Origin of the sequence: Paracoccus sp. R86501, assembly GCF_042466435.1 — a bacterium.
Taxonomy (GTDB): domain Bacteria; phylum Pseudomonadota; class Alphaproteobacteria; order Rhodobacterales; family Rhodobacteraceae; genus Paracoccus.
This window is the reverse complement of sequence record NZ_JAXHPZ010000001.1, coordinates 1,797,329-1,854,999: the sequence shown is the minus strand read 5'-3', so window position 1 is coordinate 1,854,999 and position 57,671 is coordinate 1,797,329. Positions and strand designations below refer to the sequence as shown.

Sequence of the window (57,671 nt, the reverse complement as noted above, 5' to 3'; positions counted from 1 at the left end):
CTGGCCAATACCTTGCAGTTCGCCCGCGGATATGGCGCCAACAACGCGCTGCTTTGGGGCGCGCGGGGCATGGGAAAATCGTCTCTGGTCAAGGCAGTTCATGCCGATTGCGTTGCGCAGGGCCTGCCGCTGTCGCTGGTCGAAATCTCGCGTGAGGATCTGTCTTCGGTGGGGCGGCTTCTGGCTATTTTGGGGCGGGCCACCGAACGCAAGTTCCTGCTGTTCGCCGACGACCTGTCGTTCAGCCATGACGACACACAGTATAAATCGCTGAAGGCGATTCTGGACGGCGGCATCAGCGGACGGCCCTCGAACGTGCTGCTTTATGCGACGTCGAACAGGCGTCACCTGATGCCGCGCGACATGATCGACAACGAACGCGCCAGCGCCATCCATCCCGGCGAGGCGGTCGAGGAAAAGGTTTCGCTGTCGGACCGTTTCGGCCTGTGGCTGGGCTTCCACCCCTGCGATCAGGACGACTATCTGGCAATGATCGCGGGCTATTGCGCGGCCTATGGTTTGCGGATCGACGCGGACCAGCTGCGTGCCGAGGCGATCGAATGGCAGGCGACGCGCGGGTCGCGGTCGGGTCGCGTGGCCTGGCAGTTCTTCGTGGATCTGGCGGGGCGGCATGATGTCGCGCTGTGATGCGCGGCCCCCGGTTTCCCTGCTGACGACCGCATGACCGAACGTGGCACCCCAAGCGTTCTGACGGGCACCCGTATCCGCGAACGCCGCATGTCGCTGTCGCGCAGGCAGGCCGATATCGCGCGGGCGGTGGGAATATCGCCCGCCTATCTGAACCTTATCGAACATAACCGCAGACCTGTCAGCGCCGATCTGGTTGCCCGTCTGGCCGAAGAATTGGACGTCCCCGCCGAGGAACTGGCCGAGGGGCGCGAAGAGGTCCGCATCGCCGCCCTGCGCGAAGCTGCCGCCCATCCCGTTGCCGCGGGACTGACGCCCGAACTGGATCAGGTGACCGAGCTGCTGGCCCGCTTTCCCGGCTGGGGGCAGGTGCTGATCGCGCATGCGCGCCGGGCAGGGGGGCTGGAACATCAGCTGGTCGATCTGTCCGACCGCATGACGCAGGACCCCTATCTGCTGACCACCCTGCACGAGGTTCTGTCTGCGGTGACGGCAGTGCGTTCGACTGCTGCGATTCTGGTCGAGGACGGAGAGATTTCGGACGAATGGCGGCGGCGGTTCCACACCAACCTGCACGAAGACAGCCAGCGCCTGTCGCTGACCGCGCAGGCGCTGGTGGCCTATCTGGACAGCTTCGAGGCCGAGGGCGCCGCCTCGACCCCGCAGGAAGAGGTCGAGGCCTGGTTGGCATCGGGCGCGCCTGCCTCGGACGCGGGCCAGTTGGCATCGGACGCGGCGCGCGGCATGGCGGCAAGGCTTCAGGCCGATCTGGCCGATGATCGCGCGATCCTGCCGGATCAGGCGCTGGCCGATGCCGTCACCAACCCCGAGGCGCGCGCCGATCCGGTGCGTCTGGCCGCCCGGCTGGACCTGCCGCTGGATCTGGTGATGCGGCGGCTGGCCGATCTGCGCCCCGCCGGATACGAGGGCGCGGGCCTGTTGGTCTGCGATGGTTCGGGCGCGCTGACGCTGCGCCGCGCGGCCTCTGGCTTTCCCCTGCCGCGTCCGGGCGACAGCTGCGCGCTGCTGCCGCTGTATCAGGCGCTGGCGGTGCCGCAGATGGCGCTGGTCCGCGATGTCGTCACCCCTGACGGGCGCGGTTTCCGCACCTTCAGCCATGCCACCCGCAGCCAGCCGCGTGGCGTCGCGGGTCCGCTGCTGACCACGGCGCGCATGCTGTTCACCCCCATCGACGGTCCTGCGCCCGCCGATGCGCTGGCCATCGGCCCCGCATGCCGCATCTGTTCACGGGCGGCCTGTCCGGCACGACGCGAACCTTCGATCCTTGTGCCGCAATCGACGCAGACGGGGCCCACGCAACGCGACCTTTGACATGGCCGCGTGATCCGGACCATCATCCGTCGTCTTGACCACGGGGGGAACGGGCCGGATGCAGGACATCCTGATGATCGAGGATGAGGTCAACATCGCCGAGGCGGTGCGCTTTATCCTGTCGCGCGAGGGATGGCAGGTCGCCCTGCACGGTGATGGCGCGGGCGCCATCGAGGCCATCCGCCACCATCGTCCCCGCCTGCTGATCCTTGACCTGATGCTGCCCAACCGGTCCGGGACCGAGGTGCTGGCCGATCTGCGCGCGGACCCTGACGCCGCGCTGGCGGGAATGCCGGTGCTGATGCTGACGGCACGCGGGCAGGTGGGCGAGGCCGCCGCGCAGGCCGATCAGATCCTGTCCAAGCCCTTTGACAATGCCGACCTGCGCGCGATGGTGCGCCGGATGCTGCCATGACGGGCGAGCGGCCGCTGTTTCTGGAACGCGCCTCGTTCCGCAGACGACGGCTTGGGGATGCGGCGCGGGTGCTGCCGGTGCTGGCGATGCTGGCGATGCTGCTGCCGGTCTGGTGGGCGCCCGCCAGCCTGTCCTATGCGGGGGGTGCGGTCTGGATCTTCGGGACATGGGCGGTGCTGATCGTTGCGGTCTGGCTGCTGCACCGCGCCCTGCTGCGATCCGAGGCGGCGACCATGCGCGCCAGTCAGGACCCTGCGCAACCTGTCAGCGGGCGCCACGACGATGCCGTTTGAAACGCTGGTTCTAGCCTGTCTGGCCTATGTCGCGCTGATGTTCACCGTCGCCTATGCCGCGGATCGTGCGGCGGCGCGGGGGCGGGTGCGTTGGCTGGACCATCCGCTGGTTTATACGCTGTCGCTGTCGGTCTATTGTTCGGCATGGACGTTTTATGGGGCGGTCGGCTATGCCTCGCGCTCGGGGCTGGAGTTCCTGACCATCTATCTGGGTCCGACCATCGTCTTCTGCGGCGCGTGGTGGGGGCTGCGCCGGTTGGTCCGGGTGGCGCGGATGCATCATGTCACCTCGGTCGCGGATCTGGTGTCGGCGCGGTTCGGCAAGTCGAACCGGCTGGCGGCGCTGGTGACCCTGATCGCGGTGATCGCGGCCACACCCTATGTCGCGCTGCAACTTCAATCGGTGCGCCTGTCGTTCGAGGTCTTCGCCACCGATCCGCGCGGCATGGGCGGGTCGGACGCGCTTGGCGGCACGGCGCTGTGGGTGGCGGCGGGGCTGGCGGTCTTCACCATTCTGTTCGGCACGCGCAACCTTGCCGCCGACGAACGCCACCACGGCGTCGTCACCGCCATCGCGCTGGAGGCCATCGTCAAGCTGGCCGCCTTCATCGCGCTTGGCGTCTTCGTCATCTGGGGGCTGGCCGATGGACCCGCCGACATGCTGAACCGCATCAACCGCGCCAGTCTGGACCCCCGCGTGGCCGAAGGCTGGCTGCTGCGCCCCGACCGCTGGACGGCGCTGATCGTGATCTCGGGCGCGGCCATCCTGACCCTGCCGCGCATGTTCCAGGTTCTGATCGTCGAGGCTGCGGACGAGGAACGCCTGCACGTCGCGGGCTGGGCCTTTCCTGCCTATCTGTTCGCCATGTCGCTCTTCGTGCTGCCCATCGCCGTGATGGGGCGCGAGCTGATGCCAGCGGATGCCAACCCCGACCTCTATGTGCTGACGCTGCCTGCGGCGGCGGGGCAGGACATGCTGGCGCTTCTGGTCTTTCTGGGCGGCTTTTCGGCGGCGACCTCGATGGTGGTCGTCTGTGCGATCGCGGTGGCGACCATGGTGTCGAACCACTGGCTGGTCCCCGTCTGGCTGGCCCTGCGCCGCATCCCGGCCAGCGAGGAGATGGACGACCTGCGCGGCTTCGTGTTGAACGCGCGGCGTTTGGCGATTCTGGCGGTGGTCGCGGCGGGCTGGGTCTATCACCAGGCCTCGGGCGGGGCGGCAGCGCTGGCGGCGATGGGGCTGGTGGCCTTCAGCGGCATGGCGCAGGTGCTGCCTGCGATGGTCGGCGGCTTGCTGTGGCGCGGGGCGAACCGCAAGGGGGCCTATGCGGGCATCGGGGCGGGGTTCGTGCTGTGGATGGGGCTGGTCTTTCTGCCCTCGGTCGGGGTGGGGGGCGATCTGCCGGTGCTGCCGGGGATGGACCCCTGGACCGCCGCCGTGGCCCTGTCGCTGGCGGTGAACACGCTGGCCTTCGTGGGCGTGTCGATTTTCGGCTTTCCCGATCCGGTCGAGCGTTTTCAGGGGCTGTCCTTCGTCAGCGCCATCGAGCCGTTGCGCCACAGCCGCGCCCGCAGCGCCGATGACCGCGCCGAGCCGCTCTTGGCCATGGCCCGGCGCATCTGGGGGGGCGACGCGGCCCTGCGGTTTTTCCAATCCGAGGCCCGCGCGCAGGGAAAATCCGGCTATCTGCCCGACCTGACGCCGGATTTCCTGACAGGGCTGGAACGGCGGCTGGCGGGGTCCATCGGGGCGGCGACGGCCCATGCGATGATCGACCGGGTGGCGGGGGGCGTGGCGCTGACCGTCTCGGACCTGCTGCAGGTCGCCGACGAGGCGCAGCGCGCCAAGGAGGAGACGCAACGGCTTGAAGCCGCCCGTTCCGAGCTGGCCCGCACCGCCCGCCAGTTGCATCAGGCCAACGACAAGCTGACCGCGCTGTCGGTGCAGAAGGACGCCTTCCTTGGCCAGATCAGCCATGAATTGCGCACGCCCATGACCTCGGTCCGCGCCTTTTCCGAGATCCTGATGGACGCCGATCTGCAGGACGCCGACCGCCAGCGTTTCGCGGGCATCATCCACCAGGAGGCCGGCCGCCTGACGCGGCTGCTGGACGATTTGCTGGACCTGTCGGTTCTGGAAAGCGGGCGGGCGCAGCTGACGATTTCGGTGGTGAACCTGCACGATGTGATCACGCGGGCGGTGACGGCGGCCTCGGCCACGCGGCCCGAACGCGGTTTTCTGATCGACCGCGACCTGCCATCGGAACATCTGGGGCTGATCACCGATGCCGACCGGCTGCTTCAGGTGCTGATCAATGTTATCAGCAATGCGCGCAAATATTGCGATGCGCCGCATCCGGTGCTGGCCATCCGCGTCAAGCGCCCACAGGGCGGTGGGGCGGTCATCGACGTGATCGACAATGGCAGCGGCATCGACAGCGGTCGCCAGTCGCTGATCTTCGAGAAATTCGCCCGGCTGAACGACCCCGCGCGGGCAGGCGGGGCGGGACTGGGGTTGGCGATCTGCCGCGAGATCATGCTGAATCTGGGGGGCGATATCGCCTATCTGCCGGGGCAGGGGGGCGCGGCCTTCCGCATCGTGCTGCCGCAGCGACCGCCCGCCCGGCCCGAGGCGGCTTAACGGTTTCTCAACCCTGATCGGGCAGGTTGAGCGTCAGGGGACAGCGTGATTCGGACATGACATGACTAGTGCAGAAGCGGACAACGGCGAACAGGGTGAACAGGCGGGCGGCGTCCTGCGCCGGATGCTGCGCAGTCGCAGCCAAGCTGAACCCGTTCGTGCGCCGATCCTGCCGCCAGCGCCCCCGCCGACGCCTGCCAAGGCGGCTGCCACCGCCATCGGTCGGACGGCAGAACGGCTCTATGGGTTGGCCATTCCGCATGTGAAGGTCGCGCAAGGCGTGATGACGCTGGCCGAGCTGCCCGAAATGCTGCCGGACCTGCCGCTGGTCGTCGTGCTGCAGGGGCCGGGCGAAAACCTGGGCGCGATCTCGCTATGCCCACAGACGGTCGCCAGCCTGATCGAGATCCAGGCCTTGGGGCGCGTCACCGCCCGCCCGTTGGAACGTCGCCGCCCGACGCGCAGCGATGCCACGCTATGCGCCGATTTCATCAACCTGCTGCTGACGGAACTGGCGGCGGAAACAGACGGGCTGGACGGGTTTCAGGGCATCGCGGGATACCGCTTTCTGACGGCACTGGACGACCCGCGCCCCCTTGCGTTGATGCTTGAGGACAAGCCCCTGCGCAGCCTGACCTTCGATCTGCGAATGGGGTCGTCGGACCTGCGCGATGGTCAGGTGCTGCTGGTCCTGCCGCAGGCGCGCAAGCAGCCGGCCCCCAAACCGCAGCCGACGCCCGCACCGGTCGCGGCCCCCAAGGTGACGGTGGCCAAACCCTCGCTTGGGGCGCCGATGCAGCAGGCCTCGGTCGAGGTGGTGGGCGTTCTGTGCCGTCGAAAGGTGTCACTGGCCGAACTGCGGACGCTGGCGCCGGGGCGCGTGCTGCAACTGCCGCGCGCCTGCCTGACGGATGCGCGGCTTGAAACCGCCGATGGCCAGATCCTTGCGGCCGGCAAATTCGGCGAGGCCGAGGGCTGTCACGCCATCCGCCTGCGCGACCGTGATGCCGCCCCTGCGACCGAGACTGCCCCTGCTGCACGCCCCGCACCCATGCCCGATGCGCCCGAAGATCTGGCCCGCCCCGACCCGTTCCGCCCGGGAACCGCCCTTGCAGCCCCCCAAGACGGGGCCGAAAACGCAACGATCCTGCGTCAAGCCCGCTGATCTGACGCTTTAGCCTTGAAATCCGCGCGTTCCGGACGCATCTAACAGCGGTCCCGAATCCTGCGGGATGCCAAGTATGGAGTGACCATGGCCAAGGAAGAAATGCTCGAATTCCCCGGCGTCGTGAAAGAACTCCTGCCTAATGCGACATTCCGGGTCGAGCTTGAAAACGGCCATGAGATCATCGCACATATGGCAGGAAAGATGCGCAAGAACCGCATCCGTGTTCTGGCCGGCGACAAGGTTCAGGTTGAAATGAACACCTATGACCTGACCAAGGGGCGGATCAATTACCGCTTCAAGTAAGCCGTCGTTCGCGACGGCTGATGCCACCAACGGAGGCCGCGATATGGCCGAACTGCGCCCACCCCGGCTTGTGCTGGGATCGGCAAGCCCGCGCCGACTTGAACTGTTGGCGCAGATCGGCATTACGCCGCACGCGCTTCGCCCCGCCGATATCGATGAAACACCGCGACCGGGGGAAGCGGCGCGTGCCTATGTCCGCCGCATGGCTGTCGAAAAGGCACAAACCATTGGCATCGACCCCGACGAAGCCTGCCTGACCGGCGACACGACCGTCGTGGTCGGGCGTCGCATCTTGGGTAAGCCTGCCGACCGTGCCGAGGCGGCCGCTTTCATGCGCTTGCTGTCGGGCCGGCGGCATGTCGTGCTGACATCGATGGCGCTGCGTCATGGCGACCGATTGGCTGTGCGTCTGGTGGAAACCCGCGTGCGTATGCGGTCGCTGGATGCCGCGACGCTTGAAGCATATCTTGATATGGGCGACTGGCAGGGCAAGGCGGGCGGCTATGCGATCCAGGGGGCGGCTGCGGCCTTCATCCCGTGGATCCAGGGGTCGTTTTCCGCCGTTGTCGGCCTGCCTCTGTCCGAAACCGCCGCCTTGCTGGCCGCCATCGGCATCCATCCCCGCCCTGAAGGAGCATCCTCATGATTGGTCGCCAAGTTGTTCTGGGCCAGCTGTTCGGTCAAGAAGCCGCCGCCCTGATGGTGGATGGCCAGCTGGTCGATCTTTTGGTGGCCACCGATGCCGTCGCACCCTTGGCACCCGGCGCGATCTGCCGCGCCGAGGCCGACCGTCTGATGAAGGGGCAGGGTGGCATCTTCGTGCGCCTGCCCGATGGTCAGACCGGCTATCTGCGCGACCGCAAGGGCGTGGCCGAAGGCAAGCCCCTGCTGGTGCAGGTCGCGGGCGTCGCCGAGGATGGCAAGGCCGTTCCCGTCTCGACCCGTCTGATCTTCCGCGGTCGCCACGCGCTGGTGACACCGGGCAAGCCCGGGGTGAACGTTTCGCGCCAGATCAGGATCGAGGATCGCCGCGACGACCTGCAGGCCCTTGGTCAGCAGGCGCTTGGCGATCGCAGCCACGGGTTGATCCTTCGCAGCGCCGCCGAGACCGCCGACGATCAGGAAATCGCGGCAGAGGTTACCGAACTGCTGGATCTGGCGGATGGCATCTGTGCCGAAACCACCGGCAAGCCGGAACTGCTGCTGGACGCGCCGACCCCTTGGGAACAGGCGTGGATGGATTGGGCCGAACCTGCACCCGATGCCATCGAAGAGGGTGACGACAGCTTCGAACGCTGCGGCGTGCTGGATGCAGTCGATGCCCTTCTTTCGGCACGTATCGATCTGCAGGGGCAGGGTGATGCCTTCATCGAACAGACCCGCGCCCTAGTCGCAGTGGATGTGAACACCGGCAACGACAGCTCGGCGGCGGCGGGGCTGAAGGTCAACATCGCGCTGGCCCGCGAATTGCCGCGCCAACTGGCCCTGCGTGGTCTTGGCGGACAGATCGTCGTCGATTTCGCCCCCATGCCCAAGCGCGACCGCGCGACGCTGGATCAGGTGCTGGGCGCTGCCTTCCGCAATGCAGGGGCCGAAACCACGCTGGTCGGCTGGACCGCGATGGGCCTTTACGAATTGAACCGCAAGCGCGATCGCGTGCCCTTGGCGCGTCTTGCCACGGCCAGCGGAGAGGCATGATGGCCTGCCCGATCTGTTCCAAGGAAAGCGTCGCGCAATACCGCCCGTTTTGTTCGAAACGCTGCGCGGATGTCGATCTGGCCAAGTGGCTTCGGGGGTCCTATGTGATCCCCGGTGCGCCCTTGGACGACCTGTCTTCGGATGAAAACGGATCTGATTGAAAAAAGATGGTTTTGGGTCTGGACAGTCCCTGCGCCCGCTCGTAAATACGCCTCACCCGACGCAGCAATCTGCGTCACAAGGGGCCCGGATAGCTCAGTTGGTAGAGCAGCGGATTGAAAATCCGCGTGTCGGCGGTTCAAATCCGTCTCCGGGCACCACTATAAACCCATGAATTGTGTCACGTTTTCTATCTTGGCCCCATTTCGACGGATGGAACCATCGGTCTTGGGGACACGTGGGGGACACAAAACGGTTTTCCACAACTATTTACCCATCAATGGGATTTTTGTGTTGGAAACCCTCCTGTGATGACCATGCGACCGAGCTTTCCGTTTGCTATGGCGAGGACTTTGGTGATGGAAGCCGGATGCGCAGTCGATAGTGAGCTACGCTGATCTTGACTGATTTGATGGGCAGCTCTGATTCACGCTGATCCACCAGAGAAACCGACACCACTGGCTCGGTCGCGGCACCGGGAAGGTTGACGACGGCAGATGAAGAAATAGCAGTGCCCCAGTGGAGACACTTTGGGACGCAGTTACTGCCGATGTGATATTTTCGATAGTGATTAAACAATAAGATGGACTGGATGGCCTGATAACGATTTGGCGGAATCGTCGCGAACACCATGCACTGCGATGGCAGCCGCCATGGAGCCCCGCATTACGGCAACAGAGATTGATGGCATCGGGCAAGCAGTAATGGATGCGCAGGCGTCCTTTCGGTGCCCAGTGTCACCTATGGCCTTCCCGTCACGACCTGCATTATCGTCATCGAGGCGATCGCCCATGGCATTCCCGTGCAGCGTCAACTGGCTAAAGGGGATCTGGTCAACATCAGCATTTCGGCGTGAATTGATGGTTACTTCGTAGATGCAGGAGCAAACTTATGCCTCGGGCTGGTTCAGCCGTAGGTCGACCAACTCTGCCACGACGGAAAGCATGCCATGCCGATTGGCATCGCGTAAGTGGGGTAACCTACTCCCCGATCGTCCCTCGTGCATAACGAGAATCTGCCGGTTTTCTGCGCTGCTTCCTGACCTTGGACCGCCGGATGCTGGAATTTTCCGGCTTGGCCATGGCGACGGGCTGGCTGCGCCGCCGGGATAATGCAGGGCGATCGGGACGTTATATCCGATCGCGCTGTGGGGTCGGTCCTCGTTTTGCTGCCTAAGCCAAGTCTCCAGTTTCTCCTGTGCGCCCGCAAGGCACATGAACCAGTGCGCGTTCAATCATTCCGACCTGAGCTTGCTGTTGAACGCCTCGATCAAGCCATCATCGGCGGGCTTGCCATGGCCGAGAAAAGTCCAAGGTGACGCCGCTTGTGTAGGACCAGAGGTCGAGGTCGCGGGAAGAAAAATTCGCTGCCATTGTCGATCCTGATCGTCTTTGCGTAGCCGACCTTCGCGCAGATCTCTTCAAGCACTCGCACGACGACTTCACCGCGGTAGGTGAAGCGGGGATCGGTCGCTGATGCAGGTTCTCGCGGCAGTATTCGCCGGTCATCCCAAAACTGCTGAGCTTGCGCGACGCCCCGAAGGTGCCCTCCACGACGTCTAATGACCAGCACTGGTTGCGCATGAGCGCTAGGGGCATCGGCATGAGTGGGCCCGGGCGCCTCTGCGACCGCGCCTGCGAGTTCGGCCTATCAATTGACGCGAGGGCTGCTTTCGGTGGAGATCAGACAGAGCAACGCCCAAGGGAGCGATTAGAGAGGTTGTGGTTTGGCAGAGTTTTCCGGGTTTTCTGGATAGTGTTCCAACTTGTCGCTTCGATTAAAATAGGACATGAAAGTAAGCAATGATCATATTTAAACCCTTTAAACCGTAAAAACCAAGATGCGCATTATTTATTTTATGTATGCTAGCCTAAAAAACAAAAAATATTGAAAAAATTCCGGTTAAACCCAATAATTGTGGGCCTTCAGTCCAGAAAAGCCAAAAATAGATCTGCCTGATTCAATACTGGTGGAAGATGCTAGGAAAAGCGCAGTGCGCCACGCGATGCCATAATTTTCTTGTCGTTGCCTTTTCCGCGAGACAAATGGCAAGTTCGGTAAAATTTATTTTATATTTAAAATACTATGGAAAGCGGATCTTCAGTCCTCAATCTAAATTTGAGGGTGGAGGAGCAATTCTTAACAACGCGCAATGCCCATCTCAACCTATAAAATCAAAAAATCTTGGTGCAGCGCATCGTTTTGGTCGTGAAGAAATTTTATAAGATCTGAGAAATAAAGAACAACTATTTTTTAAGGATGATATATGAAGTTGCCGCGCCCCATGCTCCGCGCTGAGACCAATGCCCGCTCTCCCCCAATATCTTCGATCGCGGTCTTAAGGTTCGATGAATAGATACCTCCGACGATATCCTTCGCAGTGAACTCCCCCTCTTTCCATTCCTCATGTAATTCTGAGAGCAGCGCTGACAGTGATGCGGTATCCTGATCGTCCGCATAAGAAGCGCGGATCAGATCCAATGGGTCGCCATAGCTACCAGGTGCTAGCACTTGTCCTGCCCAAACCACTGTCTGCCTCACGAGGGTATCCCAGTTTTCAAATGCAGCGAGGCGTCCCGCACCTAGAGGTGTAGGCTGGAGTGTGAAGCGAGCCAGCATCAGGGTGCATGCGGCTTCCAACAGCGCGTTCCGCTGTTCTATGCAGGTGGTCAAAGGGTCGCTGTCAAATGTCCGTGCGTAGGGCTCGGCAATCCCTGCATCAACGCGACATATGATCATGCGCCGCATCAGATCTCCTTTGACGACCAAATTGTTCCCGGTCACGGTTACAAGCAACTTGTTCGGTATTCGGAGCGCTTCTGATTTTCCGAGGACGCGATCTATGAAAGCTAGGCTTGTCATCAGGGCTGCCATCGCGGCACTATCAAATTCGCCGACTACGTTGTCCCATACCATAGCGCGTGCGCCTGATACCAAAGCAGACAACAGGCGCTTGCGTATCTCTTCTTCGTGACAAATATGTGGCCATACGTCGGGCTTTTTCCCTTCAGCCAAAGCTGCGACGCAGGATGCGAGAAGGGTTTTTCCAGTCCCGGCTGTCGGAGCGTCGTAGCCAAATGCAGGGGCTGTTTCGAGAGTTGGCCTAACAACCGCTGTCAACATCGCAGAAAGATGCGCACCTCTGGCATGGGCGTCCAAAAAGGGAAACTGGGCAAATGGCGCCATCAATGTTTGGAGCGCCGCTACAGCGTCAGTCAGACTTGGCTCGTCTGGAATGCGGCACTCCTTAGAGGAGAGGTCCAAATAGAGGCGTGTTACTTGGTCATAGCCGGGCGTTTTCAGAACTGTGCCATCGGGCCGCACTGTCGGTCCCGTCAGCACGCCGTTCAGAGGTTTCAATTTGCGTCGCTCGCGTTGGGCGATAACCAGACGCCCTACTGCCTGCGGAAACTCGCATTCGACTTTCTGCCTCTGCACCTCTTTGTGGCACACGAAATCGAGCCCCAACTGATATCTGAACAAATCCTCAGAAAGCGTGTAGAGGCCGCCGTCATCAACCAAGGCCAGATGCTGTCCGTAGTCATAGTATGCCGAGCTGGCTTGCAAGTGCTGAATGATCTCCTGAACCAATTGCGATGTCTTGCCTATTTGATACTCAACTGGGATCCGGCTGCTTCTGAGCCGATACGTCGCACCTCCACGCGCGAAGCTGTGGAGAACGGGGTTGCCATTTTTTATGAAGAGCTTTCCTACAAGTCGCCCGCCATCATATTCCGGCTCTAATGGATCTTGGCACAATCGTCCGTCATACAATGCCGGGTTCGCCAAAATCTGACTGACGGTAACTGGCAGAATGCTGCCTTCCATTTCCACCTCTAAGACATATTGTCCCTGCAGATCTCGAAACGTGATCGCATGCTCCAATACCTGTCGGAGCAAGCTGTCTTGCTGAGCGTCGATCGTATTCGTGCCTGATGAACGCAGCATCTTTTCCATACGGCGTCGCTCCCACTCGGCACGCCGTTCGCTGGCCTCTGCTTCTTTCAACACCCTTGCCGCTTTTTTTAAGTCACCTAGACGCCTCTGTTCCGCTTCAGAAAGATCAGCGAATATGAGCTTTGTATCGACGACTTCGTGCTTTGCTGTGATCAGCATAGGACAGCCCCGTTTTTGGGTCAGCGGTGCCACGCACTCTGCCCCTCCGGCAAAATCTAGACGCGATGGTTGCCATACCGTTGTATCGACCAGCGTTCGCTCGAGCATACTGCCACTTGAGGACACGCGAATTGTGCCATGATCCGACAGCCACAGGCGATCGGCAAGCACTTTGCCAGCGCGTGGTATGTCGGCGGCATCGGCAACATGGAGCCATAAGCGCTGGCCAGTCACCCCGCGGAGTTCTCGTTCGCCTTCCCAAATCGCTGAAGATGCGGACATCCACCAGAGCATCGAGTAGTCCGTAAGACCAGGGGCGGCGTCCCTGATTTCTGCGACTAGCTCTTCTCGAGATCGTGGAGCCTTGCCGGGTTCTGGATCATAATCGATCATCATGAAACCAGGACCGTTCGGCCACCTAAAGTCTGCATTCGTTCGCGCCGTTTTGCCACTGACGTCTTTACCTGTGGCAAGCAGGTTCTTAGTCACGACCTGCTTGGCTGCAGAATCTCGCGGCAGCCCGTAAATGAGGGCCTGCGCTGATGAGAGGGTGGGCAGCAGTTGCGCGAGGCCTCGCAACCCATCTAAATTCCGGATTTCGAGGTGTCCTTCAACTAGAATGCCCCCTGCACGTTTTTCGAGTTGCCCCGCCGCGTCTACCGAGTATTGCTTGGACAATACTTTAGGCCTCGTCGCCGTGACAATTGTCACAGGCAGTGTGGCTGGCTGCGGGATGAGCATGCCTGCGTCCGCCTGCGGCATTGCGCGCAATTCGTTCATTCTAGTCTCCTTCACAAACCCTTGAATGGGGTGACATCCTCTGCGGCGGCGTTAAGGGAATATCTCAAGCAGAGTAAAAACACGCCGGATATTCGCCGCGTCTGGAATTAGTTCGACGCGGTGTCTCCTTCTCATCGTCTGAACACATGGATGTTGTCCCTGGCTGTCTACGGCAAGGCGTCGATCAGGTGATTGTGCTGGAAGATGTGGATAACCTTCTTGGTGACTAGATAGCGGCTTCGTGTGTAATTATTTTTCCTATATTTCTAGATTTTTATCGGGCATCCCAACGTTGCCAAGGGGTGCCCGATAATACGGTGTATGGTATGGTGTCGCCTGTAGTGATATTATCGGGCCGACGTCTATGATTGAAGTTGCCCGATAATATGGGTTGAGCCAACTTTGCTTCTTAAATAAGCCAGTGGATGCAAGCAAAGATACTACGTTTTCTCATCTAAACATGGCAGCGGTGGTGTATAAAAGAGGTATTTTATTATTGATGCTACATAAAGGTGGGCCAAGTTGCTCTGTATCACAATCACGGCGTTTACTCTTCTGCCAGGACAAGAAAATGCTGACAGATATCTAAAAAATATTGAGTTCAATATAGTTAGAGAGCGAGATTTCTGCCCTAGAGCAATCGTCGAGGCTCACAAGCTACAGCGGACTAACTTTCGCCTATGTAGAATTTTTGGATAGGTTAAATCGAACCGGCGCACAGCCATGACCAGCACAAGACTGTTTATAAGGTCAGAGGTGACAATATCCTGTCGCGAACGCTCTGAGCGTCTCAGCTCTCATGCGCCCTGACCCGTATCGCAGATTTCAAGCCGGGCTGGCGGACCATTTTTCTGTCAATTACTTCGCTGATCGGCACCGGTCTAATACGAAACGTGCGAACGCCAGTTCGGCAAGCCAATCCATCATTCTGGTCGCCAAACTTGGTTTGGTGAGTCAGCTAAGTCCGAACCACCGACAATGGCGAATTTAGGAGGCTGTGCGCGATTGCCGACTTAGATGCACTTGTGGCCCTTGAGACGGACATGCCCATCGGAGGAGATTAGCACTGAACTACTGGGTCTATTTCTAGTAGCAAACGCCTTTGGAAAAGGTTCGGCGCCCCGCTGTAGGTGCGGATGATCGGGACGGTCGAGCAAGCAACTTTCTTCCTGCCTAATGCATTCAGCCCATCTGCTACTGATTGGTATGAACAAAGAACAACCAATTCACAGGCGCCCCATGAAGGCCTGTTCACGAAGTTTATCCCTTAGGTGATCAGTCCAGCGCGGCCGAAATGGCGTCGAATACAACCAGCGGATCGACCGGTTCGCGTCCTACGGGCTTGGGTTGCGCCATGTGGGTGGCGATCACGATGTTCCGCTCGGGGTTGATATAGATGTTCTGCCCCTGAATGCCGATTGCGGCGAAGGCACCATCGGCGATGGATGGTTCGGTCCAGCCGGGCCACCACATATAGCCATACTCGATCGTCTCGCCGCTTTTCAGCTTCTGCGGCTGACCGACGGTTTCCGTCCATCCGTCGGGCAGGATGGGGTTGCCGTCGATTTCACCGCCCTCCAGGAAAAACTGCCCGAAGCGGGCGAAATCACGTAGGGTGGCGGACAGGCCGCTGCCGCCGATCTCAATTCCATCAGGGCTGTCCAGCCACCAGTTCGCGTCTGCCTCCATCCCGTAGGGCTGCCAGATCTTTTCCGCAAGATAGTCCGCCAGTGGCATGCCGACGGCGCCGTGGACAACCTCGCCCAGAACCTGCGTCTCGCCGGTGGAGTAGGTATGATGCGTGCCGGGATCATAGGCGCGGGGCAGGGCGGCCATCACCTCCATGGCAGAGCCGGGGCGCTGTTCGATCTGCGCGCGCAGCAGATCGCGACGGTCGGACCCCGGGTCGGTATATGTCTCGTTCCATTCCACGCCCGAGGCCATCAGAAGGATATCGCGGATGCTGACCCCGTCATAGGCGCTGCCGGCCAGCGCCGGCACATAGTCGGTGACCATGTCTTCCAGCCCGTTGATATGGCCATCGACAATCGCGGCACCAACCAGGGTCGAGGTGATGGATTTGGCCACCGACATCGACATCCAGCGCGTGTCGGGCGTGTTGCCCCGCTGATAAGTCTCGTAGACGACCTCTCCGTCTTTCAGGACGATCATCCCGGCAACGTTGTCCAGCGACAGGAAGTCGTAAAGGTCATAGGTCGCGTCATCGACCTTATAGCTGACCATCCCCGGCAGATCGACCGGCGCATCAGTCAGCGCTTTGGGACTGTCGGAAGCCGGAATGGTCCGGGTCGGGAACAGGCGGTCAATGTTGCGGAAGGTGCTGACCGCCAGATCGGGGGTCAGTTGACCGTTATAGACATCCTCGACGGTGCCGATGGGTTCGTTGGCATGGGGATAGTCCTGCGCGTGCAGGGTCACCGGCAAGGCAAGACAGAGACTGCCTAGCGTCAGCAGGATGCGCGTCCGATACAGCGGGCTATGGGTCATGGCGTCCTCAATCCGTTTGAACCATCAGACGTCAGATCTGCAGAACGTGCAAGTGTCATGCTTTTTCTTGGTGTTCTTTATTATTCGTGGTCTGCAATGATCCGCGCATAAGTCGCTTTGCGAAAAGGCGGCGCAGTCGAGCAGTTTGATACCGCAGAGAGTTCGCGAGCTTTTTGCGTGCAGGCGCCGGTGACCCGTGCGAACGCGCGTTGGTCGCCCATGTCAGACTAAGCAAGTTGGTCATTGATCAGGCGTGCTTTCGGAGCATGAAAAGGCCCGAAGATCAGGACCGACCGTTCTGCGATCGATGTTTTCGAGGAGCATGCCCAGAAGCAAATCTTCAGCCTGAATCCTACGACCGGCAATACATGTTGAGCATTTGGCCGAATCAAGGTGATGACAGGTTACCTTGACAGTTGCCTGCTACTCCTCGTTCATGACCCTTCGAAAAATATTGGGGATGAGACATGAAAAGCTGGACTGAGGCGGCGTTCGTAATGGCCGCTGTGATGGCGGCGGGAGCAGCGCAGGCGGAGACGCGGCTGACCTACAAATCGGCCAAAACCGGCACCTCCTACTATCAGATGGCGGTCGAACTGGCCGAGGGTGTGAAGGCCGCCTCGAATGGCGAACTGGTCATGACGGTCGAGGAGAGCCAGGGTTCGGTCCAGAACGTCATGGAGGTTCGTGCCCGCGGCGCCGATTATATCTTCACTGCGCCACCTTCGCTGGTTCAGGCATCGCAAGAGGGCAGCGGCCCCTTCGACGGTAAAAGCAGCCCGCAGTTCAGCGAAGTCCGGTCGCTGTTTCCCATCCCGTCGCTGACCATGCATTTCGTCCTTGCTGGCGCCGAAGGGGCGACCTCCCTCGATGCGCTGGAAGGGCAAAATATCCTCTTGGGCAAAGGCAGCTTTGGCGCGACCGAAGGTGAGAAATATCTGGACCTGTTCGGTATGACGGACAAGGTCACCATCGCCGATGCTGAACTGTCGAATGCGGTCGATGCGCTGAAAAACGGACAGATCGACGGTTTTGTCACCGCAGGCAGCTTTCCTGCCCCCAACGTTATCGAAGCGGCGGCCAGTCAGCCGGTGCGCCTTTTGTCGATGACCGACGACCAGATCGCGCAAACGGGTCAGGCAAGGGTTGTCATTCCTGCGGATGTCTATCCGGGGCAGGCGGGTGATATCACGACCACAGGCTTGCCGGTGGTGGCTTTTACGACGACGGCGATGGACGATGACACGGCATATCAGCTGACCAAGGCGTTCTGGATGCAACGCGAAAAGATGGCCGGCAACGCGCCCTGGTGGAAGGGCGTGACGCCTGATCAGGTTGCGGCGCTGTCCGCACTGCATCCGGGTGCCGCGCGTTATTACGAAGAAGCGGGCGTGGCTGTCGCGGAATGAAGCAAATTGTCGTCTCCAAGGCGCGGCGGACAGTTCTACTGTCCGCCGCGATTTTGCTTGTCGCCTTCCATCTGGGGCTGATCTTTTCCGGCCTTGTGCCGAACCTCGTCGCGCGTCCCCTGCATGTTGCGCTGATCCTGCCGTGGATTTTCATCTTTACGGATGAGCGCAATACACGCCTGGAAATGATCTTCGGTGGCGTTCTGGCGGTGCTGGCGATTGCTGCCTCGGTCTGGGTGGCATGGAACGCCGAAACGCTGGCTGATCAATACGGCTTCGTCGAAAGCGGCTTCCAATATGCTGTGGGGGCGGTTCTGCTGTTGGCGGTCCTTGAGGCTGCGCGCCGTGCGATTGGCTGGCCTCTGCCCACCGTCGCGGCGATTGCCCTTCTCTATGCTGCATTCGGGCAATATATCCCCGGCGAGTTCGGACATGCGCCGCTTCCGGCAGCCAGTCTGATAGGCACGATGACCTTGGCCGAGGGCGGAATTTTCGGTCAGCTGACCGGTGTTTCGGTCGGTGTCGTGGCAATCTTCGTGATTTTCGGCGCGGTCCTGAACGCAGGGGAAGCAGGGCAGGGGTTCATGAACCTTGCGTCCGCCGCAGCGGGCCGTCTGCGCGGTGGCGCGGGCAAGGTCTCGGTCATCGCGTCGGCCTTGTTCGGATCGATTTCAGGGTCGGCATCGGCAAATGTCGCCTCGACGGGGGCGGTGACGATCCCTGCAATGATCCGGCTGGGATACCCGCGCCGCATTGCCGGGGCCGTCGAGGCCGTGGCATCATCGGGTGGGCAGATCATGCCACCGCTGATGGGGGCGGGCGCCTTTGTCATGGTCGAGCTGACGGGCACGCCCTATACCCAGATCATCGCTGCCGCGATCCTGCCGGCGCTGCTTTACTTTGTTGTCGTGTGGTTCGGGATCGATGCCTATGCGCGACGCTACGACCTGCGGGGACTGCCCGCCGATCAACAGCCGTCAGCATCGGAAGTGTTGGTCACTTCCGCCTTTTTCATGGTGCCTTTCACGGTGCTTCTGGGGGCGATGTTCTGGGCCGGTTACACGCCGCAATATGCCGCGGCGCTTGCCATCGTTTCGGGAGCATTCCTGCTGTTGACCGGCGCGGATCTGCGATTTGACCTGTTGCGCGCCGCCCGACGGGTCGAGGCTGCAGTCATCAACTCTGCCCGGCAGGTTTCGCTGATTGCGGCGATCATCCTCTGCGCCTCGATTATCACCGGTGTGCTGGCGATGACGGGGTTGGGGGTCAAGATCACGTCGCTGATCCTCTCGGCGTCGGATGGACGACTGTGGCCGTCGTTGCTGTTGACCGGTCTTGCATGCCTTGTGCTGGGCATGGAAGTTCCGACCACCGCTGCCTATGTCATCTGCGTATCCGTTGCCGGACCCGCCCTGACCGCCCTCGGGTTGGAGCCGCTGCAGGCGCATCTGTTCGTTTTCTGGTTTGCGCTGCTGTCGACCATCACGCCGCCGGTTTGCGGCGCGGTCTTCATTGCAGCTGGCATGGCGCAGGAGAATTGGTTGCGGGTGGCGTTCACCGCGATGTCCTTGGGCATCGGCCTCTATCTGATCCCCTTGGGCATGATCGCGCGTCCGGATCTGATCCGGCTGACCGATGCGCCTGTTTCGGCACTGCTTTCAGCCGGATTGGTCGGTGGCGGGTGCGTTGTCATGTCCTATGCACTGATCGGTCTGCGAAACCCGGTCTATACTGCCGCCGGATTGTTCGCAGGTTTGGCAATGATCTTTGTGCAGGGGGTCTGATCGTCGAAGTCTGCCGTAAATCTAGGCAGGAAAATAGCCTTGGTTGTGCGTTGCCAGCCTTTTTCTTGACAGAAGATGCGGCGCCGTCCGATGCTTGAGGCGAACATAGCCGGCAATCAAGCCTCGCGATCCCGATTTGCACCGACAGGTGTATTGGGATTGCGGGGCTTTTTTCGTTTTGAGGAGCGGTTTTGAAGCGTCAGATCGATCTTGGAATCCTGTTTTCCAGCACGGGAACCTATAGCCTTCTGGGCCGGGCCAGCCGCGACGGTGCGCTGAAGGCTGTCGAACAGGTCAACGCCGATCCTGTCCATGACTTCGTGTTCCGACCCGTCGAACGTGATCCCGAAGGAAACGTGGATGCCTATGCTCCACTATGTGAGGACATCCTGCGCCACAGCGATGCCCGGCATATCATCGGCTGCACGACATCATGGAGCAGGAAGGAGATCATTCCGTCGCTGGAACGGATGGACGGCGCGCTGTGGTATCCCGTTCCGCACGAAGGCTTCGAGACGTCCGACCGCATCGTCTATACCCATGCCTGCCCGAACCAGCATCTGGTGCCTCTGCTGGATTACGCTTTTTCCCAATATGGCACCCGGGCCTATCTGACCGGATCGAACTATATCTGGGGCTGGGAAATGAACCGTCTGGCCCGAGAGATCGGCGCAAGGGCAGGGGGCATGGTTCTGGGCGAACGCTACTTGCCGTTGGGGTCAACCGATGTGATGCGGATGGTCGAAGAGATCGCCGAACTGCGCCCCGATTTCGTTCTGAACCAGCTGATCGGACCTTCTCAATACGCTTTTCTGGCAGAAATGACCAAGCTGCGGGCGCGCGACCCCTTCTTTGCTGACGGTCATTGCCCGGTCCTTTCCTGCAACCTGACCGAATGCGAACTGCCCGCCATCGGACCCGCCGCAGAAGGTGTCATTGCTGCAGGCCCTTGGTTCCGTGGCATGCCCCGACTATCGCGAAACCAAAAAAGCGGCCCTGATTTCGGATCGTCACTCGAGGCTGTCGCCCATTGTTCCGTCATGATGCTGGCACGATTGCTGTCCCATCGCTCCGGCGCCGAAAGGCTGCCTCTGCCCGAACTTCTGGCCAGTCCGGTGGCGCAAGGGATGGGCATCAGCCCCCTGACACATCACACCCGCCTGCCCGTAGTGATCGCCCAGATCCGGGATGGCGTATTTCAGCCCTTGCGAAGACTGGATCCGATGAATGGAGATCCCTATCTGACCCAACCCCGCGAGGCCGCGCAGCCTATCCTGCGGGTTGTGACATGACCCGCCGCCTGCAAATTCCCGATCTTGGCGGAGCGACTGCGGTGATCCTGCATAGGCCGCATCCGACGGTCGCCGCGCTGACCCGGCAATTGAACGCAATCGGTCTGCAGGTGGAATGTTGCTGGCCGGAGCTTCCGGTTTCCGCACGGCAGGCTGATTACCTTTTTCTGGATGTCGATACCGCCCATGACGATCAGTTTCCCTGGGAAATCGGTCGAGCACCTATGCCAGCCATTGCGCTGGTCGGATCCGAGGCGCCGGGCCGGATCGAATGGCTGATGAACTTCGGTGCCGACGCTCAGATATTAAAACCTGTCGGAACAGGCGGTGTCTATTCGGCACTGTTGATCGCGCGCGCGACATTTGATGCACGAGCCGAAATGGCCGATAGCATCGAAAGCCTGCGCCGCCGTCTGGGGCAGCGCCAGACCGTCGTGCGTGCGGTGACAATGCTGGCTGCACGCGGGAAATCCGAAGATGCCGCCTATAACCAGCTGCGTGCCATGGCGATGGCCTGGCGCGTCAGCTTCGAAGAGGCTGCCGAACGTATCGTGGCCGATGCCGCCCCCCACACGCAGGAGCCGGAAAATGGCCGATAGCACCCATATCCCCCAGGCCCCGCCGGCGGTCGCTGGCCTTGTGCGGCGTTTGCTGCGGCGCAAGATGGCCGTCTTCGGGTTGGTCATCATCGTCGTGGTGGTCGGCAGCGCCATGCTGGCGCCGTGGATTGTCAGATACAGCCCCGATGAACAGCTGTTCGAGGGGCTGACCCTGCAAGGTGCCCCCATGCCACCGAATGCACAGTTCCTGATGGGCACCGATCTGTTGGGGCGCGATCTGTTCAGCCGGATGCTCTACGGTGCCCGGACATCCTTGATCATCGGAGTGGTGGCCAATGGTGCTGCGCTGATGATCGGCACATTGGTAGGGCTGACGGCAGGTTTTCTGCGCGGTTGGGTCGGGGCGATCCTGATGCGCTTCACCGATCTGATGATGGCCTTCCCCGCGTTGTTGCTGGCGATCTGCCTGGCGGCGATATTTCAGCCATCGCTTTGGATCGTGGCAATGGTTATCGCCTTGGTGAACTGGGTCCAAACGGCGCGCGTCGTCTATACCGAAACCACCAGCTTGGCCGAACGTGAATTCATCGCCGCCGAACGCACTCTGGGGGCATCGCAATCACGTATCCTGTTCAGGCATATCCTGCCGCATCTGGTGCCGACACTGATTGTCTGGGGCACGCTGGGGATCAGCGTCACCGTGCTGCTTGAGGCCACACTCAGTTTTCTGGGTGTGGGTATGCAACCGCCGACCCCAAGTTGGGGCAACATCATCTTCGAGAACCAGACCTATTTCCAAGCCGCGCCTTGGCTGGTGTTTATACCTGGCGCCGCGATCCTGCTGCTGGCCCTTGCATTCAACCTCGTGGGTGACGCGCTGCGCGAAGTTCTGGATCCAACCCAGAGAGGGCGCGACTGATGGCCGGCTATCTGCTTCGCCGGGTGATACAGGCGGCTTTGATCCTGCTTGGTGTCAGCTTCATCACCTTCATGCTGCTTTACGTGCTGCCTGCCGATCCGGTGCGCCAGATCGCCGGACGGTCAGCTACGTCTCAGACTGTCGAAAACATCCGTCAGCAACTTGGGCTGGATCAACCCTTGCTGGTGCAATACGGGCGCTATCTAGGCGGATTGATCCAAGGGGACATGGGCCGCAGTTACCTGCAAAAGACCGAGGTCGCCTCGCTTATCGCATCGCGGTTGCCGGCATCGCTGTTGCTGATGGCGGGCGGCATTCTTTGCGAATTGCTGATTGGGCTGACCTTGGGCGTGATCGCCGCATTGTGGCGCGGTCGTCCGCTGGATCAGGGTCTGATGGTCACTAGCTTTGTTGCCGTATCCGCCCCGCAGTTCGTCGTCGGTCTGTTGCTGCTTTATGTCTTTGCAGTCCAATTGGGGTGGTTCCCGATCGGCGGCTATGGCACCGCCGCGCATTTGGTGCTGCCGGCGATAACCTTGGGGATCATGGGGTCGGGCTGGTATTCGCGCATGATGCGGTCATCCATGATCGAGGTGCTGCGCCAGGATTACATCCGCACCGCCCGCGCCAAGGGCCTGACCCGCAGGCGTATTCTGTTCCGCCATGCCCTGCCCAATGCCATTCTTCCGATCATCGCCATGATCGGCATAGACATCGGCATTTTCATGGGCGGCATGGTCGTCGTCGAAAGTGTTTTTGGATGGCCGGGCATCGGGCAGCTAGCATGGCAGGCCATCCAGCGCGTTGATATTCCGATTATCATGGGGGTTACGATGGTATCGGCCACGGCCATCGTGCTGGGCAACCTGCTGGCGGATATCGCCACCCCCTTCATAGATCCGCGCATCAAGATGCGGTGAGACCGACTGAAACCAGCAGGAAAACATGACATGAAAAAACTGCTTTGCTCTTCCGCGTTGCTTGCCGCATTGGCGCTGCCAGCCGTGGCGCAGGAATACACCGCCGATCCCGCCGCAGTGTCCGGTGGTATGATCACTATCACCTACAAGGACGACGTCGCGACGCTGGACCCTGCCATCGGCTACGATTGGCAGAACTGGTCGATGATCAAATCGCTGTTCGACGGTCTGATGGATTATGTTCCGGGGACGACAGAATTGCGCCCTGGTTTGGCCGAAAGCTATGACGTCTCGGACGACGGGACAGTCTTCACCTTTACCCTTCGCAAGGGCGTCACTTTCCACAACGGCCGCGAGATGACCGCCGAAGACGTCAAATATTCGCTGGATCGGGTCACCAACCCTGCCACGCAATCACCGGGGGCTGGTTTCTTTGCATCGATCAAGGGGTTCGATGCCATTTCGACGGGCGAGGCCGAAGACCTGACAGGCGTCGAGGTGGTCGATCTGCAAACCATCCGGATCACCCTGTCGCGCCCCGATGCGACCTTCCTGCATGTTATGGCGCTGAACTTTGCCTCGGTGGTGCCAAAAGAAGCTGTTGACGAATTCGGCGCCGACTTCGGGAAGCATCCAGTCGGAACGGGGGCATTCAAGCTGGGCGACTGGACTATCGGTCAGCGGCTGGTGTTCGAAAAGAACGCCGAATACTGGCGCGACGGGGTGCCCTATCTGGATGGCATCACCTTCGAAGTGGGGCAGGAGCCCATCGTCGCGCTTTTGCGTCTGCAACAGGGCGAGGTTGACGTGCCCGGCGACGGTATCCCGCCCGCCAAGTTCCAAGAGGTGATGGCAGACCCCGATCAGGCCGCGCGTGTCGTCGAAGGCGGTCAGCTGCACACCGGATACATCACTCTGAATGTTGGTCAGGAACCCTTTGACAAGCTGCCGGTCCGCGAAGCCGTCAATATGGCGATCAACAAGGACCGCATCATCCAGATCATCAACGGTCGCGCAGTTGCCGCAAACCAACCGCTGCCGCCATCCATGCCCGGATATAGCCAAGGGTTCGACGGCTTTGCCTATGACGTCGAGGCAGCCAAGGCCAAGCTGGCCGAGGCAGGGTTGGAAGACGGATTTACCACCCAGCTTTACGTCATGAACACCGATCCCAACCCGCGCATCGCACAGGCCATCCAGCAGGACCTGAAGACGATTGGTGTCGATGTCGAAATCCGCAGTCTGGCCCAGGCCAACGTGATCGAGGCTGGCGGCGGAGGCGAGGCTCCGATGATCTGGTCCGGTGGCATGGCATGGATCGCCGATTTCCCCGATCCCTCGAACTTCTACGGTCCGATCTTGGGCTGTGCGGGCGCGGGTGGTGGCGGCTGGAACTGGTCCAAATTCTGTGACGAAGGCATTGATGCCATGGCCACCGATGCCGACAGCTTTACTGACCCCGCCGATCCGGCGCGTCTGGAGTTGTGGTCGCAGGTCTATCAGCAGGTGATGGCCGAGGCACCTTGGGTCCCCGTCTTCAACGAACAGCGATACACCATGAAATCGGAACGCATGGGGGGCGCAGATGCGCTTTACGTCGATCCGGTCTCAATCCCCGTCAACTATGATTATGTCTTCGTGACCGAGTAATTCCCATGTGCAAACACTGCGACTATACGATCCACGGCGCGCAGCACCATTTCGGTTGGGACAACTCGATTGCCCCTGCCGCAACGGTCGCACCGGGATCGACGATCCTGTTCAACTGTATGGATTCATCGGCGGGCCAGCTTGGCCCGTCAAGCACCGTGGCAGATGTCACGGCGCTGGATTTCGGCAAGATCAACCCTGTGTCCGGCCCGATCTATGTCGATGGCGCGGAGCCCGGCGATGCGCTGAAGGTGACATTGGGCGATTTCGCTCCGCGCCGTCAGGAAGGAACCGCATGGGGCTGGACCGCGAACATTCCGGGATTTGGCCTGTTGGCGGATCAATTCACCGATCCGGCCCTGACCATCTGGAAATACGATGCCGACACCATGGCACCTGCTCTTTGGGGCGAACACGGCAAGGTGGCACTGAAGCCGTTTACCGGCACCATCGGGGTGGCACAGGCCGAACCGGGGGCGCATTCTATCGTGCCTCCGCGCCGCACGGGGGGCAATCTGGACATCCGTGATCTGGCCAAGGGCACCGTGCTCTATCTGCCGGTCGAGGTCGCGGGCGCGCTGTTTTCGGTTGGCGATACCCACGCCGCCCAAGGCGACGGAGAGGTTTGCGGAACCGCCATCGAAAGCCCGATGGATGTGACCTTGACGCTGGATCTGGTCAAAGGCGCAAACCTGAAAATGCCGCGCTTCACCACGCCCGGTCCCGTCACGCACCATCTGGATGCCAAAGGATACGAGGTGACGACCGGCATCGGCCCCGATCTGATGACCGGCGCAAGGCAGGCCGTGGAACAGATGGTCGATCTGCTTTGTGCGCAACACGGTATGGCGGCGGTCGATGCCTATATGTTGGTTTCGACCTGCGGTGATCTGCGGATATCAGAGATCGTCGATATGCCCAATTGGGTGGTGTCGTTCTATTTCCCGCGTTCGGTTTTCGAATGACATCGGCGGATAAGACTGAGGCTGCCCCGCTGTTGTCGGTGCAGGGGTTGACGGTGTCCGTCCGTGACCGAGGTGTGATGCGCCCTTTGGTCACGAATATCGGCTTCGATCTCCGGGCAGGGGAAACGCTTGCAATTGCCGGTGAAAGCGGTTCGGGGAAATCCATCACCTCATTGGCGCTCATGGGGCTTTTGCCCAATAACGTGGCGGTCAGCGGCGGTCGGATGCTGCTGGAAGGAACCGATCTGGCCTGCTTGTCCGAAGCACAAATGCGCCCTTTGCGCGGTTCCAGGGTCGCGATGATCTTTCAGGAACCGATGACATCGCTGAATCCGGTCCAGACCATCGGCACGCAACTGGTCGAAGCAATCCGCTCGCATGAGGATGTGTCGCGCAAACAGGCCCGTGTGGCGGCCGTCGCCGCGTTGAGCAAGGTTCGCATATCGGAACCTGACCGTCGCATGGGCCAGTATCCGCATGAACTGTCGGGGGGGATGCGGCAGCGTGTGATGATTGCCATGGCGCTGGCGCTGCGGCCGGCCTTGCTGATTGCCGACGAACCCACGACCGCGCTGGATGTAACTGTCCAGCGCGAGGTTTTGGACCTGCTGCGCGATTTGCAGCGCGAAACCGGTATGGCGATCATCCTGATCACCCATGATATGGGGGTCGTGGCGGAAACCGCAGATCGTGTGGTTGTCATGCAGGCCGGACGAATGGTGGAAGAGGGCACCACCACGCAGGTTTTCGCAACGCCGAAGGCACCCTATACCCGTGACCTCCTGGCCGCGGTTCCGCGTCTTGGCGATGGCGCCAAGCGGGGCACTGCGACGCCTCCGGCAGCGCAGGTGCCCGTTGCGCGTCTGGAGAATGCCACGGTGCATTTCGACATCGGAGCAAATATTTTGGGTCGCCCGACGCATCGCGTGCATGCGGTCCAGAATATCAGTTTTGACATTCGGCCCGGTGAAACCTTCGGCTTGGTCGGCGAAAGCGGATGCGGCAAATCCACGGTTGCAAAGGCTTTGGCCGGTCTTGTCCCCCATCAAGGCCAGATCGAGGTTGGGGGCAATCTATTGTCCGATCTGTCGCCTCGGGGGCGCAAGGATATCTGCCGCGACGTCCAGTTGGTCTTTCAGGATCCGATGGCAGCATTGGACCCGCGGATGAAGGTTGGCGATGCCGTGGCTGAACCTTTAGTGATCCACGGCATCGGGACAGGTGCAGAACGCCTTGCTCAGACCCGTGAGTTGTTCCGTCGCGTCGGCCTGACGGAAGACCAGATGGAACGTTATCCCCATGAGTTTTCAGGCGGGCAAAGACAGCGCATTTGCGTGGCGCGTGCGCTGGCACTGCGACCTAGGCTGATCATCTGCGACGAAAGCGTGTCGGCGCTGGACGTTTCGGTGCAGGCAAAGGTGCTCGAACTGTTGGCCGAGCTGAAGGCTGAATCGGGTGTTTCCTATCTGTTCATCAGCCACGATATGGCCGTCGTAGAAAATGTCGTGGACCGGTTGGCAGTTATGTATCTTGGGCAGATTGTCGAAATGGGCACACGCGATCAAGTATTTGGCAACCCGCGCCACCCCTATACGCAACGTCTTTTGTCAGCGGTGCCTATCCCTGATCCCGCCCGCAGGGGCCGAGTTCACTTGCGCCCTACCAGCGAAACCCCGTCCCCAATAAAGATTATCGGCGATCCGCCTGCTTCAGTGGCTCTGACGGATATCGGCGACACTCATCTGGTCGCGCTATAAGCTGGCAAATCATGAAGAGTGAAATTTGGTGCGAACGATTTTGTAGCGTAGGCTGGGACGGCAGTCCGTAAGCGACGGCTGAACCCCACATTTCTTAAATTATGCGGTGCCGCGAAGATTATTCTATTGACCAGTGGAAGTGCGGTTCACAATGTGTGCCAGGAATTCGTTTCTTACTTCCTTGGGGGTCGAGATCTATGCCTCTGGTCACCGTCGGCTGCCGACTAAAGTGAAGGCTTTGCTTTGTCGCGGACCCTCATGAGCTTGGGGCTACGGTGAATGCTATAAAAGATCGGTATGGTGGTAACCGACCGATTGATGCCGCCTGCCTGACATCAAGGGAATATGCTGTCCGGTCAAACGAAGACCAAGATCTGAACAAAGCCGACTTATAAACAACGATTCGCTGGGAAGCAGGTCGCCGCCTTTCGACAGTGCAGCGAACTAGCGGGCTCGAGACACGAAAGCGGCCATTCGGCATCGGCGAAGTTTAACGGACGCCTGACCCGAGGAGAAGTGCGGGGAGCGCACTGACGGCGGCCCGGCGAACCGAAGGGCTCACGGCACAGCAGCAGACACTCGTCGCCGGCGCAGCACGGCCGGCGCCTGAGCCGTCACAAAGGGCGGTTTCCGGACTTTCGCTGCACCTTGCAATAACGGCGGCTGTGAGTAGAGGCGATGTCATGGGTCAACGGTGCCCTCAAGAGTTCAACTCTATCGCGGTCTCCTTCGGTTGCACGTGTGATCAGAAATGAGGTTATGATGGCGTTGAGGTGTCAACGCTCGAAAATTGGTAGTGCAAATCGTCCACCTTCATCACTGCAGATGCACTTTCATCAAAATCAAAGGTATCCGGATCAAAGGCACAGAGGTTAATACCGTTTCCTACCGAGCTACGGTATATTACACCCTCGAAGCCATTTCGTATCAGGACATCTGACAGAAGTTGTGTGATGGAATATCGGTGCCGCTCCTCTGGAATTATGGGCGCACCCAATAGTGAATCAATATTATGGATAAGTGCAAAGATATCCAGCCGAGCATCCGATGAAGAGAAAGGGCCAATAGCAACGTCGAAGCGTGCGACACGGAGTTCTTTACGAGGCCGGAATCCGCCGACCGAGATAAAGTGACTCGGGTGCGGCCGAATTTCGGCAAGAGCCGTTTCCACTTCAGAAGCAACATATAGAACAGAAACACCCTGCCGGTTCGTCCGACCGGCAGACGCCTGCGGCGGTGGCAATGCGCTAATGGCAGGCCCTTTATAAGGGGTGGCGACATGATTAACACTGCGCCATCCAACGTGGACTGACCTCTCTTCGACACCAATTCGTCCCCGATACCAAAGCGTCCCGGCCTGCACCGTCACTTCGATGTCATCTTTGATTTGAGCGAGGACCTCTTTCATCGCAGCTTCAACCGCATGAAAGTTCTCACGCTCAAGTCGCTGCGCAATAGTTTGTAGTTCGGAGCTGGGTGTTTCGGGAATCGAAAACTGGATACCCCGTCCTCCTAACTGGTCGCCGCCAGCAAACAAGCAAATCCCCTTATCATAGTCTGGGTAGATTTCGCCTTCCCAAGTGATGCGGTGAATTAAGTCGTCTTGGTAATCGTCGCACGTAGCAACTTCGAGTATAGGATTCTCTTGACCAAGCAAGACCTCGTCTATCGAAGTGCCACCCCAGTGAGGATTGTAATCATCTTCGCTGAAGTGAAACCGTATCAGCGCTCTGATGAGGTTCCGTAGGAGTTCGAACTTTTCTGGATCAAATACATATCCATGCGTCCCACACGCGCCGCAGATACCCTCCTTCAGATCGCTTGCTACTAAAGTTGCAACTTCGGGATGTTTGGCGCATGCTGGGCAAATGCTGACCTGTTCCGTTGTCAAATTTCGCCCTCCGCCCACAAGATAATATTCCCTGTCATTTGACACCATTAGTTATGACGGCTATCTCGTTACGCACATCTATATGAAAATTCTTGGGACGCTACGACTGAAATAATTGCCTGCGCCCGTATAGTCCCACGCCTGCTACGGTCAGCAATGCAAACACAGCATCGCGTCTCTCGGTACAACCCTCGAATGGAAGCTAGGGCCGCTGAGCGACTGCCAGTCTGGGACTTGAATACCTGGCGTCGCTGCGCATCTGGTGCTCCTGCGAAGCAGCTAGAACTCCGTGCCGCGGCGGAGTGGCGTCACTCAGATAGTTTGAGGCGCCAAGTGGGTAAGCCCGAAAGTAGTCCGGCGAAACCGGGTCCAAACGGCTTGATTTTGAGCTGTTGCATCCATCGCAAAGTAGCTGAAGATTGGTCACGTCGTTCGCTCCACCCTCAGCAAGCGGGATGATATGGTCGTAGCGTTCCGTTACCTCGGGGTTCACGATCCGATCCAGTGATCGCCTGCAGGACCGGCATTCACCTCCATCTCGGTGGAAAATTGCGTTCTTTATGATCTGAGGGACATGCTGACGCTTCAGCCTGCCACGCTTCGTGAACCGTGTATCGGTTCCGTCCGCATACTCCCCAAAGCTGATGATTTAGTTCGAGGTAAGCTGGTTGAACCAGGATAGAAGCACCACGTCCCGAAAGAGGATGTGGAACACCTCCTCGACAAGGCTCTCATGTGCGGACACCCAAAGAGGTTCGCCCCACATCTCGGCCAGCCCCCACTCTTCGATAACCTTAAGCGTATCTGTTGGCAGTCCTGCAGGTTTCAGGAAGTCCTTGAGAATCTGGTAGTCCTCATCTCGTCCTGTCCCAATGCCTTCAAGCAGAATGTCGGTAGTGACGTCCTCAATGAACGCATGAAGGTTGGAGAAGCGCGGGAACGGGTTGCACAGGCTCGATGCCCGCATGTCGCCGAAAAGTTCTTCAAGATTTCGCGCGAATGCGCTTTCTTGGCGCACGACATTGAAGATCACATGAGCGAACCAGTAGGGAGTGAACCCCGATGATCGGTAGTAGCCTGAATCTCTCATTCGACCTCGACTTCAAACCCATTTGGTACGTTACCACAATACATGCCGAACTGAAGCGGACCTTCGTGCTTGGCGCAGCGAATTCACCCATTGCCCGCACTGCGGAGCTTCTGGATCTTGGACGATGCTGCGTGGTCCTGTGAAAGTCCGGTTTGGGGAAGCCGCACTACGGCAGCAGTGATCCTGGCGAAGGTCCGGTCTGGGCCGGGAACGGCTATGAGACGGTGACGTTTAGGTGATTTCAGACCACGCCGCGCTTGGCCACGCGGGTGCATGTGCGGGCCTACCCGTTCTGGCATACGCTTCGTTCTGCGCGGATCACTTCCAGTTTAAATCTCGCGATCCCAGTAAGGCGGAGTTCCAATGCGGTCGATCAGATGCTCGACGAAAGCCAAGACCTTGGCTGATCGCATGCGCCCCTCGGGGAACAGGAAGCGGATGGCCCGTGCGTCCGTCCCTTCCTGCGCTCTCCAATCCTCGAGAACGGGTAACAGACGGCCTGCACGCAGGTGCTCTCGAACGAGCCATGTCGGGAACAGGATAAGCCCTTGGCCCGCTAGCGAGGCTTGGACTAGCGCGGTGGCGTCGTTGCTGCGCAGGTTGCCCCCCACGGTTTGGTGCGTGAAGGGCCCCGGCCCCCGGGAGAAACACCACGCTTGGGTGCCTTGGCGCGAGCGATATTGAAGGCAGTCATGCGCACCGAGATCTTCAGGTGTGCGCGGGATACCCCGCCGCGCCAAATACTCGGGCGCTCCCAGAACCAGATGCCGCTGATCGGCCAGCTTGCGGGCAAGCATGGCGCTGTCGGGTGCCTCTCCGATCCGCAGCACTACGTCAGCGCCGTCGGACACGGGATCGACCAGCGCATCCGTCAGGTCGAGTTCGATTTCCAGCTCCGGGTGGGCGGCCTGTAGCCCATGTAGGAAGGGCGCGACGTGGAGCCTGCCGAAGGCCACGGGTGCATTAACCCTTAGCAGCCCACGGGGAGCCAAGCGCCCGCCCCGGAGATTGTCGGTAGCACGGTCGAGCGCCTCGATGACCGCTGTGACCTCATCGAGGAAGGTCGCGCCCTGGTCGCTTAGTCGGACCGATCGGGTAGAGCGGTGGAGCAGGCGCTGACCGAGCGTCCCCTCCAGACGCGCCATATGGCGGGACACCGACGAGGCGGGAAGATCGTGTCGCCTGCCGGCGGCCGTGAAGCTGCCCGCCGCGGCGACATCGATAAAAAGCCGCAGGGCCAGAAGCGAGATATCTTTGTTCATTCGGCAATTATCATTTGTCATTTGTCAGAATTGTTGTCCCTAGCTTCCCTAATATATGCAGTGCCTTCGCATCAAGGAAATGCCCATGAAGCAAATCGCTACTCTTATCGCCACTTTCCTCGCTGGGACCGGCCTGGCCTTCGAGGCCGGACTGCTCGGCCCCTTGGGAGAGACCGTAGGGCACTATTCTGCCGCCCTGTCGATCTTCCTAGTGGGGACGCTGATCCTGACCCTCGCGCTAATCTTCGTGCCGGGCGTGGATCTCGGCCGCGTCTTTCGCCAGCCCCGGTGGCAGCTGACCGGCGGCGTAATGGGCCCCATCTATGTGGTGGCCCTGACGCTGGCCACGCCGGTGATCGGGGTCGGCACGACAATGGTCGCGGTGCTCGCCGGCCAGATTGGCGGTTCGCTCCTGATCGACCACTTCGGCTGGCTCGGCAGTGCTGGGCGACGCATTGATTTCTATCGCATGGGGGCGCTCGGCCTGATCGCCGCCGCCCTCGTCCTCATGAACTTGAAGGCAGACATTTTATGATGCTCGTCGTTCTCGCCGCACTCGCCGGAGGGGTCGCGCTTGCCGTGCAATCCTCGGTCAACGGTCGCCTCGGGTCCGAGGCCGGGCTGGTGCCCACTGCCTGGCTCACCTTCTTCGTGGGGGCGGTCCTGTGCCTCGGGCTGGTCCTCTTCGTCGAGCCGGCCCAGACCGCCACGCTTCTCGATGCGCCAAGATGGCAGCTGACGGGGGCCTTCTTTGGAGTCGTCTACATCGTGGTAATGGTCGTCGCGGTGCCTCTGCTGGGGATTGCTGCGGCAACCGTCGCAGTGATCGCGGGGCAACTGTCCATGAGCATCGTCATCGACCATTTCGGCTGGCTGGGGAACGAGGTCATGGCGATCGACGCGAGCCGTGCCGGAGCCATCGCTTTGCTGCTGGGAGCACTGGGGCTGATCTATGCCGGCAACCGGACCGTCGCCCGCAAATCGGCATAATCTGGCTACTCTCTCGCGCGCGCCTTAATCGCAATGTCGGCTTCCATTTTGTTCATGTGAAGTCCACCGATGCATTCTCGGCCGCGCGGGGCAAGGTTGCCCCCGGAACGTTCATCGAGAGAGAGCGCGTCCGGTTGGTCTGGTTATAAATTTCTGCCGTAAACCGAGCACGGACATGCTCTGTGGAGCCGACTATTTTTGCTGTGAACCCGTCAACGTGGAGCTATGTTTAGCTGTCCCAGTCTCGACGCCAAAAACATTGAACACTTGAAGGCAATGGCAGCTTTTACGTGCGCATTGCGGCGACGATGTTGTCGGGCGAACGGCAACACAGGGTTAATTCAGATTGTATCGGAAAGACCAATGCCTGCGTCGTTGGATCGACGCTCTTGACTTGGCACAGGCAGAGGCTTTCATGCCAAGCATGATGGACCTTTCAACACATTCACTGAACGACCTGACACTTGACGAGTTCTCGCGGCCCATAGCACCGAGGGTTCCGGCAGCGACAGACATGCACCGCCGCCAAGGTCAACAGCTGGCGGCCATCCACCGTCATTATCTGATTGAGATGGCCCAGATTGCAGCGGTTTTGGCTCGGATAGAGGCGGGAGACGCTCCTCCCGAGAACCTGAGGCAGATCATACTTTCACTCGATATGGCGGAGAATTTGCGGGCGTTCGGAAATCTCTGTGGGCGCGAGTGCCAAGTGCTCAAATTCCATCACGACATAGAAGGATCCGATATGTTCCCCCGGATCGAGGCGGCAGGGGGAGGCATGTTTCGAGAGGTCGTTGCTAAACTGCTGTCAGAGCACGAGGTGGTCCACGAGTTGATCATACGCCTTGGTAGCGCTGCGGACGCGCTGATGGAAGATCCGTGCGAGGCGAACTTCGTCGATGCCGCGACCACTTACCAAAAACTTGAAGAAGTCATACGTTCTCATTTTGGCTATGAGGAGACGGAATTGGCGGAGGCCATCGGGTATTACCTCGGGTCGATCTGATACCGCATCCAGAACAACTATGCATCGTCAGTTAGTGCGGCTTAGGGGCTTGTTTGTCTGCGCTGCTGCAGCACGACGGAAAAAGGCTGCATGCTGTATGAATGGCAGCAATGACGGGCCGCACCGCAGTATCTTGTGCCAGGGTCGAGTAGTAGCAATGGGCCGAGTGTGCCGATTTGAGGCCGCCGGGCCCCCGTGCCTCAACCAAGGGGCGGTCGGTTGACGTGAAGAGCCCATGAGCGACATTGGTTCACACTGCGGCAAGCCATTCCATTCGCGGATGCAGCAAACGCAGAGGTTGCACCGCACCAGAAACGGCCTACGCATCTCATGCAGAAGCCGCCGTTCGTCCTGCTAATTAAAAAGCTCAACTACCGCGATTTCTTTCCACGATGTCCGTCAGTCGCTCCTGCACCATGTCCGGCAGCGAAGTTGCTATGATGGACTCGTCCAGATCGCCATCGCCCACTTGGACCAGCATCACCATGCCCATGGTATAGTGCGGGCTGCATTTGATACCGTAGATGCCAAGCGCTTCGAAGGGTACCTCGATCTCCTTGTTGATCTGCCCCTTCACCTGCGGCGCGGCCTCGGGCCAAATCTCTGGGATGCTGACCGCGTTATGGCTGGGATGCGTGGCGATGAAGCGGATCGTGTCGCCGGGCTGCAATGCAAGGAAGTCAGGCTCGTAGACCATGCTGCCGGTCTCGCCCCGGTTCAGCATTTTGACCTCGTAGGTCTCGGATAGTGCGATGCCGGGAAGTAGTGCCAGAAGCGTGGCGGTGAAGAAGGTGGTTCGCATGGTATCACTCCGTGTCATCAGGAAGGGAGGAAGCGCATGACGCGGCTTCCGTCCTGCGCATCTACAAGGGCGCTGGCGCGGACCCCGAAGACGCGCTGCAGAAGCGCGGGGTCAAGAACATCTGCCGGCGGCCCGAGCGCCTGCAGCCGGCCATCCTGCAGCACGGCCAGCCGGTCGCAGCGCATCGCCTGGTTCAGATCGTGCAGCGCGATCACGACCGAAACGCCGAGGCTGGCGACCAGATCAAGGATCGTCAGCTGGTGGCGGATGTCGAGATGGTTGGTCGGCTCGTCCAGCAGCAGGATCCGCGGGTCCTGTGCCAGAGCGCGGGCGATGTGGGCCCGCTGACGCTCGCCTCCCGACAGCGTGGACCAGTCTCGATCAGCCAGATGGCCCAGATCGACACGCCGCAGGGCATGGGCGACATGGGCGTCATCCTGGGCCGACCACGGGCTCAGCGCGTCAAGCCATGGCGTGCGGCCAAGGGCGACCGCATCGCGGACGCTGATGCGATCCGAAGTCTCGGCGCTTTGTGCGACCAGCGCGATCTGTTTTGCAATCTGTCGTTGCGGCATCGCCGCCATCGGCTGACCGTCCAGCAGAATGCGACCCCGGTCCGGCCTCACCAGTCCTACCAAAAGACGCAGAAGGGTGGACTTGCCCGAGCCGTTGGGGCCGATGAGACCCAGCACCTCGCCGGGCGCGACCGTCAGGCTGATGCCGCGCAGCAGATCGCGGCCGCGAAGGCAGCGGCATAGGTCTTGGGCCTCCAGCGTCATGGCACGGACCTCGCTCGGATCAGGATGATGGCGAAGGCCGGTGCGCCGACAAGCGCCGTCACTACGCCGATGGGCAGGGTCTGGCCTGGAACCAGCATGCGCGCAATCACGTCGGCGGCGATCAGGAAGACCATCCCGATCAGCGCCGAGACTGGCACCAGACGCGCGTGCCTGCTTCCGACAAGGAACCGCGCCGCATGCGGCACCACCAGCCCCACAAAGCCGATAGCCCCGGTGATCGAGACCAGAACCGCCGTCGCAGTCGCCGTCGCAAGGATCAGGACGCCCTGCACCCGCCGCACCGGCACGCCGAGCGAGGCCGCGGACTCCGTGCCGAAGGTGAAGGCGTCGAGCGCCCGGGTGTGCCACAGCGCTGCGCCCACGGCGACCAGCACCGCGGTGATTGCCAGCCAGACATCGTCCCATCGGACGCCCGACAGGTTGCCCAGCAACCAGAACATGATGCCCCGCGCCTGCTCGGCACTGGCCGAGCGGGCGATGATGAAGCTGGTCAACGCGTTGAACAGCTGTGATCCTGCAATACCGGCCAGAACGATCTGCGCCGCTCCGCGTGCGCTCGGTCCACCGCCCGACAACCGCGCCAGCCCTACGACCAGCGCGAATGCGGCCAGCGCGCCCAGCAGGGCACCTGCCGACATTGGCAGAAAGGCCGCGCCCAGCCCGGCCACGGCGACCAGCACTGCGCCTGTCGAGGCTCCGGCCGAGATGCCCAGCAGGTAGGGATCGGCCAAGGCGTTGCGCAGCAATGTCTGCAGGACAAGCCCAGAGATCGCCAGACCCGCCCCGCAGGCCCCCGCAACCAACGCGCGCGGCAGCCGGTAGGACCAGATGATCCCCTGGTCGATGGGGTCCACCGGATAGCCGGCACCGAAAAGCTGGTTGGCCAGCGCCTGCCAGACCGTCGCATTGGGGATCGGTGTCTCACCCAAGGCCGCGCCGATGAGCGGCGCCGCCACGATCAGCGCCGCCGCCCAGACCCACCCCGGTGCCCGTGGCCGCCGGATCGCGGCCACGTCGACATGGCCGCTCACCGGGACAGCCCGTCCATGCCCTCGGCCAGCACCTCGAGCCCGTCGATCAGACGGATGCTGGAGTGCATCGCCTCCGCGTCAAGGATGACGATGCGGTCTTCCTTGACGGCGGACATCTGACTGGTCACGGGGTCGGACTTCAGGAAGCGAAGCTTTTCCTCGACGTCGTCGGCCGAAAAGCGGCGACGGTCCATACGTGCGATCACGATGACGGACGGGTCTGCGCGGGCGATGGTCTCCCACCCCACGGTCGGCCATTCCTCGTCCGAAGTGACGACGTTGCGCAGGCCCAACCTCTCCAGCATCCATGCAGGAATTCCCATGGCCCCGGCCATATAGGGATCAAGCTCAAGATCGGCCGAAGAGAACCAGACCGCGGCCGAGGCGTCCGGTAGGTTCATCGCCGCCGCACGCTCAACAACGGCAGTCTCGCGGGCCTTGAGGTCAGCGATCAACGCATCGCCGGTGTCCTGCGCATCCATCAGCTGAGCCATCTGGTCGATGCTATCCCATAGGGTCTGGATGTCGAATGGCGCCAAGCAGGTTCCGTCCGCGCCCACGAGGTTGTCCTTGCCTTCGCAATCGGTGGGCATGACATAAGCCGGAATGCCCAGATCAGCAAATTGCTGGCGCGTGCCTACGGCGCCCTGTTCACCGATCATCCATTCGAACATGGTCGGCACGAAACCGGGGCGCTTGGCGACCACCCCTTCAAAACTGGGCATGTTGTCGCTGATCCGTTCGACGCCGGCGTCCACATTTTCGAATTGCGGCAGCACCGCATTGAACCACAGCGACGTCCCCGCCATGCGGTCGGCCTGCCCCAAAGCGTAGAGGATCTCCGTCGTGGCCTGGCCGATCGAGACGACGTTGTCGGGACGCTCTGGGAAAGTCAGCGCATGTCCGCAATTATCGATGGTCAGGGGGTATTCGGTCGGCGCGGCGATGGCGGCGGGTGCTGCCATTGCAAAAAGCGCGGTCAAGGTCAGTTTGTTCATTGTCGTCCTTCATCATGCGAAGGACGGGGTTGAAGAAGGCGCATCGGAAGACCCTTGGGCATGGCCCGGGGACTGCCGCGTCTTGCGGTTACGCTCGATCATTGCCGGGTTGCGGCGCATGCGGTCTTTCTCCGGGACACCCCGCCCGGGTTCGTTTCGGTCATGATGGCAGGTCTCCTGACTCGCGGATCGCGGCCTTCCCCGCCTTCCCGGCGCATCGGCGCCAGTGGCATCATGGGGTCGGCTCACCGCTTACAGTTGCGGGGGCAGTCGTGGATTTGGCGCCTGATGGCTACACCGCACCACGTTCCCTTTTCACCCAGTCGGACCTTGGCCGCCCGGGAACCATCGCCGCAAGTCATGGTCGGAAACGGCCGGCAGGTCAATTGAAACTCAGCAAGGCCATCACCGTCAATTGCTCAGAGCGTGCTTTCATACCCTCAGCATATTTGCCAGCAAGCATGCTCCGAGCGCTGCCATCCGATGGTTTGTAAGTCGAACGTGAATGTCCGCTACATCCGACCGCCGCACCTGCGATGCGACATCTAGGGTAAGCACGCTTCAGTTCACTACCAGCTTAAGGTTGTGTTCCCGGATGAGCAGTGCAAACGCAGCGAATGACCGGAAGGTCCCGCATAGCAGACTGTTCTTGGACAATCGCGCTGCGCCAAGCACGAACGTCCAGTTTGGGGAAGCTGCAAGGCAGCGCCAGCCAAGCATCGAGCGGCAGCTCTGGGCCGGCCGCGACAGCCGGCCCGCCCGGTTCAGATTTCCACCGCCTCTGCAATCGCGAGCGCATCTTCCAACTCTACGCCCAGGTAACGCACCGTGCTGTCCATCTTCGTGTGCTCGAGGAGGAGTTGCACTGCCCGCAGATTGCCGGTCTTTCGGTATATTTGCGCGACTTTCGTGCGCCGCATGGAATGGGTGCCATACGCGCTCGGCTCAAGGCCGATGGATGTTACCCAGTCTCGGACGAGGCGAGCATACTGGCGTGTCGAGATGTGCCGCCGCTCATGGAACTGTCCGGGCCAGAGATGTTCTGATCCGACCATCAGCGGCGCTTCAAGCCATGCTCCGATTGCTTTCCGGGTCCCTTCGGTGATCTCGAAGCTGACCGGCCGCCGTGTCTTGCTTTGAACGATCGAGGCGCGGTGCTTTACCTGGCCCGCCGCATAGACGTCGGTGACCTTGAGGCGCACCAAGTCGCAGCCACGCAATTTGCTGTCGATGGCGAGGTTGAAGAGCGCCAGCTCGCGAGTCCGCCCCGCGATCTCGAGGCGGACCCGGATCGCCCAGACATGCTTCGGCTGCAGCGGACGTTTCTGGCCGACGATGCGCCCCTTGTTCCAAGCGGGACGGCAGGCGCGGATTGCTGGTAGGTTGGCAGTAGGCATGACGGTTCCTCCGCTCCACCGGTCCCGCCACGTCTTCGGCACTGCGCCGACGCCCCACCATACCATCAATCCGCGGCGAAGGTCCGCTTTGAGCCCTCCTTACCGATTTTCTGCACTGCGGCTAATGTCTGCCATCACGGTGAAGGCAAAAACGTTCAACAACCACTTGGGTTTTGAACGGGGTTTTTGGCAGCGCAAAACGAGGACGTTTGCGAATGAGCTAAAACGAGGGTTTGTTGAGCGGTCGGAAAATCCGCATTGCGGCGACAGCTGACGTTGCATCCAAACTTCATTCAAGTAGCTTAAGACTAAGATAATATCGTGAAACGGTTTGAAACAATGGCAGAGCGACAAGGTATCAATACAACCAACATCCCGTTCGGAAAACCGAGAGCAGCGTCTCTTGGCCTTCAATTTCCGGGTGCCACCGGTAGACTTAACAGTATTACAGACGTTCAGGGGGTATCGGTAGGATACACCACAATCGTTGAAGGTGATGGAAAACTCGTGGTCGGCAAAGGGCCTGTCCGGACAGGTGTTACAGCCATTCTGCCACGGCCTTTGGATCAGTTGTGTGCACCTGTCATGGCGGGTTTGTTTAGCCTGAACGGGAATGGAGAGCTAACGGGGTCCCACTTTATTGAAGAGGTTGGGAAGTTCTCGCTACCAATTACCATCACGAATACCCACTCCTGTGGTGTGGCAAGGGACGCAACAATCCAATGGGCCGCCGAACGATTCCCTGACCACTTTTCCGATGGCTTTGCTCTGCCTGTTGCTGCTGAAACTTACGATGGCTTTCTAAATGACATAAATGGCTTTCACGTCACACAGGAACACGTCCGACAAGCAATAAACAGTGCAGTCTCAGGCTTAATCGAAGAAGGAAGCGTTGGCGGAGGGACAGGCATGAAATGTTTCGGCTTCAAGGCCGGTTCTGGCACCGCCTCCCGCATCGTAGATTTTGACGAAACAGACTACACTGTAGGCACCTTCGTTCAGGCAAACTTCGGGAGCCGGAACGACCTTCGAATTTTGGGACACTCTATCGGCCAAAGACTGACGGACCCGAAGGTGGTTCAAAATTCTCCCGATCCGGACCTGAGTTCGATCATTGTGGTCATTGCAACCGATGCCCCGCTCCTGCCGCATCAGCTCAAGAGACTGGCACGCCGTGCAACACTTGGCGTGGGCAATACAGGAGGCTTTGCACGCCACGGCTCCGGCGACATCTTCATTGCATTCTCTACGGCAAATACTGTTTCAAATTCCTGTGCGCCCAAACTGTTGCTCAACCTGACAATGATCCCCGATGAACATCTGGACCCGTTCTTCGAGGCCGTGGTGCAATCAACAGAAGAAGCCATCCTGAACAGTCTGATTGCCAACAGCGACATGGCGGGCCGCGATGGGAACTTTGTCCCTTCCATCCCTCATTCAGAAATTCGGAAATTGGCAGAATCTGCGCACTAGAGCACATGCTTGGTTTACGTGATTTTGGGTTCGTTACCGACGCAGCTGCATCCGCACCGATCTTCCCAAAAACGACCGTTTTTGGAAGGACTGCACCAAACCGGACATTGACGCGCCTGCGGCGGAGGTCTGGTTTGTCCCGCATCACCTACATTCGCCACTCCCGCGGCGAATGCAGGTGCAGCAAGTGGGGTCGGCCCATAAAGGGGGACGGAACATCTTAACCTCCATAGGAATACAACCATAAGCTGCCGCTCGACCGCTCCGCAGCGAAGTCTCATTTTTGAAAGTTGTGACTGAATTTGCTATATGGGCATAAGTCCTGTCTATGCTGCCCTTGTCTCGCCTTCTTTGATGAGCAAGGCACCGACGAACAAAGGCGGCCATCGAGAATGGCCGCCTTACGAGCCTTTGGACGGAAAGCTAGAACAGCAGCGGCGAGATGATGCCACCGGGCAATCGCAGAGTCATTGCCCAGGTGATTCCGCTGATGAACCCGACAGCACCGATCGTCAGAAGGGTCGCCTGCAGCGGAGGAGCCTTGCCGGCGATAATCAGAAAGGCCGGGAAAAACACTGCCATGGCGGGCACAAAGCCGATCAGCCAGACCAGTCCGACCAGAGCGGCAAACACCGCCAAATACATTTCACGGCCGGACCAAGTTCCCGATACTGCCGCGCTGGCATCGTCATCGTGGATCTCTGCCACTCGGCCGAGGCGGATGCAGAAGACAACACCCAAGGCTCCGGCCAAGGCCAAGATGCCGATGGTCAATGGAAAAACCATACCCAGGAAGCTTAGGCCGATGCTTTCCGCCAAGCAGAAGGCAGCCGCGGCGACCAAAATCCCGGCAAAGGCCATCTGACGGCCCCGGGTGTTCTGGTCGGCTATGTCGCTTGCCCCCTCGCTGGAGACCTCCGCACCGTAGCGCAAGCCCAGAAAGACTGACACGACGGTGATCAGCGCGATGATGATGACGCCCGGGCGCAGCAGCCAGTCCGAACCATAGAACTGCACGGCCTGGTAGAGATAGCCCTCGGCCCCCGGTGCCAGCACGAACCCGATCAGCAGCGCGGGCCGCGGCCAGCCGAACCGGCGCATGTAGATGCCGACGGCGCCCATGATGATCAGCGCCACCAGATCCGCCATCGACCGCGAGGCCTGAAAGGCCGCGAACATGGCAATCATCACCATGAAGGGCGCCAGATAGACAAAGGGCACCTGCGTCAGACGCGCCACCTGCCGGGCCATCAGCACGCAAAGGCCCGCGCCGACCACGTTGGCCAGGGCCAGCGACCAGATGATCGTGTAGGTCAGGTCCAGCCGCGTCTCGACCATGGTCACGCCGGGCTGGATGCCCAACAGGACCATGCCGCCCAGAAACACCGCCATCGACCCCGACCCGGGCACGCCGAACAGCAAAGTGGGCACCAGCGCCCCGCCCTGGCAGGCGTTGTTGGCGCTCTCAGGGGCGATGACGCCGCGCACGTCACCCTTGCCGAACCGGCTGCGATCCTTGCTGGTCTGGACGACATGGCTGTAGGCGATCCAGTCGACCACCGCCCCGCCCAGACCCGGCAGCGCGCCGATGACGCAGCCGAGGCTGGCGCAGCGCGCGACCAGCCAGGGATGGCCCAGCACATCGCGCACGCCTTTCATCCAGCCGCCGCCCAGGGGAGTGCTGTCGGAAATGGCCGTGCCGCGCTTCAGCAGGTCGATGATTTCGGGAATGGCAAAGAGTCCCATGGCCACGACGACCAGGGGCACCCCGTCATAGAGATAGTCGATGCCCAGGGTCATGCGCGCCTCGCCGGTGGCCGGCGCGGTGCCGATCGTGCCGATGACCAGCCCCAAGCCCGCGGCGGCGATCCCCTTGGTCAGGCTGCGCCCCGACAGGACGGCCACCATGGACAGGCCGAACAGCGTCAGCATGAACAGCTCGGCCGAGGAAAAGGACAGGACCAGCGGCCGAGCCATGACGATGGCGACCGACAGGACCAAAGCCCCGATCAGACCCCCGATCAGCGAACTGGTGAAGGCGGCCGACAGGGCGCGGGCCGCCTCTCCGCGCTTGGCCATGGGGAACCCGTCCAGCACGGTGGCTTGGCTGGCGCTGGACCCGGGGATCCCCATCATGACGGATGTGAAGGTGTCGCCGGTGGGAATGACGGCAACCATGCCGATCAGCATCCCCAAGGCGGCGGTCGGCTCCATCCCGTAAAGGAACGGCAGCAGGATCGACATCCCGGCAATGCCGCCCAGTCCGGGCAGGATGCCCACGATCAGGCCCACCAAGACGCCTACGACCAGGAAGGTCAGGTGTCCGGCAGACATGACTTGGCCCAGTGCCGAAAGGGCAATATCGAACATCGTGGTTTTCTCCCCCCACTTGCATTGCGGCGGGGCCAGGCGGCCCCGCCGGTCGGTCAGAACCGGACGCCGTAATCCTCGGACAGCCAGGTCGTCAGGAATTCGCGGATGGCCGGATCGACGGTCAGCGCGGCCTGCAGCGCGGCATCGGCCTCGTCGCCGACCAGCTGGTCATAGACGCCGATCTCCTCTCCGGCGCGTTCGCGGAAATCAGGCGCCTCGACGATCTGGCGGGCGGCGTCGGCATAGGTGGCGATGACCTCGGCCGGGGCGTCCTTGGGCAGGACCACCATCTTCTGCAGGGAATAGCCGGCGATCATCAGCGCCTTCCAGGCCTCGAAGGCCTCACCCTCGGGGGCCGCGCCCATCGCGTCGGTATAGAACTCGACGAAGGTCGGCAGGTCCGGGAAGGACGGATCGCGGGTCACGTTGCCTTTGGCATCGACCGCGCCCATCGAGAACAGCGGCACGGCCTTGCCACTGTCAACCAGCGGCGCGACGCTGTTGAGATAGGCGGAACTGGTCTGGAAATCGATCCCGGCCTCGCCGCGTTCAAAGGCCAGGCGACCCGCGCCGCGGCTTTCCATGCCAAAGACCGGACGGATGTTCAGCCCCATCATCTTCAGCGCCAGCAGCACCGGCATCTCCAGCGCAGTCGCGCCCTGGCTGGCGAAGCGGATCTCTTCGGCCTTGAGGGTCTCCAGACCTTCGGGGCCGGTGACGTCGTATATCGGATCGGCATAGACGACGCCGCCAGTGGGCGATGCCAGAACCGCCGTCCAGTCGGCATAGTCATAGCGCACCCGCGGATCGCCCAGGATCGCGGGATATTGGGTCGAGGCCGACGTGCCCAGGATCGACAACCCGTCATCGGTGGCGCGGCTGGCGAACTGGTTCGCGCCGGTGATCGACCCGCCGCCGGGCACGTTCAGCACAACGACATTCGGCTGCCCCGGCAGGGCTTGGGACAGCTGCGGCGCGAAGAAGCGCGCCCAGACATCTGTGCCGCCGCCGACGCCGAAGGGAATGGTCCATTCGACGGTCTCGCCGGAAAAATCCTGCGCCAGCAGGGTCTGGGGCAAGGAAAATGCGGCCACGGCGCTCAGCAGCGCGGCCCGCAGGGGGTGGGTCAGGTGTCTCATCTGGGTCTCCTCCTTGGATGGTCTGATGTCGGGGCGCTCAGGCGACCTGATCGCGCACATGGACAAAGCCGTCGAACAGCCGCCTGGCGGTCCGGATCACCATGGCGCGTTTAACGATGCCGGTGACGGGGTCCTGCTCGATCTCGACCGGTGTCTGCCCCGAGGGATGTTCGATGACCAGCCGCCGCCGACCGTCGGCATCCGGCTGCGGCAGCCGCGCCAGGCGATGGGCCACGGTTCCGGGGGTGCAGCAGGCCGAGGCGATGCAGACTGCGCCGGTGATCGCCACCGCCGTATGGCAGGAATGGGGCATGAAATAGCGTGCAGTGATCGTGCCGTCACCCGCAGGCGGTGCAAGCAGGATCGGCTTGGGGATGACCATCTGCGACACGTCCCCCAGGCCCATGCGCCGCCCCGCCTCCTGGCGCAACCGCTCCAGACCCTGCAGGAAAGCGCCGTCGGCGTCCAGTTCAGCCGGCGTTTCGCAGCCAGTCTTGCCAAGGCCACGGGCGTCCAGCAGCATCGCCGCGACGGCCATGTCGAACAGCGTGACCTCGACGCCGTCGATCACATCGGCGGCCGACCCCGTCGGCAGCAGCCTGCCCGTCTTGGACCCTGCCGCATCCAGGAACGCCATTCGCACCGGGGCCGCCGTGCCGGGCACGCCCGCGATGGCGGTGTCGCCTTCGTAATCGACCGCGCCGCCGGGGGTCTGCACGATCGCCTCGATCCGCTTGCCGGTGTTGACGTTGAAGATCGTCAGCCGCGTTTCGGGATCGCTGGCCGGGATCAGCCCCTGTTCGATGGCAAAGGGACCGACCGCCGCCAGCATGTTGCCGCAATTGGGCGCGGTATCGACCAGCGCGCGGTCGACATTCACCTGTGCAAATAGGTAAGCGACATCCGCGTCGTTACGAGTGCTGCGGCCCACGATGGCCACCTTGCTGGTCAGGGGATTGCCGCCGCCGATCCCGTCGATCTGCAACGGATGCCCCGATCCCATCGCCGAGATCAGCATCGCATCCCGCGCCGCAACATCGTCCGGCAGATCGCTGGACAGGAAAAACGGCCCGCGCGAGGTGCCGCCGCGCATCAGGACGCAGGGAATTTTTTGCATGATCTTGGCCTTCTCGGACTGTCAGGGGCAAGTGCCCACGTCTTGGGCACAGGCTTGCCAGAGATGCCGGAATGTGTGAAATGCAATGATCGGAATGATTATTGCGTCAGAAACATGAATATCGATCTGGAAGACCTGCGCGCCTTCGTGGCCACCGCCGAGATGCAAAGCTTTCGCGCCGCCGCCGACAGCATCCACCTGTCGCAGCCCGCCCTGACCCGCCGCATCCAGAAGCTGGAGACGACCCTGGGCGTGCCCCTGCTGGAACGGACCACCCGCCGCGTGTCGCTGACGGCAGTGGGCCGTGATTTCCTGCCCCGGGCGCGGCGCCTGCTGGACGATCTGGAAACTTCGCTGATGTCCGTGCGCGAGATTGCGGAACGCCGATCGGGGCTGGTCAGCATCGCCTGCATCCCCACGGCGGCCTATTACTTTCTGCCCGATGTCATCAGCGCATTTTCCGCCGAATTTCCCGCGATCCGGTTTCGCATCCTGGATGCGGGCGCCAACGAAGTTCTGCAAAGCGTCCTGAACCGGGAGGTCGATTTCGGCATCACTCTGCTGGGCGCGGACGATCCCGAAGTGGCCTTCGACCCGCTGATCGAAGAGCCGTTCCTGCTGGCCTGCCGACGCGACCACGTGCTGGCCGGGCGGCCCTCGGTCAGCTGGGAGGAGCTGGCCGATCATCGGTTCGTCACCGTGGGTCGGTCCAGCGGCAACCGCCTGATCATGGACCTGGCGCTGGCGAAGGCGAATGTCAGGCCCCGCCCGTTCTTCGAGGTGCAGCACCTGTCCACTTCGCTTGGTCTGGTCGAGGCCGGGCTGGGGGTGGCCGCGCTGCCGCGCATGGCGCTGCCCGCGGGACCGCATCACACAATCGCCACGGTCCCATTGACACTGCCTGATGTCACGCGAACCGTGGGAGTAGTCCGCGTGCCAGGTTCTCGACGATCGCCGGCGGCGGAACAGTTCTACGAGATGCTGCTCAGTCGATGGCGGGTGTCGTCAGCTCCTCGCGAATGGCTTCAAGAGCCACCTTTGCCTTGAACTCCGCCGAATAACGCTTTCGTTTCGTCATGTGGATCAGTCCTTCGTCACTCGCCAGAGCTTAACGACCGGTCCGAATTCCTGCGGCCACCTCTACACCTGGATGAGGCCGGAAAAGCGTGCTTGCATAGGCTCTGCTTATGTATCGGAAATAGGGGCAGCATATGTCTTGCGGTCTCCAGCCCCTGCCGTATATTCGCGACATGATGTTCAAACCGCACCATCAGCAGATACCAGCGCGACGCTCGATCCGCGCTTAACCTGGTCATGCCTTGACCAGGGCACCCAGTTATATCTGCTCAGGTTCTATCATCATGTCCCTAGTCCCGATCCGCCTTGTTGAAATCGATGACATCGCTGTCAGGTCGCTACATCGCGAGAGCATCCAGCGTATCCAGCAAACATTGGAAAAAACGCTATCCACAGCATCTCGACGACGGCTCAAGGAGCGAATCGAGAAGCTGGCCGACAAACGTCAATCGGGCGCATTGGTGTTGTCGGACCGGATCAAGCCGGAAGAACGGACAGCCCTGCTGCACGCTGCCAAAACAGCTCGACCAGCCAAGGCGCTCAGCAGTCATCAAGCTGACGAAATCGCTGCCGATCTTCATCAGAAAGCCCCATGGATGGCAGCCGCAGGAACCCTCGTAATGCGAGAGATGCGGGTTCGAACATCATCCGGGCCAGCTGCATTCCATGCCCCTCCGATGATCATCGAGGGGCGTCCGGGACTCGGAAAGTCTTGGTGGGCCCGGGCGATGGCTCAGCTGGTCGGAGTGCAGGCAATCACTCTCGACGTAGGTGGCAGTGGGGGAGCCGTATTCTCGCTATGTGGATCGGAACGTATCTGGGGAAAGTCGGAGGCCGGTGTGCTTGTCAGCGGAATGATCTCTCTTCGCACCACAAACCCGGTGATGATCATCGATGAGGTTGACAAGGCACCCACGAATGTCGAGACCGCTGGAGGCAAGACAGTCCCGGGTCTGATCCCAGTTCTGATGTCGATGATCGAACCGCTGACCGCGGCGCGATGGCACTGCCCATATTACCAGGTGCCTTTCGACCTTCGGGGAGTTAGCTGGATCATGACGACGAACGATGCCAGCAGACTTCCACAACCGCTTCTGGATCGATGCCATCTCGTCAAAGTTCCGGATCCAACTGCACAGCAGCTAACGATGGTTGCTCGATCGATTGCCATCAAGCGGTTTGGAGAGGGAGTTCACGCTGATGCAGTCATCGGCGCAGTCGAGGCAGCGCTAGAGAGGCGCCAGATCCTTTCCCTGAGATCAATCCAGCGTCTGATTGAAAGAGCCGAAGCTTTCTTGGCGACACCGCCACTTCACTAGCAACTGTGTCACTTGGGCAGTGGAAGGCTTCTGTTACTGACGGCTTTTACACAGGACGCTAGCTAGGTTAATCAGTTTCCGGGCAATCGCCATTATGATAACTTTGTGCGGTTTCCCGGCTTCTCACAATCGATCCGCGATGGCCTTCATGGGCAGGTTGCGATGTGCGGCGGACTGAGCTGCCTGAGCATCACAGGATTAAAGGCACGGCGACCTCCTGCAATGGTCCGCTTCCCGCGCAAGGCTCCATTGCATGCATCACTGCGGCGACAGGCTGAAATGCGTGGTCAAGCCACAAAGGTTAGACGTCACGCACCACCCCGCCATCGGCCTTGGCCGGGGCCGGGGCCGCTGACAAAGCGAGTTGAGCAGATCCAGGAAATAGAAGTGTTAGGAGGAATTGCTATGGCAGGCATTCATGTCGATCTCTGTGAGATTGGGTGTGCGCCCCAGACCCTTCGCCCCCTTCAACATGTCAGCGGGCCCGGCTAAGAACCCTGAAGGGGAGCGCGGCTACCGCTTGACAGTCGTCAAACCTGATGCCAGGCAGGGGAATGGCAGGGATGATCCAGCAGACTTGCCAAGTCGTCGTCCAGCAGCATCGCAGTGATCGACATGCCTGCCATGTCAAGCGACGTATAATAATGGCCGATCAGGGTCCGTTGGACCACGACGCCGCGGGCGCGCAGCCGCTGTCTGAGACGCCGGTTGATGATATACAGTTCCATCAGCGGTGTGCTGCCAAGCGAATTGACCAACAGCGCGACACGGTCGCCCTCGGCCGGGGCCATTTCCGACAGAATCCGATCGACGATCAAATCCGTCGCCTCATCGGCGCCGACCAACCTGTCGCTGGCGATGCCGCGTTCACCATGCACCCCGACACCGATCTCCATTTCATCGGGACCAATCCTGAAGCTGGGGCGGCGCGTCTCGAGAGATGTGCCGGGTTCAAGGGCGATGCCCATGGTGAAGCATCTTCGTGTGGCCCGTTCGGCCAGTTCGGCACAGCGCTCTAATGGCAACATCCGATCGCATGCGGCCCCGGCGATCTTGAAGATGAGAACGTTTCCCGCGACGCCACGCCGTGCGGCCCGCGTCTCGACCGGGGCCGAGGCGATGTCATCAGTGGTGATGACCGAGCGGACCGGGATGCCCTGCGCGGCGGCCATCTCGGCAGCCATCTCGAAATTCATCACGTCGCCCGAAAAATTACCGAAGATATGCAGCACACCGGCCCCGCCATCGGCGGCCAGCGTCGCCGCCAGGATCGGGACGGGCGGCGGGGCGGCAAAGACATTGCCGATGGCGACCGCATCGGCCAGACCGGACCCCACATAGCCGAAGAATCCAGGCTCATGTCCCGATCCTCCGCCGATGACCAGACCCACCTTTCCGGGACGGGGGCCTGTCATGGCCCTCAGCGCGCGGGGCGCCCCCTCGATGGGGGCCAGCAGGCCTTCATGCGCCAGGACGGCACCTGCGATGGCCTCGGTCACGGCATCCTGGGAACGATTGAGGAATTTCTTGACCCGCATGCGCTCGGGCAGCGCGGGCGATGGTTTGCCGACGCGCTTGGGGGCGCCGATATCGCACCCTTCGGAGGCGAGGATCGCGCGGGCCGTATCGGCATCGGTGACCATGATGTTGACCAGCCTGCCGCGCAAGGCCGCCAGAATGGCCTGCACCTTGTCCATCCCGCCCGCGACACCGATCCGGCAGGGGATATTGCCCAGGCTGTTCAAGTCGATGCCGATGGTGCGGCCCTCAAGCGGTCCGTCGACGACCTCGCCCGTGGCCGAGATCAGCCGCCCTGCAATGCTGCCGACCGCCGCATTCGCGTAATCCTGCGCGTCCACCGCATCGAAGAAACCGCTGCTGTGGATCGTGCTTTCCGGACGCAGCGACGAGATGCCCAGAATGATGCGGTTCGCTTCGGCCAGAACGCCCATCTGTTCGGCGACCACCGGTTCACGCAGCAAAAGCGCCCGCATGTCGGGCGACGAGACGATCGCAGGGGCCGATATCGGGATGCAGCGCGCGCCAAGGGCGTCCGCTAGAGTGGTTGCGCAGGCCTCGGGCGTCCAGGGGATCTTGGCGGTGGTTCCGCCCGTCGCCTGGACGACGCGCAGATCCTGAAGCCCGCCGCTGCGGACGTTGTCGGCCAGCGCCAGCACCGTGCGTCCCCAGGTAATCGCGATCGTATCGCCCGATTGCGCCGTCCTTGCCAAAAGCTGTGCCCCTGCCGTGCCCAACCGGTTCATCAACGGAATGCCCGGACCTTCCGAGGGGATCACCAAGCAATCCGACAGGTTGAAATGGTCCTGCAGGCGCTGCGCGATGCTGAGGGCGCGGAAGCGGTCGGGGTCGATCTCGATCGAGACGATGCCCCGGGCCCGCGCATCGGCCAGATAGGCATTCACCGTGGCGCGCGAGACACCCATCTGCGCCGCGATGTCGCCTTGGGTCATGCCATCTTCGTAATAAAGCCAAGCGGCCCAAAGCAGAGGGTCCTCGCCAAAGCGCAAGGGACTGCGGGCGATGCCGCCCACCCGTGTCGTCTGTCCATTCGTCATGACGATGCCCGACCGGATCGGTCCGCAACCCACAGCGCCATGCTGTCCAGCAGCGCGGCCGCCGATGCCGCGCCGGGATCCACATGGCCCAAGCTACGCGGGCCAAGACGCGCCGCCCGACCCTTGGATGCCATCATCGCACGCGTGGCTTCGGCGCCCTTTGCCGCGGCGGAGGCAGCATCGGCCAGAACCCGGTCAACCTCCTGGTCAGCCGCCAGGCCCGCACGGGCGACATGAGCGGCAGGCGCCCAGGCATCGATCATGGTCTTGTCACCCGGCTTGCTGGATCCGCGCGCGGCAATTCCCTCGGACATGGCGACGATCACCTCTGGCAGGCGGGTCAGAGGAATTTTGTCCTGGGGACCCAATGCCTGGGCGGCACGCATCAGGGCACTGGCATAAAGCGGGCCCGTGGTCGCGCCGATCTCGTTCAGCAAGGCGCGGGCGGCCAAAAGCATGCCATCGGCCAGCGCAGGCGCATCACGCTCGCCTTCCGACAATGCCTTGGCGGCGGCGGAAAAGCCCCCCGACATGGCCACGCCGTGATCGGCGTCGCCAATCTCGCCGTCCAGTTCGGCCAGATAATCCTGCTCGGCGACCATGCGGTCGGCAAGGCTGCGAAACAGCAAGGTAAGGTCATGTCGGGTAAACATCTGCATAGCGGCGATTATCGGCGCGAAGCCGCGGCGATGCAATGCCGCGGCTTCGAACGTCACGCCGGGGAAAGCCGCGTTGTCACGCTGCCCGCCAGCGTCGTCAGGATCAGTGCGCAAGAGGTCGCGCCCGCATCCAGAACCCCGCGCGAACGCTCGCCAAGGCGACTTGCCCGGCCAAGCCGCGCGACCATGTCGATGGTGCTGTCGCGGCCTTTCTCGGCCGCCTCTGCCATCGCCTTCAACGCGTTGCCGAAACCTTCGGGCAGGGCGGCCTCATAGGCGGCGATGGCCGGCACCAGGCAGTCGACAAGCGTCTTGTCGCCCAGCTCGGCGGCACCCGTGGTCCGGACGCCCTGAAGGCCCGCCCGCAGCATGACGCCGAAGCCCTCGGCATCGACCGCCTGCCGCCCGTCTATCGCCAGGGACATGTTGCGGAACATGAACCCGTAAAGCGGCCCCATCGATCCGCCGATCTCGGTCATCAACACGTCCGACAGCGTCGAAAATGCCTCGGCCAGTGACAGGTCCCGACCGTCGATGCGTTCGGCGGCCCGCCCGAAGCCCTTGGCCATGTTGATGCCGTGGTCGCCGTCACCGATCAGACCGTCGATTTCGGACAGATAGGCCTTGTTGGACACGATGACGCTTGCCAGGTCGGACACGATGCCCGAGGCCGCGTGAAGGTCAAGGCGCGGATCGCCAGTGGCCTCGGGCGCGCGTTCCGTGGCAGCTTCGGCCTTGGCAGTTCCGGTCCGGCGGGCGCGCGGAGTGGATATGGCGGCTGTCGGCTGGACAGATCTGCCCGACATGGTCATCCCCGGTGCGGCGCATTCGACGTCCAGCAGTTCCTTGAGTTCTTCGTCCAGCGCCATGACCGTCAGCGTCGCCCCCACCATCTCGAGCGAGGTGAAGTAATTGCCGACGATGGCCCGATGCACCTTCAGACCCACCCCCTCCAGGCCGGTCTCGATCCGTTCGTAGAGAACATAGAGCTCGTTCACCGGCGTCGCGCCAAGGCCCGAGACCAGCACCGCGACCTCGGTTCCTTCGGCCAGGTCCTGATCCTCCAGCACGATCCGCAGCATGTCGTCGGCGATGTCATCGGCGCGCTTCAGGGCCTCGACACGGGTGCCCGGTTCGCCGTGATGGCCGATGCCGACCTCCATCGTGCCGGGGGCGATCTGGAAGTTCGGATGACCGACCGCGGGCAGGGTGCAGGGCCCGAGGCCCACGCCGACCGAACGGCAGGCGTCAATGGCCTTCTGCGCGGCCGCCTGGACCTGCGCCAGATCGCCGCCCAATGCTGCGCGGGCGCCGCCGATCTTCCACATGAAGATCTCGCCCGCCACGCCGCGCCGCTTGGCGCGCTCCGCGGGCGGGGCGGAACAGACGTCGTCATTTGCCACGACCAGTGCGACGTCGATATCGTCGGCAGCCACCATGTCGCGCGCCATTTTGACGTTCATGTTGTCACCGGCATAATTCCCATAGAGCACCGCGACCCCGGCACCGCCATCCGCGGCGCGGATCGCATCGGCAAAGGCCTGCGCGGTCGGTGAGGAAAACAACTCTCCAACCGCGACGGCGTCCACCATGTTGCGGCCGGCATAGCCGATGAAAGCAGGCTCGTGGCCGGAGCCGCCGCCCGTGACGATGCCGACGCGCCCTTCTTGCGGGGCAAAGCGCGACAGCACGACGCGCGCGTTCATCGGGTCCCTGCGGACCAGGTCGCGATGCGCCTTGACGAAGCCCGCCACGGTTTCGTCGACGATGTCGTCGGGATCGTTGAAGAACCGCTGCATGGCCAGGCCGGTCCGGGTATTCACGTCGCTGCTGTCCATCATTTCACCGTATATCCGCCATCGACCAGAAGATCGGCACCGTTGATCATCGCCGCCGCGTCCGAGGCCAGAAAGACCGCCGCTGCGGCGATCTCGTCGGGTTCGGCAAAGCGGCCGACCGGGATCTGCGCCTTCATCGCGTCGCCCTTGGGGCCCGCCCATGCCTTGCGGCCCAGATCGGTCATCACCACCGTCGGAGAGATCGCGTTGACCGTGATGCCATGCTTGCCCCATTCCAGCGCCAGCGTCTTGGTGACGCCCAGGATCCCGAATTTCGCCGCGCAATAGGCCACATGCCCTTCGATTGCCACCGAACCTGCCTGGCTGGCCAGGTTGATGATGCGGCCGCCCTTGCCTGCGGCGATCATGGCGCGGCCCACGGCCTGGGCCATGGCAAAGCTGCCGGTCAGGTTGATGTCGATGGTGCGCGTCCATGCCTGGGGCGACAGATCCTCGGCCGGGGCCAGATCCACGATCCCGGCCGAGTTCACCAGGATGTCGATGCCGCCGAATGCCTCGGTTGCCCCCGTCAACGCCGATGCGATGCTGTCGGGCTCGGTCACGTCACAGACAAAGGCCTGCGCCTCGCCGGGCAGGTCGTCGGCCAGTTGGCGGGCACCCTGCAGGTTCATGTCCAACAGCGCGACGCGCGCGCCCTTGGTCGAAAAGGCCCGCGCGATGGCCGCGCCGATCCCCGAGGCGGCACCCGTCACAAGGGCGGTTCTGCCCGTCAGGGAAAAGTCCAATGAAGCTGCCATAGCGGTCCTCTGTCTGACGCGGGACCGTCCCTGCGACCTTGCGGGTCGCGCGGCGGCAGGGACGATCCGGATATCCATTCCGTGAGTGGTCCCGGCACCCAAAGGCGCCGGGGAAGCTGATCCGGCTTACTGGCGCGTGGCCAGAAGCGCATCGACGTTTTCGGCGGTCACCGGGGTCCAGGGGACGTTGTATTCGCCGTCGGCACCGTCATTCCACGGCATGTCGGGATATTGTTCCCAGATGCCGGACATCGGCTCGTAATCGGGGCGGACGGCCTTGATGGCGACGTCGATGGCGCCCAGGGCCTGCGCCTCGCCATCCTGAAGGATGGAATCCATGCTGCCTTCCTTGACCGCGTTCAGCGCATCGGTCACGCCGTCCACGCCCGCGATGGCGAAATCACTGACGTCCATTCCAGCGGCGCGGATCGCCTCGATGGCACCAAGGGCCATCTCGTCGTTCTGGCCGATCACGCCCTTGATGTCGTTGCCATGCGAGGTCAGCCAGTTTTCCATCAGGCTCTGCGCCTCGGCACGCGACCAGTTGGCGGTCTGGCGTTCCAGGATCTTGACGTCGGGGCATTCGGCCAGGGCCTTTTCATTGCCTTCGCCGCGCTGGATTTCGCCCGACTGGCCGATGGGGCCCTCGATGATGACGACATCACCCTCGCAATTCATCTTGTCCAGGACGGCCTTGGCCTCCAGATAGCCCGCCTCGACATCGTTCGACCCCACATAGGATGTCAGCTGGTCGCTGTTCACCCGCGCGTTCGACCCCACGACCGGAATGCCCGCATCGACCGCCAGCTGGACCGCCGTGGCGCCCGCCTCGACGTCCATGGGCGCAAAGACGATCGCGTCATAGCCCTGGGTGATCATCGTTTCGAACTGGTCCTGCTGGACCAGCGCATCATAGCGGCCGTCAAAGATCGTCAGCTCGACCATGCCCGACTGGACGGCGGGATGCTTCTGACCGGCGGCCGACCACAGCTGCATGAACTCGGCGTTCAGGCCATAGGCGGCCATGCCGATCTTGATCGGGTCGTCCTGCGCCTGGACGGCACCGGCCCCCAGGCCCAAGGCGAACACGCTGGCTGTCATCATCATCTTCGGTGTCATGTGGTTTCCTCCCTTTATGACAATCTTTTCGCGGCCCCTGCGCCCGGCGGGCGTCAGTCCTCGGACTTGCGCGAACGGTCCAGCAGCACGGCGGCAACGATCAGCCCGCCCTTGATGACCTGCTGGTAGTAGGATTCGACCCCCATCAGGTCGAGCCCGTTGTTCATCACACCGATCAGCAGCGCCCCGATCACGGTGCCGCTGACACGACCGATGCCGCCTGCCAGGCTGGTGCCGCCGATGACCACGGCCGCGATGGCGTCCAGTTCATAGGCGACGCCGGCCTGCGGCAGGGCCGAACCGGTCCGCGCCGCCAGGATCATCCCCGCAATCCCCGCCAGCGCCCCAGAAATGGCGTAGACGGCGAAACGGATGCGACGGACCGGCAGGCCGGAGACCTTGGCCGCGTGCGGATTGCCACCCACGGCATAGACATGGCGGCCGAACCGGGTCCGGGTCAGGATGAAATGCGCCAGGACGAAGACCAGGCCGAACAGGATGATGGGCACGGGTATGCCCGCGATATCGCCCGTCCCGATCCAGCGATAGCCGTCGGTCAGCGCCGGCACGGGCCGACCGCCCGCATAGATCAGCGTCAGACCGCGTGCGGCCGACAGCATGCCAAGCGTCGCCACGAAAGCCGGGACGGAAAACCGGGCCACCACCGAGCCGGACACGGCGCCGACGGCGGTTCCGGTTGCAAGCCCCACCATCACCGCGATCAGCGGCATGTAGGGTGATCCTGCCACACCCGCAGTGCTGGTCGTGGCGAAACTGGCCGACACGACCCCCACCAAGGCCACCACCGACCCCACCGACAGGTCGATGCCGCGCGTCAGGATGACGAAGGTCATGCCGATCGCCAGAATCCCGTTGATCGAGGTCTGGCGCAACACGTTGATGATGTTGCGCTGGCTGAGGAAATTCTCGTTCACCACCGCCAGCACGACGCACAGCAGGACCAGCGCGATCAGAATGCCGTAACGCTGTGCCAACGGGCCGATGCGCGACGTGATCGTGCGCGATTGTTCGGTTCCTGCCCCGGCCGGCGTTGCGGCCTCGATCTGCTTTTCCACCTTGATCCTCCCTTTCGTGCATCTTGCGCCGCGCGGTCGCCCGTGTGGGGGCGCCGCGGTTTCAGGCCGCCAGATGCAGCAATCTCTCTGCGGACAACTCGGCCCGCTGCAATTCACCGGCCACGCGACCGTCGCGCATCACGACCGCCCGGTCCGCCATGCCCAGAACCTCGTCCGTCTCGGACGAGATCATGATGACGGCCCCCCCGGCACGGGTGAAATCGGACATGACGCGATAGATCTCGCGCTTGGCGCCGACATCGACGCCGCGCGTCGGCTCGTCCAGCAGCAGGATGCGCGGTTCGGTCAGGAACCACTTGCCCAGGACCACCTTCTGCTGGTTGCCCCCCGACAGGCTGGACACCGACAGCTTGTCCGAAGCGGTCTTGATGTTCAGCGTCTCGATCATGCGTTGCGCCGCGTCGCGTTCGGCCGCCACCCGCATCAGCGGTCCGGTCGAAACCCGGTCCAGCGTGGCCAGGCACAGGTTGTCGCGAACGTCCCCCGTCAGCACCAGCCCGGAATGTTTGCGGTCTTCCGTGACATAGGCCAGCCCGGCGCTGATCGCTTGGTGGGGCGTGTTGATCCGGATGGGCTTGCCCTCGATGACAATCTGGCCGCCCCCACTGTCCGACAGACCGAACAGGCGGTCGAAGATCTCGGTCCGGCCCGATCCCATCAGACCATAGAGCGCCAGGATCTCGCCGCACCTGACGGCGAAGTTCACGTCGCGGACGCCGTGATCGGCGGAAAGGTTGCGCACCGACAGCAGTTCCTCCTGGCCCGGTTCGTTTTCCTTGATGAATTCCTCGGTCAGAGGGCGGCCCACGACCAGCTGGATCAGGCGATCCTTGTCGATGTCGGCCATGGCCCCCGTCTCGACGAAGGCGCCGTCGCGGAACACGGTATAGCTGTCGCAGATCGAGAAGATTTCGGACAGGCGGTGGCTGACATAGATGACGCCCTTGCCGCGGGCCGTCAGCGTCTTGATGGCCGCGAACAGCTGGTCCGCTTCGGCCTCGCCCAGGGCCGAGGTCGGTTCGTCCATGATGATGATCTCGGCGTCATAGCTCAGCGCCTTGGCGATCTCGACCAGCTGGATCTGGGCCACCGTCAGGTCCATCATCAGGCTTTCCGCGCGGATGCCGAAATGGAACCCGTCCAGCAATTCCTGCGCCTTGCGGTTCAGTTCACGAAAGCGGACGCGGCCGAAAAGTCCCACCGGCTCGCGGCCCAGATAGATGTTTTCGGCCACGGTCATGGCCGGAACCGGACTCAGTTCCTGTTCGATGATCGAAATTCCGTTGGCCAAGGCCTGTGATGGGCTGTCAAAGCTCATGGCCCTGCCGTCGCGCAGCAGCGTGCCGCCGTCGCGGCGATGGATGCCCATCAGGATCTTCAGGAAGGTGGACTTGCCGGCGCCATTGCCGCCGCAAAGCGCGTGAACCGATCCGGGCCGCAGTGTGAAGCGGCCGTCGCGCAGGGCAAAGACGCCCCCGAAGGATTTGCGAAAGCCCGTGGCCTCCAGCAGCGGTTGTTCCATGATTGCTCCTCCAGGCATCACCCCTCCCCGGGCAACACAAATGTCAGGACGAACCCGACAAATGGCAAGGTAGAGGCTGATTCCGACATTTGTCAATCAAAGATAGTCTTTTGTCAGAAGTGCCGTGTTCCCTTGGCCGCGCCATGATCCTGCGGGATCGCTGCGCCTTGGCGGTCCAGGTGCAGCAATCCCCGGCAAAACAGGGCAATGACCGCCGCCGCGCGTGGCCCCGGTCATTGCCGCGCCAAGATCGAAGCCGCTTTTCCAACCCCCCGAAACAGTCCGAGGCTTTACAGCCCGCCCCGCCTGTCGTCGTATGCGGCCGTCGGCAAAGCGTCTGCCGTCACGCATCCAAGGGAGAGGCACGATGCCAAGATCGCTGGTTCTGGAACGCAAGGGAGAGCTGTCGCTGCGGGATATTCCCCTGCAGATGGACATGGGACCGACCGATGTCCGCATCCAGGTTCATACTGTTGGCGTCTGCGGATCCGACGTTCATTATTACACCCACGGCAAGATCGGCCCCTTCGTCGTGAACGAACCGATGGTCCTGGGGCACGAGGCTTCGGGTGTGGTGATCGAGGTCGGATCGCAGGTCCATCACCTGAAGACGGGCGATCGCGTCTGCATGGAACCGGGCATTCCCGACCCCGCCTCGCGCGCGGCCAAGCTGGGGATCTACAACGTCGATCCCGCAGTCACCTTTTGGGCGACGCCCCCCGTCCATGGCTGCCTGACGCCGCAGGTGGTGCATCCGGCGGCCTATACCTACAAGCTGCCCGACCACGTCTCCTTCGCCGAGGGCGCGATGGTCGAACCCTTCGCGATCGGCATGCAGGCTGCATTGCGCGCGCGCATCCAGCCTGGCGACGTGGGCGTGGTCCTTGGCGCAGGCCCCATCGGCATGATGACGGCGCTGGCCGCCCTGGCCGGGGGATGCGCCAAGGTTCTGGTGGCTGATCTGGCCCAGCCCAAGCTGGACATCATCGGCACCTATCCCGGCATCGAGACGATCAACAT

47 protein-coding genes, 1 tRNA gene, 2 pseudogenes and 1 riboswitch (2 of these 51 running past the window's edge) are annotated in these 57,671 nt (G+C 61.6%); of the genes and pseudogenes, 28 read left to right on the top strand and 22 right to left on the bottom strand.

The window, feature by feature from the left end:
* The 12 genes from SJY40_RS08950 to SJY40_RS08895 form a co-directional block, all read left to right on the top strand.
* On the top strand, positions 1-648 hold the 3' portion of the coding sequence (locus SJY40_RS08950; RefSeq protein WP_378945244.1) for an ATP-binding protein. The gene continues 195 nt to the left of window position 1, outside the view; the window shows 648 of its 843 coding nt (coding positions 196-843); its start codon lies off the left edge, out of view; the stop codon is at positions 646-648.
* Between the two features lie 33 nt (positions 649-681).
* A complete protein-coding gene (locus SJY40_RS08945; RefSeq protein WP_378945241.1) occupies positions 682-1,980 on the top strand; it encodes a short-chain fatty acyl-CoA regulator family protein in 1,299 nt (432 codons plus the stop codon).
* 58 nt (positions 1,981-2,038) lie between these two features.
* Positions 2,039-2,395, top strand: coding sequence for a response regulator transcription factor (locus tag SJY40_RS08940; RefSeq protein ID WP_378945238.1), 357 nt, complete (start codon positions 2,039-2,041; stop codon positions 2,393-2,395).
* Positions 2,392-2,688, top strand: a complete 297-nt coding sequence (locus SJY40_RS08935; protein ID WP_378945236.1) for a hypothetical protein — start codon at positions 2,392-2,394, stop codon at positions 2,686-2,688. The genes SJY40_RS08940 and SJY40_RS08935 overlap by 4 nt, the downstream gene beginning before the upstream one ends.
* A complete protein-coding gene (locus tag SJY40_RS08930) occupies positions 2,678-5,329 on the top strand; it encodes an ATP-binding protein (protein WP_378945233.1) in 2,652 nt (883 codons plus the stop codon). Before SJY40_RS08935 ends, SJY40_RS08930 begins: the two co-directional genes overlap by 11 nt.
* 61 nt (positions 5,330-5,390) lie before the next feature.
* On the top strand, positions 5,391-6,494 hold the full coding sequence (locus tag SJY40_RS08925) for a FliM/FliN family flagellar motor C-terminal domain-containing protein (protein WP_378945230.1): 1,104 nt from the start codon (positions 5,391-5,393) through the stop codon (positions 6,492-6,494).
* Between the two features lie 87 nt (positions 6,495-6,581).
* Positions 6,582-6,800 carry a translation initiation factor IF-1 gene (infA, locus tag SJY40_RS08920; RefSeq protein ID WP_010397442.1) on the top strand — a complete coding sequence of 73 codons (219 nt, stop codon included), beginning with the start codon at positions 6,582-6,584 and terminating at the stop codon, positions 6,798-6,800.
* Positions 6,801-6,843: 43 nt separating this feature from the next.
* Complete coding sequence (locus SJY40_RS08915) at positions 6,844-7,446, top strand: Maf family protein (RefSeq protein WP_378945227.1); 603 nt, start codon at positions 6,844-6,846, stop codon at positions 7,444-7,446.
* The gene (locus SJY40_RS08910; RefSeq protein ID WP_378945224.1) at positions 7,443-8,498 is read left to right on the top strand and encodes a ribonuclease E/G; all 1,056 of its coding nucleotides are present in this window, start codon (positions 7,443-7,445) and stop codon (positions 8,496-8,498) included. Before SJY40_RS08915 ends, SJY40_RS08910 begins: the two co-directional genes overlap by 4 nt.
* Positions 8,498-8,659, top strand: a complete 162-nt coding sequence (locus SJY40_RS08905) for a DNA gyrase inhibitor YacG (protein ID WP_378945222.1) — start codon at positions 8,498-8,500, stop codon at positions 8,657-8,659. The genes SJY40_RS08910 and SJY40_RS08905 overlap by 1 nt, the downstream gene beginning before the upstream one ends.
* An 83-nt stretch (positions 8,660-8,742) precedes the next feature.
* Positions 8,743-8,818, top strand: a tRNA-Phe gene (locus SJY40_RS08900).
* A gap of 566 nt (positions 8,819-9,384) precedes the next feature.
* Complete coding sequence (locus SJY40_RS08895; RefSeq protein ID WP_378945220.1) at positions 9,385-9,513, top strand: hypothetical protein; 129 nt, start codon at positions 9,385-9,387, stop codon at positions 9,511-9,513.
* Between the two features lie 225 nt (positions 9,514-9,738).
* Here SJY40_RS08895 and SJY40_RS08890 read toward each other — a convergent pair.
* The 3 genes and pseudogenes from SJY40_RS08890 to SJY40_RS08880 form a co-directional block, all read right to left on the bottom strand.
* Positions 9,739-10,130: pseudogene (locus SJY40_RS08890) on the bottom strand (integrase core domain-containing protein); the annotation flags it as partial.
* Positions 10,131-10,910: 780 nt separating this feature from the next.
* Positions 10,911-13,553, bottom strand: coding sequence for a hypothetical protein (locus tag SJY40_RS08885; RefSeq protein WP_378945217.1), 2,643 nt, complete (start codon positions 13,551-13,553; stop codon positions 10,911-10,913).
* Between the two features lie 1,275 nt (positions 13,554-14,828).
* Positions 14,829-16,061, bottom strand: coding sequence for a serine hydrolase domain-containing protein (locus SJY40_RS08880; RefSeq protein WP_378945214.1), 1,233 nt, complete (start codon positions 16,059-16,061; stop codon positions 14,829-14,831).
* Between the two features lie 467 nt (positions 16,062-16,528).
* On the opposite strand from SJY40_RS08880, the gene SJY40_RS08875 reads away from it, so the two are divergent.
* The 9 genes from SJY40_RS08875 (at position 16,529) to SJY40_RS08835 (ending at position 27,317) form a co-directional block, all read left to right on the top strand.
* A complete protein-coding gene (locus SJY40_RS08875) occupies positions 16,529-17,470 on the top strand; it encodes a TAXI family TRAP transporter solute-binding subunit (protein WP_378945212.1) in 942 nt (313 codons plus the stop codon).
* Entirely contained in the window at positions 17,467-19,254 is a 1,788-nt protein-coding gene (locus SJY40_RS08870) for a TRAP transporter permease (protein WP_378945210.1), read from the top strand. The genes SJY40_RS08875 and SJY40_RS08870 overlap by 4 nt, the downstream gene beginning before the upstream one ends.
* Before the next feature lie 191 nt (positions 19,255-19,445).
* Positions 19,446-20,546, top strand: coding sequence for a transporter substrate-binding protein (locus tag SJY40_RS08865; protein WP_378945207.1), 1,101 nt, complete (start codon positions 19,446-19,448; stop codon positions 20,544-20,546).
* A complete protein-coding gene (locus tag SJY40_RS08860; RefSeq protein ID WP_378945204.1) occupies positions 20,543-21,145 on the top strand; it encodes an ANTAR domain-containing response regulator in 603 nt (200 codons plus the stop codon). Before SJY40_RS08865 ends, SJY40_RS08860 begins: the two co-directional genes overlap by 4 nt.
* Positions 21,135-22,025, top strand: coding sequence for an ABC transporter permease (locus tag SJY40_RS08855; RefSeq protein WP_378945201.1), 891 nt, complete (start codon positions 21,135-21,137; stop codon positions 22,023-22,025). The genes SJY40_RS08860 and SJY40_RS08855 overlap by 11 nt, the downstream gene beginning before the upstream one ends.
* On the top strand, positions 22,025-22,945 hold the full coding sequence (locus SJY40_RS08850; RefSeq protein ID WP_378945198.1) for an ABC transporter permease: 921 nt from the start codon (positions 22,025-22,027) through the stop codon (positions 22,943-22,945). Before SJY40_RS08855 ends, SJY40_RS08850 begins: the two co-directional genes overlap by 1 nt.
* A 30-nt stretch (positions 22,946-22,975) precedes the next feature.
* Complete coding sequence (locus SJY40_RS08845) at positions 22,976-24,595, top strand: ABC transporter substrate-binding protein (protein WP_378945196.1); 1,620 nt, start codon at positions 22,976-22,978, stop codon at positions 24,593-24,595.
* 5 nt (positions 24,596-24,600) lie between these two features.
* Complete coding sequence (locus SJY40_RS08840; RefSeq protein WP_378945193.1) at positions 24,601-25,560, top strand: acetamidase/formamidase family protein; 960 nt, start codon at positions 24,601-24,603, stop codon at positions 25,558-25,560.
* The gene (locus SJY40_RS08835; protein WP_378945190.1) at positions 25,557-27,317 is read left to right on the top strand and encodes an ABC transporter ATP-binding protein; all 1,761 of its coding nucleotides are present in this window, start codon (positions 25,557-25,559) and stop codon (positions 27,315-27,317) included. Before SJY40_RS08840 ends, SJY40_RS08835 begins: the two co-directional genes overlap by 4 nt.
* A 757-nt stretch (positions 27,318-28,074) precedes the next feature.
* Here SJY40_RS08835 and SJY40_RS08830 read toward each other — a convergent pair.
* The 4 genes from SJY40_RS08830 to SJY40_RS08815 form a co-directional block, all read right to left on the bottom strand.
* Positions 28,075-29,208: an RES family NAD+ phosphorylase gene (locus SJY40_RS08830; protein ID WP_378945187.1), complete on the bottom strand. Its 1,134-nt coding sequence runs from the start codon at positions 29,206-29,208 to the stop codon at positions 28,075-28,077.
* Between the two features lie 202 nt (positions 29,209-29,410).
* On the bottom strand, positions 29,411-29,758 hold the full coding sequence (locus tag SJY40_RS08825; RefSeq protein ID WP_378948333.1) for an HNH endonuclease: 348 nt from the start codon (positions 29,756-29,758) through the stop codon (positions 29,411-29,413).
* A gap of 99 nt (positions 29,759-29,857) precedes the next feature.
* Positions 29,858-30,241, bottom strand: coding sequence for a hypothetical protein (locus tag SJY40_RS08820; RefSeq protein ID WP_378945185.1), 384 nt, complete (start codon positions 30,239-30,241; stop codon positions 29,858-29,860).
* A gap of 386 nt (positions 30,242-30,627) precedes the next feature.
* Positions 30,628-31,560, bottom strand: coding sequence for a LysR family transcriptional regulator (locus SJY40_RS08815; RefSeq protein ID WP_378945182.1), 933 nt, complete (start codon positions 31,558-31,560; stop codon positions 30,628-30,630).
* Between the two features lie 85 nt (positions 31,561-31,645).
* Here SJY40_RS08815 and SJY40_RS08810 point away from each other — a divergent pair, with 85 nt between their 5' ends.
* From SJY40_RS08810 to SJY40_RS08800, 3 genes are all read left to right on the top strand, one after another.
* Positions 31,646-32,095, top strand: coding sequence for a DMT family transporter (locus SJY40_RS08810; protein WP_378945179.1), 450 nt, complete (start codon positions 31,646-31,648; stop codon positions 32,093-32,095).
* Positions 32,092-32,550: a DMT family transporter gene (locus SJY40_RS08805; RefSeq protein ID WP_378945176.1), complete on the top strand. Its 459-nt coding sequence runs from the start codon at positions 32,092-32,094 to the stop codon at positions 32,548-32,550. The genes SJY40_RS08810 and SJY40_RS08805 overlap by 4 nt, the downstream gene beginning before the upstream one ends.
* 424 nt (positions 32,551-32,974) lie before the next feature.
* Positions 32,975-33,556, top strand: coding sequence for a hemerythrin domain-containing protein (locus tag SJY40_RS08800; RefSeq protein ID WP_378945173.1), 582 nt, complete (start codon positions 32,975-32,977; stop codon positions 33,554-33,556).
* Between the two features lie 367 nt (positions 33,557-33,923).
* Here the strand turns inward: SJY40_RS08800 and SJY40_RS08795 are convergent, their stop codons facing one another.
* The 5 genes from SJY40_RS08795 to SJY40_RS08775 form a co-directional block, all read right to left on the bottom strand.
* Entirely contained in the window at positions 33,924-34,358 is a 435-nt protein-coding gene (locus tag SJY40_RS08795; protein ID WP_378945170.1) for a pseudoazurin, read from the bottom strand.
* A gap of 17 nt (positions 34,359-34,375) precedes the next feature.
* On the bottom strand, positions 34,376-35,137 hold the full coding sequence (locus SJY40_RS08790) for an ABC transporter ATP-binding protein (protein WP_378945167.1): 762 nt from the start codon (positions 35,135-35,137) through the stop codon (positions 34,376-34,378).
* Complete coding sequence (locus SJY40_RS08785) at positions 35,134-36,189, bottom strand: FecCD family ABC transporter permease (protein WP_378945164.1); 1,056 nt, start codon at positions 36,187-36,189, stop codon at positions 35,134-35,136. Before SJY40_RS08785 ends, SJY40_RS08790 begins: the two co-directional genes overlap by 4 nt.
* Positions 36,186-37,187 carry an ABC transporter substrate-binding protein gene (locus SJY40_RS08780; protein ID WP_378945161.1) on the bottom strand — a complete coding sequence of 334 codons (1,002 nt, stop codon included), beginning with the start codon at positions 37,185-37,187 and terminating at the stop codon, positions 36,186-36,188. Before SJY40_RS08780 ends, SJY40_RS08785 begins: the two co-directional genes overlap by 4 nt.
* Before the next feature lie 149 nt (positions 37,188-37,336).
* Positions 37,337-37,552, bottom strand: a riboswitch (cobalamin riboswitch).
* 399 nt (positions 37,553-37,951) lie between these two features.
* Positions 37,952-38,584, bottom strand: coding sequence for a tyrosine-type recombinase/integrase (locus SJY40_RS08775; RefSeq protein WP_378945158.1), 633 nt, complete (start codon positions 38,582-38,584; stop codon positions 37,952-37,954).
* Between the two features lie 321 nt (positions 38,585-38,905).
* On the opposite strand from SJY40_RS08775, the gene SJY40_RS08770 reads away from it, so the two are divergent.
* On the top strand, positions 38,906-40,057 hold the full coding sequence (locus SJY40_RS08770) for a P1 family peptidase (RefSeq protein WP_378945156.1): 1,152 nt from the start codon (positions 38,906-38,908) through the stop codon (positions 40,055-40,057).
* 423 nt (positions 40,058-40,480) lie between these two features.
* Here SJY40_RS08770 and SJY40_RS08765 read toward each other — a convergent pair whose 3' ends face one another.
* From SJY40_RS08765 to SJY40_RS08755, 3 genes are read right to left on the bottom strand one after another with little or no spacing between them, the layout of a single operon-like run.
* Complete coding sequence (locus tag SJY40_RS08765) at positions 40,481-42,427, bottom strand: tripartite tricarboxylate transporter permease (protein ID WP_378945153.1); 1,947 nt, start codon at positions 42,425-42,427, stop codon at positions 40,481-40,483.
* Positions 42,428-42,483: 56 nt separating this feature from the next.
* On the bottom strand, positions 42,484-43,569 hold the full coding sequence (locus SJY40_RS08760) for a Bug family tripartite tricarboxylate transporter substrate binding protein (protein WP_378945151.1): 1,086 nt from the start codon (positions 43,567-43,569) through the stop codon (positions 42,484-42,486).
* A 37-nt stretch (positions 43,570-43,606) separates the two neighbouring features.
* Positions 43,607-44,686 (bottom strand): 4-oxalomesaconate tautomerase, encoded by a 1,080-nt coding sequence (locus SJY40_RS08755; protein ID WP_378945148.1) that lies wholly within the window; start codon positions 44,684-44,686, stop codon positions 43,607-43,609.
* Between the two features lie 114 nt (positions 44,687-44,800).
* Between SJY40_RS08755 and SJY40_RS08750 the strand changes: the two are divergent.
* Together SJY40_RS08750 and SJY40_RS08745 are read left to right on the top strand one after the other, a co-directional pair.
* Positions 44,801-45,700: pseudogene (locus tag SJY40_RS08750) on the top strand (LysR family transcriptional regulator); the annotation flags it as partial.
* A 347-nt stretch (positions 45,701-46,047) separates the two neighbouring features.
* Positions 46,048-47,082, top strand: a complete 1,035-nt coding sequence (locus tag SJY40_RS08745; RefSeq protein WP_378945145.1) for an AAA family ATPase — start codon at positions 46,048-46,050, stop codon at positions 47,080-47,082.
* Positions 47,083-47,612: 530 nt separating this feature from the next.
* Here SJY40_RS08745 and SJY40_RS08740 read toward each other — a convergent pair.
* From SJY40_RS08740 to SJY40_RS08710, 7 genes are all read right to left on the bottom strand, one after another.
* A complete protein-coding gene (locus tag SJY40_RS08740; RefSeq protein ID WP_378945142.1) occupies positions 47,613-49,658 on the bottom strand; it encodes a bifunctional sugar-binding transcriptional regulator/dihydroxyacetone kinase subunit DhaK in 2,046 nt (681 codons plus the stop codon).
* Positions 49,655-50,287, bottom strand: a complete 633-nt coding sequence (gene dhaL / locus SJY40_RS08735; protein WP_378945139.1) for a dihydroxyacetone kinase subunit DhaL — start codon at positions 50,285-50,287, stop codon at positions 49,655-49,657. Before dhaL (SJY40_RS08735) ends, SJY40_RS08740 begins: the two co-directional genes overlap by 4 nt.
* Positions 50,288-50,370: 83 nt before the next feature.
* A complete protein-coding gene (gene dhaL / locus SJY40_RS08730) occupies positions 50,371-52,155 on the bottom strand; it encodes a dihydroxyacetone kinase subunit DhaL (RefSeq protein ID WP_378945136.1) in 1,785 nt (594 codons plus the stop codon).
* A complete protein-coding gene (locus SJY40_RS08725; protein WP_378945134.1) occupies positions 52,155-52,913 on the bottom strand; it encodes a GolD/DthD family dehydrogenase in 759 nt (252 codons plus the stop codon). Before SJY40_RS08725 ends, dhaL (SJY40_RS08730) begins: the two co-directional genes overlap by 1 nt.
* Positions 52,914-53,039: 126 nt before the next feature.
* Complete coding sequence (locus tag SJY40_RS08720) at positions 53,040-54,020, bottom strand: substrate-binding domain-containing protein (RefSeq protein WP_378945132.1); 981 nt, start codon at positions 54,018-54,020, stop codon at positions 53,040-53,042.
* A 65-nt stretch (positions 54,021-54,085) separates the two neighbouring features.
* Positions 54,086-55,108, bottom strand: a complete 1,023-nt coding sequence (locus SJY40_RS08715; protein ID WP_378945130.1) for an ABC transporter permease — start codon at positions 55,106-55,108, stop codon at positions 54,086-54,088.
* 61 nt (positions 55,109-55,169) lie between these two features.
* Positions 55,170-56,651 (bottom strand): sugar ABC transporter ATP-binding protein, encoded by a 1,482-nt coding sequence (locus SJY40_RS08710; RefSeq protein ID WP_378945127.1) that lies wholly within the window; start codon positions 56,649-56,651, stop codon positions 55,170-55,172.
* 367 nt (positions 56,652-57,018) lie between these two features.
* Here SJY40_RS08710 and SJY40_RS08705 point away from each other — a divergent pair, with 367 nt between their 5' ends.
* On the top strand, positions 57,019-57,671 hold the 5' portion of the coding sequence (locus SJY40_RS08705) for an NAD(P)-dependent alcohol dehydrogenase (RefSeq protein ID WP_378945124.1). Its footprint extends 388 nt past the window's final position; 653 of the gene's 1,041 nt are visible here — the first part of the coding sequence; it begins with the start codon at positions 57,019-57,021; its stop codon lies beyond the right edge, outside the window.

Coding starts and splice junctions, on each gene's coding strand:
- SJY40_RS08860 (WP_378945204.1), top strand. CDS start 20,543: ATGACCCGCCGCCTGCAAATTCCCGATCTTGGCGGAGCGACTGCGGTG.
- SJY40_RS08875 (WP_378945212.1), top strand. CDS start 16,529: ATGAAAAGCTGGACTGAGGCGGCGTTCGTAATGGCCGCTGTGATGGCG.
- SJY40_RS08775 (WP_378945158.1), bottom strand. CDS start 38,584: ATGCCTACTGCCAACCTACCAGCAATCCGCGCCTGCCGTCCCGCTTGG.
- SJY40_RS08930 (WP_378945233.1), top strand. CDS start 2,678: ATGCCGTTTGAAACGCTGGTTCTAGCCTGTCTGGCCTATGTCGCGCTG.
- SJY40_RS08720 (WP_378945132.1), bottom strand. CDS start 54,020: ATGATGATGACAGCCAGCGTGTTCGCCTTGGGCCTGGGGGCCGGTGCC.
- SJY40_RS08845 (WP_378945196.1), top strand. CDS start 22,976: ATGAAAAAACTGCTTTGCTCTTCCGCGTTGCTTGCCGCATTGGCGCTG.
- SJY40_RS08810 (WP_378945179.1), top strand. CDS start 31,646: ATGAAGCAAATCGCTACTCTTATCGCCACTTTCCTCGCTGGGACCGGC.
- SJY40_RS08855 (WP_378945201.1), top strand. CDS start 21,135: ATGGCCGATAGCACCCATATCCCCCAGGCCCCGCCGGCGGTCGCTGGC.
- SJY40_RS08815 (WP_378945182.1), bottom strand. CDS start 31,560: ATGAACAAAGATATCTCGCTTCTGGCCCTGCGGCTTTTTATCGATGTC.
- SJY40_RS08760 (WP_378945151.1), bottom strand. CDS start 43,569: ATGAGACACCTGACCCACCCCCTGCGGGCCGCGCTGCTGAGCGCCGTG.
- SJY40_RS08880 (WP_378945214.1), bottom strand. CDS start 16,061: ATGACCCATAGCCCGCTGTATCGGACGCGCATCCTGCTGACGCTAGGC.
- SJY40_RS08835 (WP_378945190.1), top strand. CDS start 25,557: ATGACATCGGCGGATAAGACTGAGGCTGCCCCGCTGTTGTCGGTGCAG.
- SJY40_RS08795 (WP_378945170.1), bottom strand. CDS start 34,358: ATGCGAACCACCTTCTTCACCGCCACGCTTCTGGCACTACTTCCCGGC.
- SJY40_RS08885 (WP_378945217.1), bottom strand. CDS start 13,553: ATGAACGAATTGCGCGCAATGCCGCAGGCGGACGCAGGCATGCTCATC.
- SJY40_RS08850 (WP_378945198.1), top strand. CDS start 22,025: ATGGCCGGCTATCTGCTTCGCCGGGTGATACAGGCGGCTTTGATCCTG.
- SJY40_RS08780 (WP_378945161.1), bottom strand. CDS start 37,187: ATGAACAAACTGACCTTGACCGCGCTTTTTGCAATGGCAGCACCCGCC.
- dhaL (WP_378945136.1), bottom strand. CDS start 52,155: ATGGACAGCAGCGACGTGAATACCCGGACCGGCCTGGCCATGCAGCGG.
- SJY40_RS08765 (WP_378945153.1), bottom strand. CDS start 42,427: ATGTTCGATATTGCCCTTTCGGCACTGGGCCAAGTCATGTCTGCCGGA.
- SJY40_RS08915 (WP_378945227.1), top strand. CDS start 6,844: ATGGCCGAACTGCGCCCACCCCGGCTTGTGCTGGGATCGGCAAGCCCG.
- SJY40_RS08945 (WP_378945241.1), top strand. CDS start 682: ATGACCGAACGTGGCACCCCAAGCGTTCTGACGGGCACCCGTATCCGC.
- SJY40_RS08740 (WP_378945142.1), bottom strand. CDS start 49,658: ATGACGAATGGACAGACGACACGGGTGGGCGGCATCGCCCGCAGTCCC.
- SJY40_RS08800 (WP_378945173.1), top strand. CDS start 32,975: ATGATGGACCTTTCAACACATTCACTGAACGACCTGACACTTGACGAG.
- SJY40_RS08925 (WP_378945230.1), top strand. CDS start 5,391: ATGACTAGTGCAGAAGCGGACAACGGCGAACAGGGTGAACAGGCGGGC.
- SJY40_RS08870 (WP_378945210.1), top strand. CDS start 17,467: ATGAAGCAAATTGTCGTCTCCAAGGCGCGGCGGACAGTTCTACTGTCC.
- SJY40_RS08935 (WP_378945236.1), top strand. CDS start 2,392: ATGACGGGCGAGCGGCCGCTGTTTCTGGAACGCGCCTCGTTCCGCAGA.
- SJY40_RS08745 (WP_378945145.1), top strand. CDS start 46,048: ATGTCCCTAGTCCCGATCCGCCTTGTTGAAATCGATGACATCGCTGTC.
- SJY40_RS08790 (WP_378945167.1), bottom strand. CDS start 35,137: ATGACGCTGGAGGCCCAAGACCTATGCCGCTGCCTTCGCGGCCGCGAT.
- SJY40_RS08725 (WP_378945134.1), bottom strand. CDS start 52,913: ATGGCAGCTTCATTGGACTTTTCCCTGACGGGCAGAACCGCCCTTGTG.
- infA (WP_010397442.1), top strand. CDS start 6,582: ATGGCCAAGGAAGAAATGCTCGAATTCCCCGGCGTCGTGAAAGAACTC.
- SJY40_RS08905 (WP_378945222.1), top strand. CDS start 8,498: ATGGCCTGCCCGATCTGTTCCAAGGAAAGCGTCGCGCAATACCGCCCG.
- SJY40_RS08755 (WP_378945148.1), bottom strand. CDS start 44,686: ATGCAAAAAATTCCCTGCGTCCTGATGCGCGGCGGCACCTCGCGCGGG.
- SJY40_RS08910 (WP_378945224.1), top strand. CDS start 7,443: ATGATTGGTCGCCAAGTTGTTCTGGGCCAGCTGTTCGGTCAAGAAGCC.
- SJY40_RS08710 (WP_378945127.1), bottom strand. CDS start 56,651: ATGGAACAACCGCTGCTGGAGGCCACGGGCTTTCGCAAATCCTTCGGG.
- SJY40_RS08840 (WP_378945193.1), top strand. CDS start 24,601: ATGTGCAAACACTGCGACTATACGATCCACGGCGCGCAGCACCATTTC.
- SJY40_RS08940 (WP_378945238.1), top strand. CDS start 2,039: ATGCAGGACATCCTGATGATCGAGGATGAGGTCAACATCGCCGAGGCG.
- SJY40_RS08805 (WP_378945176.1), top strand. CDS start 32,092: ATGATGCTCGTCGTTCTCGCCGCACTCGCCGGAGGGGTCGCGCTTGCC.